Annotated in this window: 60 protein-coding genes and 1 riboswitch (1 of these 61 running past the window's edge); of the genes, 29 read left to right on the top strand and 31 right to left on the bottom strand. The window is 55.9% G+C overall.

Annotated features, from left to right (window positions below; genetic code table 11):
• Window positions 1-8 precede the first annotated feature (8 nt).
• The 3 genes from xerC (at window position 9) to Y017_RS14675 (ending at window position 2056) form a co-directional block, all read left to right on the top strand.
• A complete protein-coding gene (xerC, locus tag Y017_RS14685) occupies window positions 9-932 on the top strand; it encodes a tyrosine recombinase XerC (RefSeq protein WP_046962125.1) in 924 nt (307 codons plus the stop codon).
• Window positions 933-1019: 87 nt separating this feature from the next.
• Window positions 1020-1727: an HAD family hydrolase gene (locus Y017_RS14680; RefSeq protein WP_035461768.1), complete on the top strand. Its 708-nt coding sequence runs from the start codon at window positions 1020-1022 to the stop codon at window positions 1725-1727.
• 14 nt (window positions 1728-1741) lie between these two features.
• Window positions 1742-2056: a YqcC family protein gene (locus Y017_RS14675; protein ID WP_011589610.1), complete on the top strand. Its 315-nt coding sequence runs from the start codon at window positions 1742-1744 to the stop codon at window positions 2054-2056.
• Between the two features lie 311 nt (window positions 2057-2367).
• Here Y017_RS14675 and Y017_RS14670 read toward each other — a convergent pair whose 3' ends face one another.
• Both Y017_RS14670 and Y017_RS14665 read right to left on the bottom strand, forming a co-directional pair.
• Entirely contained in the window at window positions 2368-3351 is a 984-nt protein-coding gene (locus Y017_RS14670; RefSeq protein ID WP_011589611.1) for a hypothetical protein, read from the bottom strand.
• A 375-nt stretch (window positions 3352-3726) separates the two neighbouring features.
• Entirely contained in the window at window positions 3727-3903 is a 177-nt protein-coding gene (locus Y017_RS14665; protein WP_035461766.1) for a hemin uptake protein HemP, read from the bottom strand.
• Window positions 3904-4184: 281 nt separating this feature from the next.
• Between Y017_RS14665 and Y017_RS14660 the strand changes: the two genes are divergently transcribed.
• From Y017_RS14660 to Y017_RS14650, 3 genes are all read left to right on the top strand, one after another.
• Window positions 4185-4679, top strand: coding sequence for a DUF6231 family protein (locus tag Y017_RS14660; protein WP_231483549.1), 495 nt, complete (start codon window positions 4185-4187; stop codon window positions 4677-4679).
• A gap of 79 nt (window positions 4680-4758) precedes the next feature.
• Window positions 4759-5451 (top strand): hypothetical protein, encoded by a 693-nt coding sequence (locus tag Y017_RS14655; protein ID WP_035461763.1) that lies wholly within the window; start codon window positions 4759-4761, stop codon window positions 5449-5451.
• A gap of 138 nt (window positions 5452-5589) precedes the next feature.
• Entirely contained in the window at window positions 5590-6012 is a 423-nt protein-coding gene (locus tag Y017_RS14650) for an OsmC family protein (protein ID WP_231483547.1), read from the top strand.
• A 244-nt stretch (window positions 6013-6256) separates the two neighbouring features.
• Here Y017_RS14650 and Y017_RS14645 read toward each other — a convergent pair whose 3' ends face one another.
• From Y017_RS14645 to Y017_RS14630, 4 genes are all read right to left on the bottom strand, one after another.
• Window positions 6257-6766 (bottom strand): dihydrofolate reductase, encoded by a 510-nt coding sequence (locus tag Y017_RS14645; RefSeq protein ID WP_035461824.1) that lies wholly within the window; start codon window positions 6764-6766, stop codon window positions 6257-6259.
• A gap of 82 nt (window positions 6767-6848) precedes the next feature.
• Window positions 6849-7682: a thymidylate synthase gene (locus tag Y017_RS14640; RefSeq protein ID WP_035461761.1), complete on the bottom strand. Its 834-nt coding sequence runs from the start codon at window positions 7680-7682 to the stop codon at window positions 6849-6851.
• Window positions 7679-8476, bottom strand: coding sequence for a prolipoprotein diacylglyceryl transferase (gene lgt, locus Y017_RS14635; protein WP_011589619.1), 798 nt, complete (start codon window positions 8474-8476; stop codon window positions 7679-7681). Before lgt ends, Y017_RS14640 begins: the two co-directional genes overlap by 4 nt.
• A gap of 6 nt (window positions 8477-8482) precedes the next feature.
• Window positions 8483-9286, bottom strand: coding sequence for a sulfite exporter TauE/SafE family protein (locus tag Y017_RS14630; protein WP_081424072.1), 804 nt, complete (start codon window positions 9284-9286; stop codon window positions 8483-8485).
• Between the two features lie 165 nt (window positions 9287-9451).
• Between Y017_RS14630 and Y017_RS14625 the strand changes: the two genes are divergently transcribed.
• Window positions 9452-10225 carry an NRDE family protein gene (locus Y017_RS14625; protein WP_011589621.1) on the top strand — a complete coding sequence of 258 codons (774 nt, stop codon included), beginning with the start codon at window positions 9452-9454 and terminating at the stop codon, window positions 10223-10225.
• Window positions 10226-10407: 182 nt separating this feature from the next.
• Here the strand turns inward: Y017_RS14625 and ptsP are convergent, their stop codons facing one another.
• Complete coding sequence (gene ptsP / locus Y017_RS14620) at window positions 10408-12681, bottom strand: phosphoenolpyruvate--protein phosphotransferase (RefSeq protein ID WP_011589622.1); 2274 nt, start codon at window positions 12679-12681, stop codon at window positions 10408-10410.
• Window positions 12674-13207 carry an RNA pyrophosphohydrolase gene (locus Y017_RS14615; protein WP_046962371.1) on the bottom strand — a complete coding sequence of 178 codons (534 nt, stop codon included), beginning with the start codon at window positions 13205-13207 and terminating at the stop codon, window positions 12674-12676. Before Y017_RS14615 ends, ptsP begins: the two co-directional genes overlap by 8 nt.
• Before the next feature lie 200 nt (window positions 13208-13407).
• Between Y017_RS14615 and Y017_RS14610 the strand changes: the two genes are divergently transcribed.
• Together Y017_RS14610 and Y017_RS14605 are read left to right on the top strand one after the other, a co-directional pair.
• Window positions 13408-14061, top strand: a complete 654-nt coding sequence (locus tag Y017_RS14610) for an HAD family phosphatase (protein WP_035461759.1) — start codon at window positions 13408-13410, stop codon at window positions 14059-14061.
• Between the two features lie 12 nt (window positions 14062-14073).
• The gene (locus Y017_RS14605) at window positions 14074-15045 is read left to right on the top strand and encodes an imelysin family protein (protein WP_035461757.1); all 972 of its coding nucleotides are present in this window, start codon (window positions 14074-14076) and stop codon (window positions 15043-15045) included.
• 282 nt (window positions 15046-15327) lie between these two features.
• Here the strand turns inward: Y017_RS14605 and Y017_RS14600 are convergent, their stop codons facing one another.
• On the bottom strand, window positions 15328-15927 hold the full coding sequence (locus Y017_RS14600; protein ID WP_011589626.1) for an outer membrane beta-barrel protein: 600 nt from the start codon (window positions 15925-15927) through the stop codon (window positions 15328-15330).
• A gap of 228 nt (window positions 15928-16155) precedes the next feature.
• Here Y017_RS14600 and Y017_RS14595 point away from each other — a divergent pair, with 228 nt between their 5' ends.
• From Y017_RS14595 to Y017_RS14560, 8 genes are all read left to right on the top strand, one after another.
• A complete protein-coding gene (locus Y017_RS14595) occupies window positions 16156-18666 on the top strand; it encodes a heavy metal translocating P-type ATPase (protein WP_035461754.1) in 2511 nt (836 codons plus the stop codon).
• Entirely contained in the window at window positions 18663-19316 is a 654-nt protein-coding gene (locus Y017_RS14590; RefSeq protein ID WP_011589628.1) for a class I SAM-dependent methyltransferase, read from the top strand. Before Y017_RS14595 ends, Y017_RS14590 begins: the two co-directional genes overlap by 4 nt.
• The gene (locus Y017_RS14585; protein ID WP_035461752.1) at window positions 19313-19672 is read left to right on the top strand and encodes a cupredoxin domain-containing protein; all 360 of its coding nucleotides are present in this window, start codon (window positions 19313-19315) and stop codon (window positions 19670-19672) included. Before Y017_RS14590 ends, Y017_RS14585 begins: the two co-directional genes overlap by 4 nt.
• Before the next feature lie 49 nt (window positions 19673-19721).
• Window positions 19722-20216, top strand: coding sequence for a DUF411 domain-containing protein (locus Y017_RS14580; RefSeq protein ID WP_011589630.1), 495 nt, complete (start codon window positions 19722-19724; stop codon window positions 20214-20216).
• Window positions 20217-20365: 149 nt separating this feature from the next.
• Window positions 20366-21028: a LysE family translocator gene (locus Y017_RS14575; RefSeq protein ID WP_035461750.1), complete on the top strand. Its 663-nt coding sequence runs from the start codon at window positions 20366-20368 to the stop codon at window positions 21026-21028.
• On the top strand, window positions 21025-21420 hold the full coding sequence (locus Y017_RS14570; protein ID WP_035461748.1) for a hypothetical protein: 396 nt from the start codon (window positions 21025-21027) through the stop codon (window positions 21418-21420). The genes Y017_RS14575 and Y017_RS14570 overlap by 4 nt, the downstream gene beginning before the upstream one ends.
• Window positions 21421-21455: 35 nt before the next feature.
• On the top strand, window positions 21456-23393 hold the full coding sequence (locus Y017_RS14565; RefSeq protein WP_035461746.1) for a copper resistance system multicopper oxidase: 1938 nt from the start codon (window positions 21456-21458) through the stop codon (window positions 23391-23393).
• Window positions 23390-24124: a copper resistance protein B gene (locus Y017_RS14560; protein ID WP_011589634.1), complete on the top strand. Its 735-nt coding sequence runs from the start codon at window positions 23390-23392 to the stop codon at window positions 24122-24124. Before Y017_RS14565 ends, Y017_RS14560 begins: the two co-directional genes overlap by 4 nt.
• A gap of 191 nt (window positions 24125-24315) precedes the next feature.
• Here Y017_RS14560 and can read toward each other — a convergent pair whose 3' ends face one another.
• Together can and moaA are read right to left on the bottom strand one after the other, a co-directional pair.
• Window positions 24316-24960 (bottom strand): carbonate dehydratase, encoded by a 645-nt coding sequence (gene can, locus Y017_RS14555; protein WP_011589635.1) that lies wholly within the window; start codon window positions 24958-24960, stop codon window positions 24316-24318.
• Window positions 24961-25016: 56 nt separating this feature from the next.
• Window positions 25017-26030 carry a GTP 3',8-cyclase MoaA gene (moaA, locus tag Y017_RS14550; protein ID WP_035461744.1) on the bottom strand — a complete coding sequence of 338 codons (1014 nt, stop codon included), beginning with the start codon at window positions 26028-26030 and terminating at the stop codon, window positions 25017-25019.
• Between the two features lie 203 nt (window positions 26031-26233).
• Between moaA and Y017_RS14545 the strand changes: the two genes are divergently transcribed.
• Window positions 26234-26722 carry a peptidylprolyl isomerase gene (locus Y017_RS14545; RefSeq protein ID WP_011589637.1) on the top strand — a complete coding sequence of 163 codons (489 nt, stop codon included), beginning with the start codon at window positions 26234-26236 and terminating at the stop codon, window positions 26720-26722.
• Between the two features lie 111 nt (window positions 26723-26833).
• Window positions 26834-27655, top strand: a complete 822-nt coding sequence (gene murI / locus Y017_RS14540) for a glutamate racemase (RefSeq protein WP_231483545.1) — start codon at window positions 26834-26836, stop codon at window positions 27653-27655.
• A 97-nt stretch (window positions 27656-27752) separates the two neighbouring features.
• On the opposite strand, the gene Y017_RS14535 is transcribed toward murI, so the two are convergent.
• The 7 genes from Y017_RS14535 to Y017_RS14505 form a co-directional block, all read right to left on the bottom strand.
• A complete protein-coding gene (locus tag Y017_RS14535; protein WP_035461742.1) occupies window positions 27753-29198 on the bottom strand; it encodes a cobyric acid synthase in 1446 nt (481 codons plus the stop codon).
• Window positions 29199-29319: 121 nt separating this feature from the next.
• Window positions 29320-29931 carry a cob(I)yrinic acid a,c-diamide adenosyltransferase gene (gene cobO, locus Y017_RS14530; protein WP_011589640.1) on the bottom strand — a complete coding sequence of 204 codons (612 nt, stop codon included), beginning with the start codon at window positions 29929-29931 and terminating at the stop codon, window positions 29320-29322.
• Window positions 29924-31288, bottom strand: a complete 1365-nt coding sequence (locus Y017_RS14525) for a cobyrinate a,c-diamide synthase (RefSeq protein WP_035461740.1) — start codon at window positions 31286-31288, stop codon at window positions 29924-29926. The genes cobO and Y017_RS14525 overlap by 8 nt, the downstream gene beginning before the upstream one ends.
• A 56-nt stretch (window positions 31289-31344) precedes the next feature.
• Entirely contained in the window at window positions 31345-32109 is a 765-nt protein-coding gene (locus Y017_RS14520) for an ABC transporter ATP-binding protein (protein WP_011589642.1), read from the bottom strand.
• Between the two features lie 52 nt (window positions 32110-32161).
• Window positions 32162-33133, bottom strand: a complete 972-nt coding sequence (locus tag Y017_RS14515; RefSeq protein ID WP_050731540.1) for an iron ABC transporter permease — start codon at window positions 33131-33133, stop codon at window positions 32162-32164.
• Window positions 33129-34010: a cobalamin-binding protein gene (locus Y017_RS14510; RefSeq protein WP_011589644.1), complete on the bottom strand. Its 882-nt coding sequence runs from the start codon at window positions 34008-34010 to the stop codon at window positions 33129-33131. The genes Y017_RS14515 and Y017_RS14510 overlap by 5 nt, the downstream gene beginning before the upstream one ends.
• Before the next feature lie 38 nt (window positions 34011-34048).
• Entirely contained in the window at window positions 34049-35899 is a 1851-nt protein-coding gene (locus tag Y017_RS14505; protein ID WP_011589645.1) for a TonB-dependent receptor domain-containing protein, read from the bottom strand.
• Between the two features lie 134 nt (window positions 35900-36033).
• Window positions 36034-36247: riboswitch (cobalamin riboswitch) on the bottom strand.
• A gap of 209 nt (window positions 36248-36456) precedes the next feature.
• Here Y017_RS14505 and Y017_RS14500 point away from each other — a divergent pair.
• The 3 genes from Y017_RS14500 to Y017_RS14490 are packed head-to-tail and all read left to right on the top strand — an operon-like array spanning window position 36457 to window position 39826.
• Window positions 36457-37377 (top strand): MbnP family copper-binding protein, encoded by a 921-nt coding sequence (locus Y017_RS14500; protein ID WP_011589647.1) that lies wholly within the window; start codon window positions 36457-36459, stop codon window positions 37375-37377.
• A complete protein-coding gene (locus tag Y017_RS14495) occupies window positions 37374-38582 on the top strand; it encodes an MbnH family di-heme enzyme (RefSeq protein ID WP_035461737.1) in 1209 nt (402 codons plus the stop codon). Before Y017_RS14500 ends, Y017_RS14495 begins: the two co-directional genes overlap by 4 nt.
• On the top strand, window positions 38579-39826 hold the full coding sequence (locus Y017_RS14490) for a hypothetical protein (protein ID WP_035461734.1): 1248 nt from the start codon (window positions 38579-38581) through the stop codon (window positions 39824-39826). Before Y017_RS14495 ends, Y017_RS14490 begins: the two co-directional genes overlap by 4 nt.
• Here Y017_RS14490 and cobD read toward each other — a convergent pair.
• Together cobD and cbiB are read right to left on the bottom strand one after the other, a co-directional pair.
• Window positions 39823-40812 (bottom strand): threonine-phosphate decarboxylase CobD, encoded by a 990-nt coding sequence (gene cobD, locus Y017_RS14485; RefSeq protein WP_035461732.1) that lies wholly within the window; start codon window positions 40810-40812, stop codon window positions 39823-39825. The genes Y017_RS14490 and cobD overlap by 4 nt on opposite strands.
• Window positions 40809-41738: an adenosylcobinamide-phosphate synthase CbiB gene (gene cbiB / locus Y017_RS14480; protein WP_035461729.1), complete on the bottom strand. Its 930-nt coding sequence runs from the start codon at window positions 41736-41738 to the stop codon at window positions 40809-40811. Before cbiB ends, cobD begins: the two co-directional genes overlap by 4 nt.
• 113 nt (window positions 41739-41851) lie before the next feature.
• Here cbiB and cobT point away from each other — a divergent pair, with 113 nt between their 5' ends.
• Window positions 41852-42904: a nicotinate-nucleotide--dimethylbenzimidazole phosphoribosyltransferase gene (cobT, locus tag Y017_RS14475; RefSeq protein ID WP_035461727.1), complete on the top strand. Its 1053-nt coding sequence runs from the start codon at window positions 41852-41854 to the stop codon at window positions 42902-42904.
• A 56-nt stretch (window positions 42905-42960) separates the two neighbouring features.
• Window positions 42961-43557 carry a histidine phosphatase family protein gene (locus Y017_RS14470; protein WP_035461725.1) on the top strand — a complete coding sequence of 199 codons (597 nt, stop codon included), beginning with the start codon at window positions 42961-42963 and terminating at the stop codon, window positions 43555-43557.
• A 136-nt stretch (window positions 43558-43693) separates the two neighbouring features.
• On the opposite strand, the gene cobU is transcribed toward Y017_RS14470, so the two are convergent.
• The 4 genes from cobU to moaB form a co-directional block, all read right to left on the bottom strand.
• Window positions 43694-44215, bottom strand: a complete 522-nt coding sequence (cobU, locus tag Y017_RS14465; protein WP_035461723.1) for a bifunctional adenosylcobinamide kinase/adenosylcobinamide-phosphate guanylyltransferase — start codon at window positions 44213-44215, stop codon at window positions 43694-43696.
• Entirely contained in the window at window positions 44215-44793 is a 579-nt protein-coding gene (locus tag Y017_RS14460; RefSeq protein WP_035461720.1) for an alkylphosphonate utilization protein, read from the bottom strand. The genes cobU and Y017_RS14460 overlap by 1 nt, the downstream gene beginning before the upstream one ends.
• A gap of 132 nt (window positions 44794-44925) precedes the next feature.
• A complete protein-coding gene (gene glp, locus Y017_RS14455) occupies window positions 44926-46167 on the bottom strand; it encodes a gephyrin-like molybdotransferase Glp (protein WP_035461718.1) in 1242 nt (413 codons plus the stop codon).
• Window positions 46168-46205: 38 nt separating this feature from the next.
• Window positions 46206-46718: a molybdenum cofactor biosynthesis protein B gene (moaB, locus tag Y017_RS14450; RefSeq protein WP_011589657.1), complete on the bottom strand. Its 513-nt coding sequence runs from the start codon at window positions 46716-46718 to the stop codon at window positions 46206-46208.
• A gap of 155 nt (window positions 46719-46873) precedes the next feature.
• On the opposite strand from moaB, the gene Y017_RS14445 reads away from it, so the two are divergent.
• Window positions 46874-48241 (top strand): cytochrome P450, encoded by a 1368-nt coding sequence (locus tag Y017_RS14445; protein WP_035461715.1) that lies wholly within the window; start codon window positions 46874-46876, stop codon window positions 48239-48241.
• Window positions 48242-48347: 106 nt separating this feature from the next.
• On the opposite strand, the gene Y017_RS14440 is transcribed toward Y017_RS14445, so the two are convergent.
• Entirely contained in the window at window positions 48348-49190 is an 843-nt protein-coding gene (locus Y017_RS14440; protein WP_035461713.1) for a mechanosensitive ion channel family protein, read from the bottom strand.
• A gap of 176 nt (window positions 49191-49366) precedes the next feature.
• Between Y017_RS14440 and Y017_RS14435 the strand changes: the two genes are divergently transcribed.
• From Y017_RS14435 to Y017_RS14420, 4 genes are all read left to right on the top strand, one after another.
• The gene (locus Y017_RS14435) at window positions 49367-50008 is read left to right on the top strand and encodes an MBL fold metallo-hydrolase (protein ID WP_011589660.1); all 642 of its coding nucleotides are present in this window, start codon (window positions 49367-49369) and stop codon (window positions 50006-50008) included.
• Window positions 50009-50010: 2 nt separating this feature from the next.
• The gene (locus Y017_RS14430; protein WP_011589661.1) at window positions 50011-50544 is read left to right on the top strand and encodes a mechanosensitive ion channel domain-containing protein; all 534 of its coding nucleotides are present in this window, start codon (window positions 50011-50013) and stop codon (window positions 50542-50544) included.
• A 211-nt stretch (window positions 50545-50755) separates the two neighbouring features.
• On the top strand, window positions 50756-51094 hold the full coding sequence (locus Y017_RS14425) for a hypothetical protein (RefSeq protein WP_011589662.1): 339 nt from the start codon (window positions 50756-50758) through the stop codon (window positions 51092-51094).
• A gap of 83 nt (window positions 51095-51177) precedes the next feature.
• Window positions 51178-51864: a DUF2057 domain-containing protein gene (locus Y017_RS14420; RefSeq protein WP_035461707.1), complete on the top strand. Its 687-nt coding sequence runs from the start codon at window positions 51178-51180 to the stop codon at window positions 51862-51864.
• A 94-nt stretch (window positions 51865-51958) separates the two neighbouring features.
• Here the strand turns inward: Y017_RS14420 and Y017_RS15140 are convergent, their stop codons facing one another.
• The 6 genes in view from Y017_RS15140 to Y017_RS14395 are tightly spaced (at most 57 nt apart) and all read right to left on the bottom strand, a layout consistent with a single transcriptional unit that may run on beyond the window.
• Window positions 51959-52165: a YjbQ family protein gene (locus tag Y017_RS15140; protein ID WP_081737638.1), complete on the bottom strand. Its 207-nt coding sequence runs from the start codon at window positions 52163-52165 to the stop codon at window positions 51959-51961.
• Window positions 52166-52222: 57 nt separating this feature from the next.
• Window positions 52223-53230 carry a hypothetical protein gene (locus tag Y017_RS14415; protein ID WP_035461704.1) on the bottom strand — a complete coding sequence of 336 codons (1008 nt, stop codon included), beginning with the start codon at window positions 53228-53230 and terminating at the stop codon, window positions 52223-52225.
• The gene (locus Y017_RS14410; RefSeq protein ID WP_035461702.1) at window positions 53231-53653 is read right to left on the bottom strand and encodes a secondary thiamine-phosphate synthase enzyme YjbQ; all 423 of its coding nucleotides are present in this window, start codon (window positions 53651-53653) and stop codon (window positions 53231-53233) included.
• Between the two features lie 4 nt (window positions 53654-53657).
• Entirely contained in the window at window positions 53658-54017 is a 360-nt protein-coding gene (locus Y017_RS14405; protein ID WP_035461700.1) for a hypothetical protein, read from the bottom strand.
• A 1-nt stretch (window position 54018) separates the two neighbouring features.
• Window positions 54019-56010 (bottom strand): hypothetical protein, encoded by a 1992-nt coding sequence (locus Y017_RS14400; protein ID WP_035461698.1) that lies wholly within the window; start codon window positions 56008-56010, stop codon window positions 54019-54021.
• Window positions 56007-56233: the 3' portion of a hypothetical protein gene (locus Y017_RS14395; RefSeq protein WP_035461696.1), read on the bottom strand. The gene runs 1678 nt beyond the window's last position; the window shows 227 of its 1905 coding nt (coding positions 1679-1905); its start codon lies beyond the right edge, outside the window; it ends in the stop codon at window positions 56007-56009. Before Y017_RS14395 ends, Y017_RS14400 begins: the two co-directional genes overlap by 4 nt.

Below are 56233 nucleotides of genomic sequence, written 5' to 3'. Positions count from 1 at the left end.
CGTTAACCGTGGATAGCGATAGCCATAACACACTGCAAACGGTTAACGCCTTCCTAACCCACTTGGCCAGCGAGCGTCGCCTCTCACCGCACACCGTAAACGGCTATCAACGGGACCTGATCGAAGCCCGAACATTACTCGGCAGCCAACCCTGGGACACCCTCACCGTCCACGACATGCGCAGCCTCGCCGCCTCGCTACACCGCCAAGGGAAAAGCGGCAAAACTATTCAGCGCATGCTTTCCACCCTGCGTACGTTTTTCCGTTACCTGATGCGTGAAGGGCTTGCCCGCGACAACCCGGCCATAGACATTCGCGCCCCGAAAAGCGGTAAACGCCTGCCCAAAGCACTGGATGTAGATCAAGTCAGCCATTTGCTGGATGCCGGCACCAGCAACAGCGAACCCCTAGCCCTGCGCGATCAAGCCATAATGGAACTGCTCTATGCCTGCGGCCTGCGTTTGGCCGAACTGCTTAGCCTAAACCTAGACAGCATTGATCTGCATGAAAGCCAACTTTTGGTCACCGGTAAAGGCAACAAGACCCGGCAACTACCAGTGGGAAAACCCGCCCTCACCGCCGTGCGCCGCTGGTTGCAAGTGCGTCCCATGCTGATCAAAAGCAGCGACCAGAACGCTCTTTTTATCAGCAAAAACGGCCGGCGGCTGTCTCCTTCCAGCGTACAACAGCGGCTTAAACGCCATGCTCTGGAGCGGGGGCTCGATGCCCATCTACATCCGCACAAATTACGCCACTCCTTCGCCACACACCTGCTGGAATCCTCCGGCGACTTGCGGGCAGTGCAGGAACTGCTCGGCCACGCAGACTTGGCCACCACCCAGGTTTACACTCACCTGGATTTCCAACACTTAGCTCAGGTCTACGACGGAGCACACCCAAGAGCCCAGCGCCGCAAGGACGATGACGAATAAGCCTTGGCGCCTAACGCTGGGCACACAATGCTTGGCGCCAGTGAACCTGTATGCTGCCATTAAGCGTTTTACGGTAAACTACCCACCATGAGCATGCTCAAGCTGATCACTTTTGATCTAGATAATACTTTGTGGCCCGTGGATGAAGTGATTCGTCACGCTGAAAAAACCTGCAGTGACTGGATCGCCGCCAACCACCCGGATGCCGCCGCTGCGCTGAGTGCCGAACGGGTACGTGCGGTGCGCACGGCACTGCTTAAGGAAAAACCCGAGTATCTGGATAATCTAACCGCCCTGCGCCAAGACGCCATGAGTCGCGCCTTCACCGAGCACGGTTTCCAGCAAAAACAAGCCCGCCGCATCGCCATGGATGCCTTCAAGGTATTCCATGAAGCGCGCAACCAAGTGAGCTTCTTTCCCGGTGCCCGTGAGGTATTAGAGCAGCTCGCCGACAGCTACATCCTAGGTGCACTCACCAACGGCAATGCCGACCTGAAGATGATTGGTATTGCCGACCTGTTCGCTTTTCATCATTCAGCAGAGACCATAGGCAAGCGCAAGCCGGCGCCGGACATGTTCGCCGCCGCCCTGAGTTCCGCCGGGGTTCACGCACACCAAGCTGTACATGTTGGCGACCACCCCTTGGAAGATGTGCACGCGGCCCGTGAGCACGGCATGCATTCGGTCTGGGCCAACCTAATCAACCTGCCCTGGCCGGTTGAACTAGACCAGCCCCGTCACCATATTCATAACCTGCATGAGCTGCCAGATCTGGTGCCGCTCTTTGATGACTGACTGCGGAAACCCCAATGCCCCAACGCCAACAACTCGTTGCCCTGCTTGATGACCTGCAAGTAGAACTGGATCAGCAAGGCCTGTGGGCCGCACAGCCACCGGCACCGTCGGCCTTCAACAGCAGCACACCGTTTTTTGCCGACACCATGAATTTCAGCGAATGGCTGCAATGGGTTTTTGTGCCGCGCTTCCGAGCGATTCTAGAAGGAGACCACCCCTTGCCTGGGCAATGCGACATCGCCCCCATGGCAGAGGAAGCCCTGAAAGGCCTGGAGCAGGACGTAACGGAGGTCATCAGCCTGCTCAAACGTTTCGACGACCATTTCTGAAAATGTCACTGGCAGCCCGCATCATAAAATAGCCCGGACGGGCTCAGCCCCAGCAACGCTTCAACCGACACCGTCAATTATAGTCGTCGCTTTCAGAGTGCCAGTTGAGCATTTCGATGCGACCACACAGAGAAAATCATTCGTTCCGCTCGCCAATCAGCCGCACGGGACCGCGCCCGTTACCCCGCCTCGCTACGCGCCTATAGGGGCCCCGTAGAAAGCGCTGAAACCAAGGGACTATCGCGTCTTTCCAATCCCTCAATCCCTCAATCCCTCAATCCCTCAATCCCTCAATCCAGTTGAGCGTGGCATTAACGAATAACGCTGTCTTTCAATAAAGCGCGCCAGCCGCTTTCGTTACTATCGCCGGCGGACAAGGTCCACAACCATTCGCCGCGGGAATCCAGCGCTTCCAGCGCCGTCACTACCTGCCCATCCCCGGGTCTACGCAGCCGCCATAAGCTATCCATTTTCGCCATATCCAGCGACACCAGCGCGCCGTTATGGGCTAAATGACAATGACTACCTTGCCAACGCGGCGACGACCAAGGGGCGGTCATGCACAATCGCACGCCCTGATTACCCACACAAAGAGTGGTTGCCGCATCCCTGCTAGCCGCTTCTGCCAACACTGCCGGCAATGTTTCTGGTCGTACCTGGCAAGCAAAACTGTCGCGCACCGATCGGTACAACACTGCGCGCTGCTGCTGACACCGCTGCAGCAACCCGGCAAAATCATCGTCGTCAGCACTGCGTGCCCAATCACTTTCCAGCTGACTCAACGAGCCCAGATCACGGTTAGCCATGCGCGGTAGCAATGTCGGCAAACTCAGGGTCTGCTGATCGGGATGAAGCATGGCGCACACTAGCTCTTCGAAAGCCAACCCACCGCTGGCCGGCGCCACCGCTATCTGCTGTAACGGCTGACCGTTACGATCAAAGAACACCAAGCTGCGAGCTGGGAGTGCACCGGTAGGTTCCAACACCGCCAGCACCGAATGCCACTGGCCAACCTGCAAACTCTGCCGTAAACGACAGCGCTCACCCACGGATTCCAGCCACCATTCACCAGCAACGTCCGATTGCCCATCCTTGAGTGCGGGATAGTGCATGCTCTGGGAAATTCTCGAGCCACTGGAGAAGGTGGTCACCACCAATGAACCCAACCGATACAACGCCTTGAGAATGGCCAGGGGTTCATCTTGTAAGCGCAAAACTCGATCACCGAGGGCCGCACCGCACTGGCGTAGTAGTGGCGATGTCGCTGGAGCCGAGGGCCACGTCATAACAGACATATTGCCTCCAAAAAATATCGCAGCAAACAACACGCTTTACGCCATAACGCGCCAACAGGATTCAGGTGATTGATTGCCTTTTGGCCGCACCGAACGGTTTGGGTCGACTGCAGCCATGACACTCACACAGATCCTGTGCGCGTTGTAGTAGCGGCATGTTGCCGTGCGAAGAGCCTTAAATTAGGTGTGGAACGCTGGCTGCGGCTGGCTGATCCACGTCAGGGAGAACGATAAATAAACGCAACAACACAAAGAAAACGTTTCTCGTGTCTAGGCCCAGATCACGCGATGAAAGGGATTATCACGGGCGCAAGGCGTTAAACCCGACAACGCAACCGTCGCATTATTGACGCGTTAGTGATGTCACGAGCCACATCACTTTGTCAAAATCAGTTTATTGTTGGACGTACGACGCAACTGGTAACGCTCACCGGCATGTTCAATCCACAATTTGCCTTGATGGTTGAGCAACAGACTGCTTGCCACCGCACTTTCAGCATTAATGGCGACCTGTCGTGTAGTAGTGGTAACGTTCTTTTTTAGCTGAGACATACTGACCTCCATTTCATATATGAGAATCATTATCATTATTGATTGGATGTTCGTCAACGCCTTATTCTCATTTTCTAACCACGCGCTCATTCCAATGGCCAACCTTGGCACTGCGCCGCCCCCCACGCCCTATTTCCCCCTTTAAAACCACAATCCAAAAGACCGCCGGTGCATTCATTGCTGCATTACATCAAAAACCACAAATCGCTACTCAACCCTCTATCGAAAGCCACCGGCAATGGCGTTAAACTGAAGCCATGAATATTGCGACGACACACTCCATGACCGAATCTCCGCAGGAACGCTTGGCCGCTATTCTCGATAGCCACCAGCCCTCCTCCATTTTGACTGTCAGCCTCAATCCCATTCCTGTCGTTGCCCAGTGGTGCGCCGATCACAACTGCACTCTGGTGGAAATTCAGGAACAGAACCCCTTCCCCGCGTTGGGTGACATTGACCGGGTGGATATCGCCATTGTTGCAGACCAGCTGGAATACATGCCCCACCATGACGGCGAAGCACTAATGGGCTTGTTGCGTAACCTGCATACCGATTCCATGGTGGCGGTATACCAACCCACCTTGGCCCCACAAAAACTACGTTGGCCAACCAACGGATTTCTGGCACTAGGCTGCCGGGAGCAGGGGCACTTCGCCGAAGACGGTCGCGAACTGAATATCTACAGCTACGACCTGGACAACTACAATTTCGAGCGCAAGTGGAACAACCCCCGCTTCTGGGCCAATCCGGAAAATTGGGGAAAATACTGGTGGTAACCTTTAGGCCGCGCTGCAGTGTGGAAATGGGCGCGGCGCTGTCGTATGGTTGCGCCGTCGACTGAATTGATGGCTCACCATGATTGGACACCGTTTTCGCGAAATTCTTATTTTCTGGTGGCGGCACCTTGGCCCGCTGTTTCTGGTCACCGCGCCCTTCGCCCTGATTACTGAAGCCACACAGTGGATCTTCGGCCCCTCGTTCGTATTGCCGGACACCGAAGGAGCCGCCCTGCAATTCAGCGGCATCAGCTTGGCGATCATTTTGTTGGTGAGGCCTTTAGCGGAAGGGGCGCTTTATGTGCAGCTCTCTGCTACCAGCAACAGCAAACCCCGTGGGCTGCTAGCCTGTATCGCACCCGCACTGCTGGTTTACCCGCCCCTGCTGCTCACCTACGCACTTCTGGCCATTGGCGTATCGCTGGGCTGGATGGCACTATTTTTTCCAGCGGTGTGGGTATATACCCGCCTGTGCTATGCACCTCTACTCGTGATCTTGAAACAACAAAGCCCGATCGAAGCATTGCGCCAGTCATTCCAAATGACACAGCCCCAGCAATGGCCGTTGCTGTTAACTCTGGTTCTAGTGTTCTTGACCTATCTGGTAATGAGTAGCGTGGTCGCCAGCGCCATTCTGGGTGTCGTTAGCCATACCACCGCCGCGTCACTACTGGCTGCACTGCCCATTTCGCTGATGAGCGCACTGGTCAATATTGCCGTGTTCCGTTATTGGTCACTGAGCCAACAGAGCGGCCCAAGCCAAGCCGACTAACCGCTTTCGCGACGACCGGCTTTGCCAGAGGCAAAGACATCCGCCCCGAGTCATCATGGCAAGCGCCTATTTTGATGGCATACTCTTCTAGCAGGTGTGCAAAAATCCTGCTAACGAGGCACTAACCGGGGATATTCTGTGCAACAACACACCATGCACCTCAGCTGGACCGCCCACGGCAACCAAGAACATTACCTCTGGCACCTTGCAGACGGCAATGAGGTGCGCGTGGTCGATGGCCACCATGGCCATCAGGAATTCATGGAACCGGAAGAAGCTTTTCTCGCCGCATTGGCCAGCTGTCACCTGCTATCGTTTCTCACTGAAGCCGCCCGTGAAGGGCTGGCGGTGACAAGCTATGATGACGATCCACAGGGCATCCTGGGGCAGAACGATCAGGCAAAAATTTATATGCAAACCATGGTACTGCAACCGCTGGTCACGTTTAGTGGCGAACAACCTAGCATCGCTACGATCCAGGCTTTACACCAGCGCGCCCATGAAAAGTGTTTTATTGCCCAATCGGTGAGAAGCGAAGTACGAATAGAACCGCGAAAATAACGCTAAGCGGCAACGCGAGCTGGCCCAAACGCCACACGATCATCAATGTGTCCGCAGAGGCTTGCGCTGAAAATAGACAAGGCTGAAAGCAAAAGGGCGCCCTTTTGCTGAAACCAGTAGCGACAGGGCTTTCGAGTTTTGAATCATCTAAACAAAGAGGTCACGTCCAGGCTCAGTGCGTAGCCTCTATCGGTTAGGGTAAGGGTCCCCCCCCCCAACCTTTGGACGCGTGTAAACTTTCAACTCATTTGCGTTCGTATACCACAAAGGAATAATCGTAGGGGTTGGGCCCTTCAGCGGGGAAATCTTCACGAGCAATTTCTTCCCATTCGCCCTTGTCGTACTCCGGAAAAAAAGTATCCCCATCGACCTCAGCATGTACCTCAGTGAGGTAGAGCCGCTGGGTCTGCGCCAGCGCCAGCGCGTAGATTTCCGCACCGCCCATGATCACCGCTTCTTCCTGGCCTTCAATGAAGGCCACGTTCTCTGCCATGGTAATGGCGTCATCCACCGTGGCCACCACCTTGGCGCCCTCAGCTTGATACGCTGGCTGGCGGGTAATCACGATATTTGTACGCCCCGGCAGGGGGCCTTTCAGTGATTCCCAAGTCTTGCGGCCCATGATCACCGGCTTGCCGAAGGTTACCTGCTTGAAGTACTTCAAGTCGTTGGGCAAATACCAGGGCAACTTATTATTCCGCCCGATCACATTATTAGTGGCCTTGGCGACCATCATGGAAAGTCGAATGGACATGAACATACCTACGCTTGAACCCACCCCCTAACGCCGGACAAAAGCTCTGTTGCATCGAGCATCCGGCTTCAGGGAGGAGTCGTTAGATTGCCACCGGCGCTTTGATGTGCGCGTCGGGGTTGTAGTTGCTGACGGTGAAATCGTCAAAGGTGAAGGCAAACAGATCCTTCACCGCCGGGTTCAACGTCATTGTCGGCAACGGGCCAGGCGTACGCGCCAGTTGAGTATCCGCCTGCTCCAGATGGTTGGAGTAGAGATGCGCATCGCCCAAGGTATGCACAAAATCACCCGGCTGCAGATCACACACCTGCGCCATCATCAGCGTCAGCAAGGCATAGGACGCAATATTGAATGGCACGCCAAGAAAAATATCGCCACTGCGTTGATATAGCTGGCAACTAAGTTTGCCGTCTGCCACATAGAACTGGAACAAGCAGTGGCAGGGTGGCAACGCTTGCTTGCCTGCTGCTGCATTGGCATCCGGTGAAATGGACGGATCCGGCAGCACCGCGGGGTTCCAAGCGCTGACCACCAGGCGCCGGGAGTCCGGATTGCGCTTGATCTCTTCCAGCACCTCGGTGATCTGATCAATCACCCCGCCATCCGCCGTTTTCCAACTGCGCCACTGCTCACCATAGACAGGCCCCAGCTCACCCTCCGGTGTCGCCCAGCCATCCCAGATGGACACGCCGTTTTCCTTTAGATAACGGATATTGGTGTCACCAGACAGGAACCACAGTAACTCGTGAATAATCGAGCGCAGATGCAGCTTCTTGGTGGTGAGCATAGGGAAGCCCTGGCTCAGGTCATAGCGCATCTGGTAACCAAACACCGCATAGGTGCCGGTGCCAGTGCGGTCTTCCTTATACGTTCCGTGCTCGCGGACGTGGCGAAGCAGATCAAGGTATTGCTTCATGCCTTCACTCCTCGCTCATCGTTTCGATATGCCCACACCAACACAGCGATACCGAGCACAACCATCGGGATGCTCAACAGCATGCCCATGGTCAACCAGCCGCCGGTGAGATAACCAATATGGGCATCCGGCTCACGGAAGAACTCCACAAAGGTCCGCGCGCAGCCATAACCGATGCTAAACAAGGCCGTCACCGCGCCCGCCGGTCGCGGCTTGACCGAGTACACCCATAGCACCAGAAACAGCACCACACCTTCCAACACCATCTCATAAAGCTGGGAGGGATGACGCGCAATCTGCAATGGGTCGGTGGGAAACACCATGGCCCAAGACACGTCACTGGCACGGCCCCACAACTCCGCATTCATGAAATTACCAAAGCGCCCGGTCGCCAAGCCAATCGGCACCATAGGCACCATAAAATCTGCTACCCGTAAGTAGCGCTTGCCTGTTTTACGAGCAAACAGCCAGAAAGCCACTAACACGCCAATCGCGCCGCCGTGGAAACTCATGCCCCCGGTCCACACCTGGAACAGCCACAGCGGATCTTGCAGGAATTTATCAAAGTTGTAGAAGAACACGTAACCCAAACGGCCACCAATGATGACACCCAGGGCCCCATAAAACACCAAATCGCCCACCTGGTCTTTGGTCCAGCCAGAGCCAGGCTGTTTGGCCCGGTACACACCCAACAGCCAGGCAGCGGCAAAGCCAAACATATACATCAGGCCATACCAGTGCACTTTCAGGGGGCCAATGGCGAACGCCACCGGATCGATATGCGGGAATTCCATAGGTTGTTATCCAAAAGCCAGTTTGAGGCCAAGCACAAAAAGCACCAGAGCGAAAACCTTCTTCAAGGTAGCGGACGGCAGCCGATGGCTGAGCCGCGCACTCAGGCGCGCAAACGGGAAACTGGTGAGCACTATACCGACTGAGGCAGGCAAAAACACATAGCCTAAGGCCCCCTCTGGCAAATGCTGCTCATTCCAGCCGGCCACCGCAAACCCCAGCGTGCCGGCAACGGCAATGGGCAGGCCACAGGCGGAGGAAATCGCTACCGCTTCCTGCATTTTCAACCGACACCAACTCAAGAACGGCACCGTCAACGAACCACCGCCGATACCAAAAATCGACGACCCTGTGCCGATGAGCACTCCCGCCAGTGCCAACCCAGGGGTACCAGGCACCCGTTGCGGCAAGCTTTCATCTAGCGCCTTGCGGCCCACCAGCAACATCTGCACAGCAATCAACATGGCAAACAGACCAAACAAACGGGTCAACAGTTCCCCTTTCATCGCATCGGCGATGAACGCCCCAGCAAAAGCACCCAACACAATGCCCACCCCCAAGCGCACCGCCACAGGCCAGCGCACAAACCCGGCCTTGTGATGGGCGCGTACCGCACTGATGGAGGTAACGATGATGGTACTGAGGGATGTGGCCACCGCCATCTTGGCAACCAGATCATCAGGAAAGCCCAGGCCACGAAACAGAAAAATTAGCGCAGGCACGATAACCACACCACCCCCCAAGCCTAGCGCTCCAGCCAACAGGCCTGCGCCCACACCCACGCCCAAACAAATCAAAAACAGTTCCAGCACAGCCACTCCAACACAACTCGGGGTAAGGCAGGTATGCTAGCACGGCTCAACACCTTGCGCCGGGGCTCATTGACGGACACTGAAAGCCCCTGGGCCTCAGCGCTGGAGCGGTTTTATAGCGGCGAGGATAACGGCAGGTGAGCGAAACAAAGAAAGGAAAAATCAATGTGCATTGTACTGTTTGACTGGCAACCAGGCTCTGCCACGCCCCTTAGAGTGGCGGCGAATCGGGATGAGTTTCACGCGCGACCCGCAGAACCTGCCCGCTGGCGTGACGGTATTTTTTGTGGCCTAGACCTAACTGCCGGGGGCACGTGGCTGGGGATTCACCGTAACGGCCGCTTCGCGGGGGTTACCAACTATCGCGAACCCATCACCGACCGCCAACCCGGCGAACGGTCCCGCGGGCTATTACCCTTCGCGTTCCTAAAAGGGGAACAGACGCCAGAACAGTTCAGCCATCACCTCGCCAAGGAACAACATCACTACGGTGCCTTCAATCTTTTGGTGGGCACAGTTAACGCGGACCCTGAACAGGATAGCCTCTGGTATTTAGGCAACCGAGGCGCAACACCAAGGGCGGTCCGCCCCGGCATTCATGGCCTCAGCAACGGCCTGCTGGACGACCCCTGGCCCAAAGTAGAGCGAGCCAAACAGAATCTGGCCGCCGCCGTTACTGCCGGTGGGAACCTACAACAGCTCCTGCAGGTGGTTGACGACCGCTATCAACCCAACGACAGCGAGCTGCCAGACACCGGTGTCGGCATCGACCTTGAAAGGCTGATCGCCCCCATTTTTATCCAGTCAGAAACCTACGGCACCCGCGCCAGTAGCGCCGTGATTTTGGACCGAAAACAAGGGCCGCAAATGCTGGAACAGCGGTGGCAACCGGACGGTAACGCGGCCGGCAATCCAAGCCAGAGTTTCACCAAGCGATAGCACGCTCTCAAGACGCTCCTTGCACGATCAACCTTTGCGGATGGTTCGTAATCCACCCATTCGAGGCACAACGCGATGTTAAAGGAGCGTGCCCATCTATCGATAAAGCGCAACGAGAGGTGCCGGTCATGACGCTCTCTCGATTAGTTTTATTTAATTGGTCGATATGCATAGCGTTCGCATCAGGCCAGCACCTTTCGATTTCGCAACAGCTCGCCAAGACCAGCCTTGGTGAGCTGTAGATCCACGTAAGAACCGATTACTTCACCGTTATCCATGGCCAGCACTTCATTGAGAAGGCGGCGAACAAAGCTGATATCCACTTGCCGAATAGCGGCTTTTACCTTCAACAGGTTGGACGCATTCATGGACAGCACATCCACCCCCATGGCCATTAACAGCAGGGCGGCGCTAGGCTCCCCTGCCATCTCACCACAAACCGACACGGGAGTGTGTTCTTCTCGAGCCTGCTCTACCACATGCATCAATGCATGCAGGACCGCCGGGTGATAGGAATTATAGAGTGATGCCACCTGCCGGTTGTTGCGGTCCACCGCCAACAGGTATTGGGTCAGGTCATTGGTGCCAACGGACAAAAAATCCACCCGTTGGGCCAGCGCCCGAGCCTGGTACACCGAGGCCGGCACTTCGATCATCACACCCACCGGCGGCATGGATACATCCAACCCCTCGTCACGAACCTCAAGCCAAGCACGATGGATCAGGTGTTGCGCTTCTTCCGCTTCAATCACGCTGGTAATCATGGGCAGCATAATGCGCAGATTGTCCAGGCCTTCACTGGCTTTGATCATGGCACGCACCTGCACCATGAAAATTTCCGGGTGATCTAGGGTGACACGGATGCCGCGCCAGCCCAGAAAAGGGTTTTCATCCTCTATAGGGAAATAACTCAGCGACTTATCGCCCCCGATATCCAGGGTGCGCATGGTCACCGAGTGCGGAGCAAATGCCGCCAGCTGCTCACGATAAATCACTCGCTGCTCTTCTTCCGACGGAAACCGGTCACGAACCATAAATGGAATTTCCGTCCGGTACAGGCCCACCCCTTCCGCGCCCCGTTCCAGTGACCGGTTGATATCGGTCATCAACCCAGTATTCACTTGCAACGTGATGCGCGTACCGTCCAAGGTTTGCGCTGGCTCGTCACGCAGCTTTTCTAAACCCGCCTGGAGGCTCTCTTCCTCTGCGATAATTTCCTGGAACTGCTGTTTAAGCTCCGCCGAGGCATTGGCCACCACCCGCCCTCGAAAACCATCAACGATGATTTCCTTATCATCCATTTTTTTCAGCGGCAAATTCTGCGCACCCACCACCGTGGGAATGCCCATAGCTCTCGCAACAATGGCCATATGCGAATTGCGCGAGCCACGGGTAGTAACAATCCCGCGCACCCGCTCACGGGGCACTTCCATCAACATGGGAGCGGAAATGTCTTCACCGAGCAGAATGCATTCGTCTGGAAAAATAATATGGCGGCGAGTTTGGCTTTGCAGCTGAGCCAGCACTCGGCGGCCCAAATCACGCACGTCTGCAGCTCGTTCACGCAGGTACGGATCGTCCATCATTTCGAAATTATGCACGTGGACATCGATCACTGTACGTAACGCACCCTGGGCCCACTGCCCTTCACGAATGGCCGCAATAACTTCCGCGGGCAAAGCATGACGGTCCAGCATGCGCAGGTACACATCAAACAGCGCCTGCTCTTCAGCCCCCAGAGATCGGGAAGCCCGCTCGGCCAAATCACGAATTTCCTGACGCACCCGTACCAGGGCATCGTCCAAGCGGGAAATTTCTTCGCTCACATCCTCAACGTCTCGGTCCGGCACCGACGCCAAATCCGCCTCGGGAAACAACAGAACGCCGTAACCAATAGCCGCGCCAGGGCACCCCGGCAGCCCGTCGTAAAAACTAGGAAGATCCGCGCCGCCACCCAGCTGGTCAAATAGCACACCCGAGGCATGGGCATGAGCAATCACCGCTGATAATTGGGCAGAAATAGTCACCAGGAAGGCTTCTTCACTCTGGTCAAAGCGGCGCACATCGCGCTGCTGAACCACCATGATCCCCAGCACCTTGCCATGGTGCATCACCGGCACGCCCAGGAAAGCGTGGAACGCATCTTCCCCGGTTCCCGCCAGGTAATGAAATTTGGGGTGGGTAAAGGCATCTTCCAGGTTGATGGGCTCTTCACGCAAACCAACCTGCCCCACTAGGCCCTCCGACAAGCCCAAGCTCACCTTACCCACTGCCTCGCGCTTCAACCCTTCCGAGGCCATCAGCATATAGCGCTGCTCTTCCTCATCACGCAGGTAGATTGAACACACTTCTGTACCCATGGCATCGCGTACCCGCTTGGCCATCAAGTCCAGCGCGCTGGGGATATCCGCCGCGTTGTTCACTTCCTGAACAATACGTCGAAGAGTATCAAGCATCGGGTGAGTCTCCAGGCACAGTCTGATTAGTATGAGGAGTACGCTTTCCTTTCTTCAGAGCCGGCGCTAATTCCCGCAACGCTCGGGCATAGACCCCACGTTTGAAATGCACCACCTTCTGTATCGGGTACCAGTAGTTTACCCAGCGCCAGTCCTTAAACTCCGGACTATTACTGGTAAACAGGTCAATCGCTTCTTCTCCCGCTGTCAGCTGCAGTAAAAACCATTTCTGGCGTTGACCGATGCAATGGGGGCGGTTACGAGGCCGGCGCAAAAAGCGACGTGGCAACCGGTAGGTCAGCCAACCTTCGGTACTGGCGACGATATGCACATGCTCAGGAAGCAGACCCACCTCTTCTTCCAGTTCACGAAACAGTGTTTCTTCCGGGGTTTCCCCCGGCATCATGCCGCCTTGCGGAAATTGCCAGGCATCGCGGTTGCCAACCCGGCGACCCCAGAACACCCGACCATCTTGGCCAGCAATAATAATTCCGACATTCAGCCGAAATCCTTTGTCATCAATAATGCCTGTCATCTTGTCCCTTCGAGCCTCGCGCAATCGTGGACTCTGGCTCCTTATCAGCCCATTAAACCTTGCCGGGCAACCTGCGATCAATGCACAACCCTGCAACAAACACACCAAACCAAATGTAGAGCGTGATGAATCCACCGGTATGACTTGTCATCTGCTTCGCATAAAATGAGCTCTTCACGTAAGGAGAGGCCATGACACTCGCGATTTTCGACCTGGACAACACCCTGATTGGCTGCGATTCCGACCACCTGTGGGGAGACTGGCTGGTAGAGAAAGGCATTGTTGACGCCCAGCTTTATAAAGAAACCAACGACCAATTTTACGTGGACTACCAGCATGGCCGCTTGGACATCATGGCCTACCTGCGTTTTTCTCTGAAAGTGCTGGCCGATAACGATATGGCCCAACTGCATTTCTGGCGTGAACAGTTTTTGGCAGAAAAGCTGGACAGCATGTGGCTGCCCAAGGCCGAAACCCTGCTGCAGAAACACCGCGACCAAGGCCATACCCTAATGATCATCACCGCTACCAACGACTTCGTCACGGCCCCACTGGCAGAGCGCCTTGGCGTAGACCACTTGATTGCCACCGTGGCAGAGTGTCGCCGCGAGCGCTATACCGGAAGCGTAGCCGGCACTCCCAGCTACCGCGAAGGTAAAGTTGAGCGGCTCGCCGAGTGGCTAAAAGCCAACGATGAAACGCTGGAAGATAGCTGGTTCTACAGCGATTCCCACAACGACCTGCCACTGCTACGTAAAGTAGACAACCCGGTAGCCGTGGACCCAGACAGCACTCTTGAGCGTGAGGCTCGGGAACAGGGCTGGCCCATTATCAGCCTGCGTTAATCCGGATTGCTTATGCGTTTTCTATTGATGGCTTTGCTAACCAGCCTGCTATTGGCCTGTGACAGCAGTATCGATGAACACGCTGACACAACACCCGGGCCGACCAGCGCCACCGACCTAGTAGAGATTCCTGCCGCACAGTGGCAACAAAGGGCCGATGAACGCTTTACTACCGCCGCCACAGAATGGCAGCAGGCGTTGGCTCAGTTTGAGCGAATCCCTGATCAACAACACCTGGCCGCTCTGCGCCAAGCGCTGTCCCATTGGTATCAGCGCTTTACCAGCCAATACTTATTACTAGCCAGCCGCGCCTGCCAACAAGACGGACGTGCCCGTCACCAAGTCAACCTCACTCAGCTGGACAGCTGGCCACTGTACCCTGGCTACTTGGACGTCTTACCTCAATGGCCGGAGTCTGGCTTAATCAGCGACCCAAGCCTAGAGCTGACCCGCCAGAGCCTGCGGCGCCAGCACGGCGCCACCGATCCAGCGGAAGCCAGCCTCGGTTTTGCCGCCATGGCAGTGGTACTCAACGGCACTGCCGAGGCTCCCAAAGCGCTGGATTCCTTCATCGGCCAAAAGGGCGCGCCGGCTCGGCGCCGCCAATATCTGAAGCTCGCCGGTGAGCAATTGGTGGCCGACCACCAGCAGCTATCGTTGAATCGGCCGCTGAATCAGCTAGCGCTGCAATGCGGCCTGACAGGAGTCCTGGCTCACTGGCAGCCATTGAGCAACTCAACCGATGAACAAGAAAGCGGGCTACTAATTCCCGAACTTAGCGCTGCCCTCAATAACACCAACCTGCTTGCGGGCGTGCAGACCATGGACCCCGACGCATTGGCCCGCTGGGATCAGATCAACCCGGGCATTGCCGATGCTATCAAGCACAGCGAAGAAAAGGGCTGGGCTCCGATCCAAGCCTGGCTCAGCACAGTGAGTTTCACCCGCCCGCTACCTGACACAAGCAAAAGTAGGTCGAGTTAATCTCAAAGGAATAATGCGACGTCCAGCACCAAGATAGCCCCCGGCTTACGGCCTTAGACGCCAGTGCCTTCGGCTAAAATCGGTCCACGAAACTGAAAGCCCGCAAACCACAAACCACAAACCACAAACCACAAAAGAAGAGGGGCGCGCGGGCACAACGCCAAATCAAGCCAAGGCTTTTATCCATGCTGTAGCTTGCAACTTGTCGCTAATCCACCACAAAAAAGCCCCACCGACGTCTCACGCGGCGGGGCTTTTTGCATCCAAGCCAAACAATCGACCTTAAAAGTTATAGCGACCGAAGACGCCGTAGGTATCACGATCACCACCAACAATGACTCGTGCACCCAAATCCACCGCCTGGCTCACCTTGAACAGACCCTGGCCATAAACACCCAAGTCATCATCATAGAGGTCCTGGTAGGCCAAACCCGCGGACAACTCCAACTTCTCGGTAGTGGCATGACGCACACCACCACGCAGCTCGAAACCTATTTCGTCATCGGAGCGGCCCGGATCATAATCACGGTCATCGTAAATAATATCGGCGCTACCAACGAAATCCAGACCACGCTGCAGCGGTGTATGGAAACCGACACCACCGGACAAACGGGTACCGTCGAGATCGCCATTGTGGCCGTAATCACCATCGAAGAAGCCTAAAGCACCACGCAGAAACAGATGCTCATCCAACGCAAAAGAACCTTCAGCACTCAGTGCATCCACGTCCACATCGTTATCCAGGTCCCAACGGTCATAAGCCAATTGCCCGTAGCTGTAGGAGAAACCGTTATCGCGAACAGCGGTAGTTTGTTGCGCAGCCATGACGGGACCAGAAACGGCAAGAGCAAGACCTGACATAAGCAGTGTTTTCTTAAACATAAATCGTCCTCACTGATATCAAAAAGTTCAGCATCACAAGATGGGGCACACTATGTGCTCTTATTGAGCGATCTGCATGGTTATGGTTCCACTTTTATGACGTTTTTATAAAAATTTTCAATGCAACCAGCAATTTGTAGCATGCGGTTGACCTTGGGGTTACCCACAGGTGTCACAATAATAACCTGACACGACACCCAGGGATTCAACTGCTTCACAGGAGCCTCCATGTCGACGCAAGCGCGCACCCAAACTCTGCCCATTCGCGGCGCGACCTGCAAAGGATGCAGCCGCACCATCACCGCTGCACTGGAAGCACTCACCGGCGTGGAGCGTGTGACGGTGGATTTGGAGTCCCAGCAGGTGTCCGTCACCGGCACCGCCTCGCACAGTGCGCTTCAAGAGGCGCTGGTACAAGCCGGCTACGGCGTAAACCCGGATGATGCTCACCATGAACACAATAATCCTGCCGACCATGACAACACCGCCAGCAAGCCGATCGCCCAGGAGCCGCAATCAATACAGCTAAATATCAGCGGCGCCACTTGCGCGTCCTGCGTGCGCACCATCGAAAGCGCCCTGCGTGACACACCCGGGGTCGACAGTGCGGATATGAATTTTGCCGACCGCACCGCTCAGGTGAGCGGCTCCGCCAGCACCGCATCCCTCATTAAAGCGGTAGAAGACGCGGGTTATGGTGCCAGCGAAGCCCGCGAGGAGGATAACGGAGAGCAGGAAGCCAAAGAGCGGGCACATTACCACCAGTTGCTGCGGCACATGGGGCTAGGGCTTGGGCTGGGCGTGCCACTAATGGCCTGGGGCCTGCTCGGTGGTGACATGATGGTTCGCCCCGGTGAAACCAGCCAATGGGTATGGCTGGGTATCGGTGTTGCCACCCTCGCGGTGCTGGCCACCGCCGGCCGACACTTTTTCGTCGGCGCCTGGAAAGCCTTTCGCAACCATAACGCCAACATGGACACCCTGATCGCACTGGGCACCGGTGCCGCCTGGCTGTATTCCATGGTGGTGGTATTACTGCCCGGCGCCCTGCCGGAAGCCGCCCGCCATGTGTATTTTGAGGCCAGCGCCATGATTATCGGCCTCATCAATCTTGGCCAGGCACTGGAAGTTCGCGCCCGCGGCAAGACCAGCGCCGCGGTAAAACGGTTGCTGGATTTGGGCGCCAAAACTGCACGGGTCATCCGCGATGGCGAGGAACAGGATATCCCGGTGGAGCAAGTTCAGGCCGGCGATCAATTGCGGGTTCGCCCTGGCGAAAAAATTGCTGTGGACGGCACCGTGGAAGAAGGCGAAAGCCGCATTGATGAATCCATGCTCACCGGTGAACCCATGCCGGTGAATAAAGCCCCTGGTGATAAGGTCAGCGCCGGCACACTCAACGAAGCCGGCACGCTACTTTATACCGCCACGGCCGTCGGCAAAGACACCGCCCTTTCACACATCGTCGCACTGGTAAAAAAAGCCCAAGGCAGCAAGCCACCCATCGGGCGACTTGCCGATCAGGTGTCGGCCATTTTTGTCCCGACCATTATGCTGATCGCCATCGCGGCGGCACTGGTGTGGTTCAACGTGGGCCCGGAACCGCGGCTAACCCATATGCTGATCAGCGCCACCACTGTATTGATTATCGCCTGCCCCTGCGCACTGGGCCTGGCCACGCCCATGTCGGTGATGGTGGGCGTCGGCAAGGCCGCCGAATACGGCATTCTGATTCGCCAGGGCGAAGCGCTACAAACTAGCAGCCAGCTGGACACCATTGTCCTCGACAAAACCGGCACCATCACCGAAGGCAAACCTGCCGTCACTGATATCGCCTGCAATGAGGGCCAGCAAGAAGACACCGTGCTAACCCTTGCCGCCAGCGTGGAAAGCGGGTCGGAGCACCCGCTGGCCACGGCGATTCTCAACGAGAGCAAGCAGCGAGAGCTATCACTGGATAGCGCCAGTGAATTCCAGGCTTTAAACGGCAAGGGGGTTACCGCCACCATCCAGGGCAAAACCTATCGACTAGGAAACCGCCGCTGGCTAGAAAGCGAAGGGGTAAACATCAACCTCGATAGCACCTCTCTCACCGACAAGGGCGTCACGCCGCTGTTTTTGTCTGAAGCGAACACCCTGCTCGGCATCATCGGCGTCGCGGATCGTATCAAGGACGATTCCAAAGCCGCCATCGCCCGCCTGAAAGATCAGGGATTAAAGGTCATCATGATTACCGGCGACATTGCCGCCAGCGCCAACGCCATTGCCGAACAAGCCGGGGTGGATGAAGTGATGGCTGAAGTGCTACCGGAAGACAAGGCGAAAAAAATCCAGGCATTGCAGAGTGAAGGGCGCACCGTGGCCATGGTCGGTGATGGCATCAACGACGCCCCCGCTCTCGCCCAGGCCGATGTGGGCTTTGCTATTGGCACCGGCACCGACGTAGCCATCGAATCCGCGGCCATCACCTTGATGGGAGGCTCGCTACACGGCGTTCCCGATGCCATGGCGATTTCTTCTGCCACAGTCCGCAACATTAAACAAAATCTGTTTGGTGCCTTTGTGTATAACAGCCTGGGCGTACCAGTGGCCGCCGGCATCCTCTATCCACTCACGGGCAATCTGCTTAGCCCTGTGATCGCCGGGGCCGCGATGTCGCTCAGCTCGGTTACCGTCGTCACCAACGCCAACCGATTGCGGTTTTTCAAACCCAAACACCATCAGGGAACAAGCGCATGAGCCCGGAGCAACTTGCCGCACAACTGCGCCACCCTAACGGTGAAGATGGCAACAAAGTCGCAGACAATATGGATGTGCGAAACCGCCCTGTGATTCTCGCCGCCTACCAGGCGTTGGCCCCTGCTAACGGCGACCGGATTCTGGAAGTCGGGCCGGGAAGCGCAGGCCATCTCCCTCGCTTATTAGCGCAGGCTAACAACCTGCACTACACCGGATTAGATGCCTCTCGGGATATGGTCTTGCGTGCCCGCGAACGTTACCTAGGCGAAACTCGCGCTGCCTTCATCCACGGCGAACTGACGCAAGCACCACTTGCTCCTGCCAGTATGGACCGCATCGTTGCCATAAATGTGGTCTATTTCTGGCAGCCACTGCTCCCTGCTCTGCAAGTGCTGAATTTGTTATTACGCCCCGGCGGCACTCTGGTGCTGGGCTTTCGCGATCACAACAGCATGGCCAGCTTGGCGGTGTTCAAACACGGTTTTTCCACCTATCACGGCCCCGAGTTACAGCAGGCCCTAGAACAAGCCCACTTTACCAACACCCCGCTGCACACCTTCGCCGAAGACAGCGTCGATGTGCTCGGCGAGACCATGCACAAACAGTCGGTAATACTCACCGCTCGCAAACCCCAGGAGGCGACACCATGAGTCTTCTCGTCAATCTTGTCGGCCTGATTTTGATGGCCCTGGTGGTCTGGTGGTTCTGGCTATCGGACCGTAAAAACTCCGCGCAAGCCACCACGCAAGAAGCCACCATTATCGTCGAAGACGGAGTCTACACCCCAGCATCCATTCGCGCTAAAAGCGGGCAGTCTCTGACACTGCATTTCGATCGGCGCGACCCCTCTCCCTGTGCCGAACAGGTGATCTTTCAGGGGCTCGATACCAGTGCATTTCTGGAAACCGGAAAAACCACCACCCTAACGCTGGATAACGTGCCCGCCGGGGAGCACCGCTTCACCTGCCAAATGCAGATGTATCAGGGCACACTGATCGTCGAATAATCGCGGCCAATCCCCCCAACAGGGGGATGCATTAACAACGAAGGAAACGATGATGAAATACTTGCTCACACTCTTCACCGCTCTATTGCTGGCCGCCTGCGGCGATAACACCCCACCCAAGCCCGACGTGGCACAGGAACAAACGCCCGCCACCGCAGCCAATGCCACCAAAACATTGGAAGTGTATAAGTCCCCCACCTGCGGCTGCTGCGGTGCCTGGGTAGAACACATGGAAGCGAACGGTTACACGGTGAATGTCCACGAGCAGCAAAACCTGCAATCCATAAAAGAAAAAGCGGGCATCCTGCCCGGCACCGGCTCCTGCCATACGGCTTTTATCGACGGCTACGCCATTGAAGGGCATGTGCCCGCCAGCGACGTGGATCGCTTGCTGAAAGAGCGTCCCGAAGGCAAAGGCCTCACCGTGCCCGGCATGCCCGTAGGCTCACCCGGAATGGAAATGGGCGACCGCAAAGACGCCTATGATGTGCTGCTGTTCGATGAAAACGGCGCCCAAGTGTTTAGCCACCACCCGGGGAATTGAGCAAAACCGCCAAGCTGCAAGCGACAATATGGGCACGGCAACATCCTCACTAGCCAACGCCTCGCGTGCCTTTTCGCTTGCAGTCTGTAACCCTTCAACCTGTCATAGCAACACGTTACAGTGCCCGCTTTCCCCTAACGAGATTCTCCATGCTCTCTTTGCACGACTGGCTGTTGCTGGCTAGCGTTTGCGCCCTTGGCGCCATAACCCCGGGCATTAGCCTGGCCGTGATCACTCGCCACACCCTGTTGGGCGGCCATAAAGCAGGCGTCACTGCAGCCATTGCCCATGCCATTGGCGTGGGTTTCTGGGCCACCGCCACCGTCACCGGCTTAGCCGTGCTGTTTCACCGTTACCCCAAACTAGAACTGCTGTTCAGCCTCACCGGCGCGCTGTTTCTGCTGTGGATGGCATGGAAAAGCTGGCAAGCGGGCCGCACTCCCCTTAATACCACCTCCTTAGATACCAACGTGGAGGCCCACCATGGCGCCGCCCGCGATGGTTTTCTTGTGGCCTTCCTTAACCCCAAAGTCGCGTTGTTTTTTCTCGCGCTGTTCAGCCAGTTTCTGCAAGCCGACATGGGCCAACTGGCCCGCGCACAGATGGTGCTTACTGCCATCTTCATCGATGGTGGCTGGTATGTGCTGGTGGCTATCCTGCTGGGACGCAGCCGTCTTTTGCCCTGGTTACGAGCGCATCACCACTGGGTGGAACGCGCCACCGCAATACTGCTGGTGATCATTGCCGCCAGTGTGGTCGTCAACAGCCTGCTTGACCTTGGGGTGGCCCCAAGGTTAATAATGCCGGCATGACCAGTGTGCGCCAACAACAACGTCGGGCAGCCATTGCCTCCTTGCTCGCCATCATTCTGATGGCCGTGAGCACCTTGTTGTCCGCCAACTTGTCCGCCAACACCATGACCATGCCGCTGGGCACGGACAGCGCCATGACGTCTACCGCCACAACACCTTGCCACCAGGGGGCCGAACCCCAGGAAAGCGAACACCACATGGCGCCGATGCAAGACTGCGCAGGCGGCGATAGCTGCCAGTGCATTACCCTCTGCCAAATCACCGCCGCCAGCGATACGCTGTTTCATGGCGACACCTTTCTCTCTACACCCCCGGCCACAGCAACGCTGATCAGTGCGATTCACGCGGGCATCCACCGGTTGCCGTTACGCCCACCCTCCCTGTTCATTTGAGCTGACCTCTTTCTCAAACGAACAGGATTACGGAAATGAAAACACCATCGCAGATTTCTCTGCCACGGCGCCGTTTCGTGCAGGGCCTAGCACTGGGTGCCGCTGGCCTCGGCGTAGGTCTTAACGCCCGTCAGCTACTGGCCAGCCAGGGCCACACCGGTGCACCGGTTCTTACCGGCAACACCTTCCACCTCACGCTTGGCGGCGCCGATGTCAATATCACCGGCAAGGCTCGCCCGGCCACCACCATCAATGGCAGCATTCCCGGCCCTACCCTGCGCTGGAAAGAAGGCGACACCGTCACGATCAAAGTGACCAACCTGTTACCGGAAACCAGCTCCATTCACTGGCATGGCCTGCTACTTCCCTTCGAAATGGACGGCGTGCCGGGATTGTCTTTCGACGGTATCGCCCCCGGTGAAACCTTCACCTATTGCTTTCCGGTGAAGCAAAGTGGCACCTACTGGTATCACAGCCATTCCGGCTTTCAGGAGCAAACGGGAATTTATGGTTCCATCATTATTGATCCGCGCGAACCGGATCGGCACACGGTTGACCGAGACGAGGTGATTCTACTCTCCGATTGGAGCGATGAAGATCCTCACCATGTGTATGCCACGCTGAAAAAGCTCAGCCACTACTACAATTTCAATGAACGCACCGTGTTCGACACCCTGCGCGACTTTCGCAAAAAAGGTGTTATCGACACACTCAAAGACCGCCACATGTGGAACACCATGCGCATGAGCCAAAGCGACCTGGCGGATGTGACGGGTTATACCTACACCTACTTGATGAATGGCCAAAGCCCTGCCGACAACTGGACCTGCCAGTTCAAGCCCGGCGAACGTATCCGCCTGCGCTTTATCAACGCCAGTGCCATGACCTTCTTTGATATTCGCATCCCGGGCCTGGACATGACCGTGGTCGCCATGGACGGCCAACCGGTAAAACCGGTGGACTTCCATGAAGTCAGGCTAGGGGTAGCGGAAACCTTAGACGTAATCGTGGCGCCCCGAGCAGACCGGGCGTACACCCTATTCGCACAGAGCATCGACCGGAGTGGCTTCAGCCGCGGCACTTTGACCCCGGACCCCGCCATGACTGCCGCGGTCCCGAACATGGATGCACCGCCACCGTTAGGCCATACCGAAATGGGCATGGGCGCCATGGGTTCGCCGTCAATGAATGCAAAGGGAAGAGCCCACGGTGATATGCACCATGGCGATATGCACCATGGCGATATGACCCACGCCGACATGAAGATGGACAGCATGGATCACCACACCATGGGCCACAGCGACACCAAGCCCGTGCCCTTTGCCGTTAACGACAACAACCCGGATTTACCGCCGCGCAACAGCGCCATCGAACATGCAGCCAGCGAATTCGGCCCCGGTGTCGACATGCGCGTCATGGCGCCGGGGGCGATGCTTAACGACCCAGGCATTGGCTTGCGCAACCGGGACTGGAAAGTGCTCACCTATGCAGATCTAGAAACCCTGAGCGACACGCCCAACAACACCCCTATCGACAGTCTTCATCCGGACCGGGAAATTGTATTGCACCTGACCGGTAACATGGACCGTTACATGTGGAGCTTTAACGGCATTAAATTTGCCGACTCCGTGCCCTTGACGCTGTTCCACCACGAGCGGGTGCGCATCACCCTGGTGAACGACACCATGATGACCCACCCCATCCACCTACACGGACTATGGAGTGACCTGGAACTGGGGGAAGGCAAACTGCTGCGCAAGCACACCATTACCGTCAAACCGGGCGAAAAACTCAGCTACCTAGTACGCGCTGATGCGCTCGGGCGTTGGGCCTATCATTGCCACCTTCTCTACCACATGGAGGCCGGCATGTTCCGCGAGGTTCGTGTGGTTGAAAACGCCCACCCGCCAGCGCCCAACGGCGACCACGCAATGCATGGGGCCCACCGCATGAACGGAGTGAAGCAACCATGAAAAAATCGCTCACTTTTCTTGCCAGTATCGTCATCCTTGCCACCGCCTCACCGGCCACGGCTATGAATAAAAAGGAACCACGCTTCACCCGCATAATCGTCGACCAGCTGGAAGCCCGCGATAGCGACGACGGCACCGTGATGGCCTGGGAAGCCAGCGCCTGGCATGGCGGCGACATCAACAAGCTATTCTTCTCCACAGAAGGAGAGCGATTGATGGTGCCGGAGCACGATGACGAAGACCCCAGCACCGAAAGCGCAGAGACCCGCCTGGCCTGGAACCACGCCTTCGCCCCCTTCTGGGACGGGCAATTAGGGGTACGCCGGGACTGGCAGCCGAACGACCCCAGTCGCGACTGGGTCAGCGTAGGAGTACAAGGCATTGCGCCGTATTGGTTCGAGGTCGATGCCAACCTGTTTGTAGGCGAAGACGGCCTAACCAACCTGCGCATAGAAGCGGAATACGAGCTGATGCTTACCCAGAGGCTGGTCCTGGTTCCCAACCTAGAGACCAACCTCTACGGCAAGGACGACGACAAACGGGGTATCGGTAACGGCCTGACGGATATCGAAGCAGGCCTGCGATTACGCTACGAAATTCGCCGAGAAATCGCACCGTATATCGGTGTGCATTGGGAAAAGTTATACGGCGACACCGCCGACATAGCGCAGGCCAATGGCGAGAAAACCGAACAGGGCATCATCGTCGCCGGGCTGCGCATCTGGTTCTGATATCGACAAGCTTACCGGCAAGCGAGCCTCGCAGAGTAAGCGACCGAAGGGGCAAATTTCGATCCTGGAATTTGCCCCTCTAACGTTTCGGGCAACCGCGACATCCTCCCTCTGGAAGGGAGCGGCGACAGGTGCTCGGTAAAAAAACAGACGGGGAAACGTTCCAGTTTCCTATCGAGCTGTTTGTAGCTTTAGCCTGAACAGCTATCGTATTCTTCAGTTTCCAGAGTGCGCAGCTCGCTGTTGTCCTGAATCTGAATATCCAGATCCCGCAGATGGCCATCACCGATACCGTAAATCCAGCCGTGAATGGTCAACGCCTGATCACGGCGCCAAGCTTCCTGCACCACCGTGGTATTCGACACATTGATTACCTGCCGAGCAACGTTCAATTCGCACATCTTGTCCAAGCGTGCCTGGTCATCGAGCCCGGCCAGGTTCTTGCGATTACGCAAGTACAGTTCACGCACTTGGCGCAGCCAATTATCGATCAAGCCATGGGGCTCATCCTCCATGGAGGCCTTCACTCCACCACATCCATAATGGCCCACCACCATGATGTGTTTCACCTTTAAAACATCCACGGCGAACTGCAACACCGACAGCAGATTCAAATCCGTATGGTTAACCAGGTTAGCCACATTGCGATGAACGAATAGCTCACCGGGCATCATGCCCACCACTTCATTGGCAGGCACCCGGGAGTCCGCACAACCGATCCACAAATATTCAGGGTTCTGTTGCGCCCCCAGGGCTTTGAAAAACCCGGGGTGGCGCTCTTCGATTTCGTGGCGCCATTTTTCGTTGTTGGAAAACAAATCAGGTAGGGATTTCATCGTTTCTCGCTTTTTTGCGCATTCACTCTACAGGCAGCCCGCAACCTATCGGCGCGCTAGCCCCCTGTCATATTCATAAACCGTACCAGCTGCTCACCCGGCTCCAGGTTAAAGTCGTGGCGCTCGGGCTTGATCGCCATGGCACCCACAATGGCTTCGCGAAGAGGGGTATCGTCATTCGGATAGGCGCGCAGCACCGTGCGTAAATCCACACTGTGCTCATGGCCTAGGCACAAAAGCATACGCCCCTCGGCCGTAATCCGCACTCGATTACACAAATGGCAAAAGTTTTGTGAGTGGGGTGAAATAAAGCCGATGCGACTGTTACTCCCGGGCGCTTGCCAGTAGCGTGACGGCCCTCCTGTTTTTTCTGCCAGCGGCACCAATTCAAGCCGTGCAGACAGCTGTTCACGCAGCTCCGCCGAGGACACAAAGGCCAGTTCCCGGTCGTGTTCGGTGATCTGCCCGAGAGGCATCTCCTCAATAAAGGAAATATCCAAGCCCCGCGCTAGAGCGAAATCTACCAGCGCCGGCACCTCATCGTGATTACGGCCTCGCATGATCACGCTGTTGAGTTTGATGCGTTCAAAACCGGCGGCCCTGGCCGCATCGATTCCTGCCAGCACTTGAGCCAAATTCCCGGTACGGGTAAGCGCCTTGAATCGCTCCGGATCCAGCGAATCCAGGCTAATATTGAGCCGATTGAGCCCGGCAGCCTTCAGGGCCACCGCGTGCCGAGTCAGCCCAGCCCCATTGGTGGTCATATTCAGTTCACGCAGGCCCTCAATGGCACCAATATCGCGCACCAAATGCGCCACATCACGGCGCACTAACGGCTCGCCGCCAGTTAACCGAATACGCTTGACCCCCAACCGCACTAGCACCCGGGCCAACCGATTCATCTCCTCCAGAGTCAGCACCTGAGCGCGGGGCACAAAGGTCATATCCTCCGCCATACAGTACACACAGCGAAAATCACAGCGGTCCGTCACCGACAGCCGCACATAATCAATGGCGCGCCCGAAGCGGTCCTGCAGGACTGGATTGTCGGTGGAAACATCAGCATTCATGCCGCTACTGTAGCAAATGCGGGGCCAACCTGGGCAAGCGACTCCTCCTAACGCCCGTCGGGCCAGGCTAGCTCCAGTTGGTCAGGCCCTTGCCGGTCTTGTTAGAATGTCCGCCGACCTGAATACAGAACGCGGTCAGGCCACTCAAGCGTCATGACCGACACGTTCCTTATTCCGAATTCATCTACCCCTAAAGGGTTTCCATGCAAATTTCTGAAAATGCCGTAGTGTCCATCCACTACACCCTGACCAACAACGCCGGTGAAACCATCGATTCTTCCATTGAGCGTGGCGAGCCCTTGGCGTACCTGCACGGCGCCGGCAACATCATTCCGGGCCTGGAAAATGCCCTGCTAGGCAAAGTCTCTGGCGACAAGCTGGATGTCACGGTTACTCCGGAAGAAGGCTACGGCGAGCGTCACGAGCAGCTGATTCAGCAGGTGCCGAAGACTGCCTTTGAAGGCAACGAAGACAACCTGCAGCCAGGTATGCAGTTCCAGGCGCAAACCGAAGCGGGCGATCGCGTTTTCACCATCACCGCCATTGATGGCGATGAAGTGACCGTCGATGGTAACCACCCACTGGCAGGTGAAACGCTGAACTTCGCCGTGGAAGTGACTGACGTACGCGAAGCGTCCGACGAAGAAAAAGAGCACGGCCACGTACACGGCCCGGAAGGTCACGATCACTGATCGCTGACGGCTCGCAGAAAAGAGGCTCCTCCGGGAGCCTTTTTTTACCGCTCTACGGCGGCAACAGGTTGGCACTGCAGGCCTCCTACATCGTCCCGTCTTGGTATATCCTTGGCTCTTCGCTCCCACCCGAATATCCGTATGACCCACCCCGGCCCCATTGGCGTCTTCGACTCTGGCATCGGCGGCTTGTCCATCGCCCGCCGCATTCGCGAACTGCTGCCCCACGAAAACCTGCTCTATGTGGCGGACTCTGTTCATGCGCCCTACGGAGAAAAGGCCGAGCATTACATTCAGCAACGGGCAGATACGATTACCCGGTTTCTCATAGACAATAACGCGAAAGCCATCGTGGTGGCCTGCAATACCGCCACCGTCTCGGCTATTCGGCAGTTGCGTGCCGATTACACCCTGCCCATCATCGGCGTGGAACCAGGCATTAAACCCGCCGCCCTGAAAAGCAAAAGTGGCGTTATCGGGGTACTGGCCACCAGTCAGACCCTAAAAAGCGAGTCCTTCAACAATTTGAGCCGGCTATTCTCAGAAAGTGTATGTGTGGAAATCCAGCCCTGCCCCGGGCTGGTTGAACAAATTGAAGTGCTCGATTTGGACAGTGAAAAAACACAAGCACTGGTGGCCCGCTATGTGGCCCCACTGATTGAAAAAGGCGCAGATCATATTGTCCTGGGCTGTACGCATTATGCGTTTTTGGCACCGGTGATTCGTCGCATTGCTGGGGCGGGAATCCAGGTCGTTAACACCGACATAGCCGTGGCCCGAGAGACCCTTCGGCGCCTGCAAAACGCTAACCGCCTTTCTACCAGCGTGGCCCCCGGGCAAATGGCATTCTGGAGCAGTGCGGCCAACGAACTGGCGGATCAACAAATTAAACGCTTGTGGGACGGCAGCGTAACGATAAACACGATGCGCTAATCGGTGTATTGCTCGAATCTTTAGGCAACGAAACGTTACTGAAAAAATACAGGGCGCCCGGTTTGGCGCTGAGAAAAAGTCAGGCACGCTATTCGAGCTAGCTCCCCATGCATTGCTTTAACCGCGTCATATCCAAGTGTTCCTCCAGCATATCGGCCAGGCGATCCAGCTGTTGCTCTCGATGGACCGCATAATCCACACTGCGCTGGCTTTTCAGGCCCGCCCATTCGAGTATGGCATTGCAACTGTCGGGAACATCAAACAGGCCATGCAGGTAACACCCCATCACCCGCCCATCCTCGCTCATGGCGCCATCATCCCTACCCTCCAGAACCAGCATAGGATGCTTTAATGCTTCGCCCTGAGTAAGGCCATTGTGGATTTCATACCCGCGAATCAGGGTGTCAGCGGCAACAAAACGGCCTTCCACATTTCGTAGCTGTTTACCGGAAATCAATCGAGTGGTCATGGATAACCAGCCAAGCCCGGCACTACTTCCCGCATCACTTTCTAACCCCTCCGGGTCGTCGATGCGCTCTCCCAACATTTGAAAGCCACCACAAATGCCTAGCACTTTGCCGCCGTAACGCAGGTGCTTTTCGATCTGCTTGTCCCAGCCCTGCTGGCGCAGGAAAGCCAAATCCGCACGGGTAGCCTTGCTGCCCGGCAGAATGATCAGGTCTGCCGACGGCCAAGCCTCCCCCATCTTTACGAATTGCAAATTCACCTGCGGATGTAATCGCAGAGGGTCAAAGTCGTTGTGGTTACTCATACGCGGCAACAGAGGCACCACCACATTGAAAGCACCCACGTCATGCGCGCCCTGTTCATCCACCGCATCTTCCGCATCCAGAGTCAGGCCATGCAAATAAGGCAACACCCCAAACACTGGCTTGCCAGTGCGCTCCTCCAACCAATCCAGCCCACCCTGCAATAAAGACAGGTCGCCACGAAAACGATTAATCACAAACCCCAGGGTTCGTTTTTGTTCACTTTCAGACAGTAAATCCAGGGTACCGGTGAGATGCGCAAAGACACCGCCGCGATCAATATCCGCCACCACAATCACCGGGCAGTCCACCCTTTCGGCAAACCCCATGTTAGCGATGTCGTTATCTCGCAGATTAATCTCCGCCGGGCTGCCAGCGCCTTCAGCGATGATCACATCAAACCGGGAAGACAAGTCCTGCCAGGCCGCCAGCACCGCCTCACTGGCGGTGTTCTTGTAGGCGTGATAATCCAGTGCCTGCATATTGCCCAACACCTTGCCGCGAATAATAACCTGGGCGCCCATATCCGTTTGTGGCTTGAGCAATACAGGGTTCATGTCACTGTGCGGCGCGACCCCGCAAGCCAACGCCTGCAACGCGGTAGAACGACCAATCTCACCCCCATCCACGGTCACAGCACTGTTCAGTGCCATGTTCTGCGGTTTAAACGGCGCCACCGAATATCCACGCCGGGCAAACCAGCGGCACAACGCCGCGACCACCGTGCTCTTTCCCGCATCCGATGTGCAGCCTTGCACCATCAGAGTCGCCACGGAGAAAACCTTACCTTGAACGTTACAATCTCAAACTTGAAGCGCAACCCAGCACCTACAGTGACCTTGCCGGCCCACTCGCCCCGTATTTTTTCCGAACATTTGAACGTCAAAAGGCCCTTCACAGCTCGACGCCCTTCTGCGCTCGAACTCCTAAATCCTTAAACGCATGCTTCACCACTTTCATTTCCGTAACGGTATCGGCGAGTTCGATTAATTGTTTGGGAGCATAGCGACCGGTGACAATGGCGTGCTGCATGGCCGGGCGGTTTTGCAGGTCGTCCAGCACCCGGTCTAAATCCAGGTATTCGTAACGAAGAGCAATATTGAGCTCATCGAGCAACACCATGTGATAGCTGTCGTCGCGCAGCATGGCACGGGCAATCTCCCACGCAGCACCGGCTGCCGCCACGTCCCGCTCGCGGTCCTGGGTATCCCAGGTATAGCCTTCCCCCATCACGTGGTAATCCACGTTCGGCTGATCACGGAAAAAGGCGTCTTCTCCGGTACTGAACGCCCCTTTAATAAACTGCACCACGCCCACTTTCATGCCATGGCCCAATGCTCTGGCCAGCATGCCAAAACCGGAACTGCTTTTTCCTTTGCCCGGCCCGGTGAGCACCAGAAGAATGCCCTGATCCTTATCCGCGCGAGCAATCCGTTGCTGCATGATTTCCTGTTTCTTTGCCATGCGGTAAGCATGGCGCTCTGGGGTTTTCGCATCATCACGCATGGTCGTGTCCTGTTCGAGAAGGGGCATTGTGATCAGGGGAAAGTGTGTCGGTGCGGAATTGTCCGCTAAAAATATCCGCCACAATCTGCGGAGCCGAAGGGAAATAGCCATGAAAGAAACTCGCCACCAGGCCCTTGTCCTGATAAACCGCTTCGCCTTCTGTACCTGTTTGCTTGCGGCTAAAAATGGCCGGCGTCAGTGGCGTGGACAAACTGCCGTGGTGGAAAGTATGCCCGCGAAGTTCACCTCGCGGCGTTACCAGCGCCTGCATTCCCAGCCCGTGCCGTTTCTTGGTCAAAAACGCTTCACCCGGCAACAGCCCGAAACCGGCATGGCGCTTTTCATCACCGTCTACCAACGTTGCCATACAACTCATTAACCCACCGCACTCCGCCAGAATCGGTTTGCCCGCATGGTGATGATCTCGAATGGCCTCACCCATGGCCGTATTCATGGCCAGCGTTTCACCGTGCAGTTCCGGGTAACCGCCCGGTAGCCATAGCGCGTCCACCTCGGGCAATGTCGTGTCTTGCAACGGGGAAAAGAACGTCAGCGCGGCTCCCAGCTCACGAAGCAAATCAAGATTGGCAGGGTAAATAAACGCGAAAGCCGCATCCCGAGCGATACCAATGCGACACCCCTTCAGCAAAGCAGGCAATGGCGCAGGCGCGGCGGCGGAAAAACTCACCGCGTGTGGAAGTCGATCCAAGCCCGCGTCTTGCAACACCGCCGCCGCCTCATCCAAAAGCGTATCCAGATCCGCCAACTCATTCGCTTGCACCAGCCCAAGGTGCCGTTCGGGTAATGTCATGGCCGCGTGCCGTGGCACCGAGCCCAGCAAGGTCATGCCCGCAGGCATCCCTTCACGTACCAAGTCACCATGACGCTGGCTCGCCACCCGGTTGGCAATAACCTCATTCACCACCAGGTCATCGCGGTAACTGGCCAGCCCCAAAGCGATCGCACCGAAGGTTTGCGCCATGCCCCAGGAATCAATCACTGGCAACGCCGGGATACCTGCCAACACCGCCAGATCAGCACTGGAGGGAGTGCCATCAAATAGCCCCATGGCGCCTTCTACCAGAATCAAATCCGCCTCTTCTGCAGCCTGGGCCAGGCGCCAACGGCACTCCTCCTCACCGGTCATCCACGGTTGTAGCTGGTAAACCGGCGCACCGCTGGCCTGTTCCAGAATCATGGGATCCAGATAGTCCGGCCCGAACTTAAACACACGAACCCGACGCCCCGCATTGCGGTGCAACCTGGCCAGTGCGGCGGTAATCAGTGATTTTCCCTGACCGGACCCCGGCGCGCTAATCAGCGCTGCCGGCACCGAGGCATTAAATAAGGTTGTCATCGGGTGGCTCATTCTCGTTTATTTTCCTCGCTCGTAAAGCGTTATCCAGAGGCGGCCTAACCCGGCACAAAGACCGGCGCACCGTTCACGTGAGCCACCACCAGTTTCTGGTCGTAAAGACGCTCCAGAGCCTCCGGCACCAGCATCGCTTCCGCCGGGCCAGAACAGCACTCACCGTCCGGATAGAGCAGCAGTAAATGATCACACCAACGGGCCGCAAGGTTCAGATCGTGCAGGCACATAAACACCGCAGCACCGTTATCTGCCTGTTGATTGAGCAACGCCATGACGGCCACTTGATGATGCAAGTCCAGATGATTCGTTGGTTCATCCGCCAGCCAAATCGTCGGCTGTTGGGTGAGCGCCGTGGCAATGGAAACCCGCTGACGCTCGCCGCCGGATAAGGTGCTCACCAGCCGATCCTCGAGTAGCGTCAACGACACCGCCGACAAGGCCTCATGGGCCAGGTGGATATCCTCGGCGCTCTCCCGCTGCCAGGCAGACAGAAAAGGGTGGCGGCCAATCAATACCGTTTCCATCACCGTGGCGGGAAAGCTGTCTTGACGCTCTTGGAACACGACAGCCAGCTGCCGAGCTACCTCCCGGCGCGACAGATGAGTTAACGGTGTGCCATTGAGTACCACCCGGCCGCGTCGGGGGGCGCGCAACCCGGCCAGGGTATGCAGCAGTGTCGTTTTACCCGCTCCGTTCGGCCCCAGCACCCCCCAACGCTGGCCGGATTTCACCTGCAGACTAAGCGGATCACCATCCCCGCGACCGGGGATGTCGATAACCAGATGTTCAATGTCCAGCACCGCCATGGCGCTCTCCGTTTCGGTGACACAGGTTCCGGGCGATGCCGTCCCCAATCAATCAGCGATTGCGATGCAACAAGAACAGGAAAGTGGGCACCCCCAATAGGGCCGTAATTACCCCCACAGGCAGCTGCTCAGGAGCCATCACCGTACGCGCCAGAGTATCGGCCACGGTCAGCAAGGTACCCCCCGCCAAAACACTGGCGGGCAAGATAATGCGCTGATCATTACCCAACTGTAGCCGCAGCATATGCGGCACAATCAGGCCGACAAACCCCACACTCCCGGCCGTGGTCACCGCCACCGCCGTCAACAGACTGGCCAAGACATACACCAGCCACTCCAACGGCTTCACCGCAATACCCAAGGCCGCGGCCTGTAACGGCCCCCTCGCCAACACATTCAGGCTACGCCCCAGTGGCAGGGTCAGCAGCACCGCGATAATCATCACTAACCAGGCTGCGTAAGGAGCGCGGGCGTAGCTCAAGTCTCCCATTAACCAATACAGCATGCCCGGCAACCGATCCGCAGGGCTCATGGTCAACATAAAGGTAATTACCGCGCCCCAACCGGCGGCCACCACAACGCCCGTCAGCAACAGTCTGGTCGGGGTCCAGCCGCCCCCGCCTTGCGCCAAACCAAACACCAACAAGGTAGATAGCAAAGCACCGGCAAACGCCGAGCCGGACACTAACGCCAAGCCGCCACCAATCAACATGGCACCCAGCGCGCCCACCGCAGCCCCCCCGGAAATACCCAGCACATAGGGGTCCGCCAGCGGATTACGCAACAACACCTGCATCAGCGCCCCGGCCAGGGCTAGCAGCCCCCCCGTGGAGAACGCCGCCAGCGCACGGGGCGCGCGCAACGACATAATCAGTTCCCGATGCAGGTCACTACCGCCACCGCTCGCCACAGCCCACAGATCCTGCAGTGAAATCGATACACTGCCCACCGCCACCGACAGTAATAACGCCAACAGCCCCAGGGCCGTCAGCGCGAATAAGGTAGCAAGCGTCGGCGACTTAATGGCGAGCACGGGCACTTTCCAAATGCCGACACAGGGCGCGGGCACCGATCAGCATTTGCGGGGTAGGCCGCTGCAATGTGGACGGCGCAACAAAAAACAAATTATCGTTTTTTACCGCCCGTAAGCTGGCAAACTGCCGCCACGGCGCCAGCCAGCCCGGATCATCTTCACCCATCCCCCCCGCAACAATGGCCTGTGGATTTTTCTCCAACACGGACTCCTGACTGATTCGCGGAGTCAGGGTGGGAAGATCAGCGAAGACATTTTCCCCACCACACAGCTGAATCGCTTCACTGATCAGGTGCTTGCCATTTACCGTCATTAGCGGCTCTTTCCATACCTGATAAAACACACTGACTTTCGCTGCATCGGCATAACGTTCACGCAGGGCATCGATGCCCGATCGAAAAGCCTCCGCCGCACCCAGCCCTACCGACTGAGTGCCGGCCAGCCTGGCAAAACGCTCCAGCGAAGTGCTCACATCCTCAAACCGGCGCGGCTCGCTGTAATACACCGGCAGCCCCAAGGCTTGCAGGCGTTCCACCTGAGGTAACGGGTTGCCACTATGCCACGCGACAATCAGGTCCGGTTTTAGCGACAAAACGGCCTCTAAATCCAGACGTTTATAACTGCCCACCCGCGGTAATTTTTTCGCCGCAGGCGGGTAATCACTGAAGCTCACCGCGCCGACCATCTGCCCACCGGCCCCTGCCGCAAACAGCAATTCGGTGGCGCCGGGAGAGAGGGCAATAATGCGGCTGGCCGGTTTTTCCAAACACACCTCACGCTGGATATCGTCGGTGACACACACCGCCGCCATGGCCGTATCAAACATGGCCAACAACGTCAGCAACAACCCCCAGCGTAAAACGCGCATTCACTCACTCCATCTCATCTCGCAGCGCTATTCTTGCTCTACCTATCGTAGCGCAGGCTCAACATTACCGAACGCCCTGCGTTCATATAGTTCCAACCAGCAAAGTTCTGCGCCGTGGCGTACTCCTTGTCGAGCACGTTTTTCACCGCCAGGCGTGTGGACCAGTTCCGTGCGAAATTCCAGCCGACGCGCAAATCCAGCAAACCGAACCCAGACAGCCGCACGTCGTTTTGCGCATCGTTATAACGGTGCCCTTGCAAAACCACACTGCCTCCTAGGGAAACGTTCCCCATGGCTCGGTCCAGATCAAAACGGAAGCTACGCTTTGACTGACGCTGAAGCACCAACCCCGTATCCCGATCTTCTGGATCCTGAGCCGTAAAGGCCGCACCAGCGCGCCACTGGTTTATCTCAACACCGGTAGCCAGTTCGACACCCCGAATGCGCGCCCGGTTCACATTGAACGGCGCATAACGCCCACCCTGCAAGGCATAGGCAATCAGGTCATCCACATCGGTCTGGTAGGCGGCAATATCCCAGTACCAACGCTGATACTGGCCCCTCACCCCGAGCTCGGTGCTGGCGGAACTTTCCGGGTCCAGCTGGTCATTACCAAAGCCGGGGAAGTACAAATCATTAAAGGTCGGCGCACGGAAAGCGGTGCCATAGCTGGCCCGTAACCGGTGATGGTTATCGAGCTTGTAGCCCAACGCCAGTCCGCCAGTGGTTTCACTGCCATAGGCTTCGTTGTCGTCGTAACGGCCACTGGCCTGCACATCGAAGGCACCAAAGTTTAATAACAGCTGGGCAAAACCGGCGCTATTGTCACGCTCGTCTTCCAAATACAGCGTGGTGCTGTCCACTAGGTCTTGCAGGTAATCGGCACCCACCACTAGCTGGTGATCCCCCAAAGCAAACACATTCTGCCAGTTAGCCGCACGGCTACGGGTGTTAAAAATGCTGTCTCGGTTGCCGTCGGTGAAGTTCTCGTTCTCGTCGCGGGAATCGCTAAGAATAAGTTTGCTCAACCAACGTTCCGTCACCCACAACTGCCCTTTCACACCCGCAGTCTGCATGGCGTAGTCGGTCACTTTTTTCTGCGAAGGCGAGCTGCCTTCAAACTCGGTGCTGCCGGCTGCCCGAAAACCGAACACGCCGATTTCCGCATCGTTATCGAAGCGATGCGTTACCCGAGCCACCGCCGATGTGTTGTCGTAGCCACGATCATCACTGCCTTCACGAATTTCTGTGCCATCGGTATCAAAGCGGTCCACCGCCAAGTTATAGCGCGTACCGTCCTGCTCCCCCTGCGCGCCCGCTGCCACCCGGCGGCTATTAAACGAACCCGCTCCCAGCTCCACCCAGCCGGTTTGTTCATTGCTGAGATCCCGAGCCCCAGGTGTAAAAACCTGCACCACGCCACCCACAGCATCCGCGCCATACAAACTGCCACGGGGGCCACGCACAATTTCAATACGGTCAATCAAGGTGGGAGGCAGGAACTGCCAAGACGGGCTGCCGCCGGTTGCCGAACGCAGGCGCACACCATCAACCATTAACAACGTTGAGCTACTGCCCGTACCCCGCAAATAAACACTGGTGGCCTTACCGAAGGCACCATTACCGGTGATATCCACGCCGGGCTGGCCTCTTAGCATCTCGGTAATATCCTGGGGCTGACGCTCGCGTAATTGCTTCTCATCGAGCACCGTTACCGAGGCCAATGACGCCTCTGTAGTACGGCTGGCCAGCGTAGGCGTGACGACCACGGGATCGAGCATAGAAACGCGCAGAACAGCAGCATCAAGCGGTGAAGATTCCGCGTAGGCAAGCAAGGGCCACGCACACAAAGACATCGCAGCACACGCTGCAATGGGACGAAATACCATCGAGAGATCCCCCTCTGCCGTGCCCACCCGCACGGCCTGAATTTAGCCGCAGCAGAACAAGCACAGGGAGACAGGCGCAATCGCGCCAACACACCCCACCATCGCCCACCGCAACGCCTGGTTGAAAGCCCTAAGAAGCTTCCTTACCTTTTGGCCGGTCTCCGGGCTAATGAGCGAGGCTTAGCCTCTCGACAGTCGCCTTCCCATGCAAAAGCACAGTGGCATTTCGACTATCGTTTACTCAATCACCGTTGCGGGGGCAGCGCCGGATTAGAGCCAAGGCTCTCACCGGCTTCCCGTTTAACCCGCCCTGTGTTCAGGGTGGGCACCGAAAGGTGGCGCGAAATTACCAATGGCAGCAGGCTTTAGCAAATAAATTCACCTCCTTATGAATTTTACTCAAGGCAAGTTGAGCACAGCTCTCGCTGAGTCAACCAGCGCTAATACTCAAGTCTGTGGCGATATGCCACATTCCAGCCAGCCGGCGATCTAAAGATAATCCCCCACCTACAGCGCAGACCTTGTCGCGTGCTTTGTTCAAAAAATCGGGGATTATCATGCGAATTCTGACTCTGGCCACCGCATCCTTAGCCACCATTCTGACAGGTTGCGGAGGCTCAAGTTCATCGGGCGACCGTGCTTGGGAGAGCAGCAGATCCAGCACCGCTCGCACCATCGAAATTCCAGTAAAGGCCGTGGCAGGGACGACTGACATCAGCTGCGATGCAACCTTGCAGTCCCTCGGTACCGCAGGCACGGAAGTCAGCCTGGTGGATTTCCGCTTCTTCGTTCACGATCTGGCGGTGGTTACCGATGAAGGCCAGGTTATTCCCGTAGCACTGGACGCAGACGCCGAATCGCAAAACGCCGACGTAGCCCTGCTCGATTTCCGCGACAAAGATGAGAACTGTGCCGGCGAAGGAGCCAACACGAATTTCAACGACACCATTACCATCAAAGTGGATGTGGACAGTGAGCTCGTTATTAGCGACCTGCAGTTCACTCTGGGCGTGCCGTTCGAACTCAATCATTTGGATCAGTCACTGGCGGAAGAACCGCTGCGCAACCCAGGGAAAGCTAGCGGCATGGCCTGGAGCTGGCGGGGAGGTTACAAATTTACCGGCCTGGATGTGAAACCGGTAAGCGACGACATCTCTAAAAACTGGCATATCCATATCGGTAGCACCGGCTGTACCGCTGACCCCGCTGAAGGTGAAGAACCCGTACCCTGCCCCAATCCAAACCGCGCAACGATTAAGCTGCCCTTAGAAGGAGCAAATTTAGAAGACATCGCCATTCAACTGGACTACGCCAAACTGGTGGAAGGAAGCAATCTATCCCAAGATGAAGGCGGTGCCAGTGGTTGTATGTCAGGATTCAGCGACCCGGAATGTCCCGCAATTTTCAAGCGCCTGGGCCTGCCATGGGGTGACACCGAAGCAGTCGAGCAAAGTGTCTTTTCTATCGTACCGAAATGATGAAGAAGCCATTTCTCCTGTTGGCCGGGCAATCGCCCGGCCTTTTCCTTGTGCTCGGCACGCTGCTCCTAAGCGGCTGCCCAGAGCAGAGCGAAACCCGGGTAGATGATCAAGGCGCGTCCTACTCCGCCTATGACTGGCAACTCCCGGAAAACATTCCGCTGCCCCGCGAACCGGCGGACAACCCGATGACGGAAGAAAAGTTTCAACTCGGCCGGCATCTATTCTATGACAAGCGACTCTCCGTCAATGGCACCATCAGCTGCTCCAGCTGCCACCACCAGGACAAAGCCTTTAGTGATGGCGTTGCCCGCCCCGCTGGCGCCACCGGCACACTTCACCCGCGTAACAGCCAAGCGTTGGTGAATGTGGCCTGGTACAACACCCTCACCTGGGGCAACCCGGCGCTCAGCACCATTGAACAGCAAATCATGCTGCCCCTGTTTGGTGATGACCCTATCGAACATGGCATCAATGGCGCTAACTCGGAACAGATTCTCATGAATCTGCAATCCGACCCTGTCTATGCGCCGTTGTTTGCAGCGGCCTTTCCTGAGCAGGATGAGCCGTTATTTGGCGACACTGCCTATAGCAACATCGTCAAATCGTTGGCTTCCTTTGTACGCGGTTTGGCGTCGTTCAATAGCCCGTTTGATCGCAATGAGCTATCCGCCTCAGCCAAGCGTGGTTCCGCCCTGTTCAACGGTGAAAAGCTGGAATGTTTTCATTGTCATGGAACCTACAATTTCAGCGATGCCACAGTGGACCGTCGCACCAGTTATATCGAAGCACAATTCCACAACAATGGTCTGTACAACATTGATGGCCTTGGAGGCTACCCCGAACCCAATACCGGTCGCTACGAACTGACCGGCAAAGCCCATCACATGGGTCAGTTCAGGGCTCCCTCGTTAAGAAACGTAGCCCTCAGCGCCCCCTATAACCACGACGGTTCCGTGGAAACGCTGGAACAGGTGATACGCAACTACGCGGCAGGTGGGCGCAACATTACCAGCGGCCCTAATACAGGCGACGGGCGCATGAGCCCATACAAAGATAGCTTCATCGTTTCTTTCTCTATTTCCGATTCTGAAATAGCCGATGTGGTGGCTTTCCTGGAATCGCTCACCGACGAAGAATTCATTAATAACCCGCGTTTTTCCAACCCCTGGACCGAGAGCAGCCCGCAGGACTCCGCCCCATGAAATTCCGTTTTTTAGCTCCACTGATGGCTGCCAGCTCCCTGAGCCTGGCACACAGTGTGCCCAGCCAAAATAACCCCACCACCGTAGACGCCAGTCTCGCCGCCACATGGCGGTCCGCTAACGTGATTGGCGATTACGATTACTGGCAAATCCCTGGCACCATGATGGGAGGCGAAGCTTGGCCTGCGGAAAAAGGGGCGCAGATTGATGAACTGAACCTGGGCGTCGCTCACCGTATTGATGAGAATTTCTACGGGGTCATCAAATTCAACCACCACGCCGGCGGTGATGATGATCACGGCGGTGCCGAGCTAGAGCATGCTTATGTCGGCTGGGTCTGTTGTGACGATACCGGTCCCTGGCTGGTGGAGGCAGGCAGGATGTCTGCCCAATTCTCCCCTGGGCTGGCTCAGCATTCCGTAGACCGGCTCGCCAGCGAAAGTCCGCTAGCGCTGGATGTGCTGTTCGGGCGCGATTTCCATGATGATGGCTTACGCTTCTGGTGGCATCAAATGGCAGGCTTTTCCCTTGGCGCTGAGGTCTGGAAAGGCAAAGCCTTCCCCGCTACCGACACAGAGAATGGCGGCGCCTGGGATGTATTTGGCCAATACCAGTGGCAAGGCGAACGGTTGGCGCTAACGCTGGGCGGGTGGTTCTACAGCGCAGAAGCGGAGTCACGTAGCGACCATCGCTACGGAGGCGGCCATCAACATGTACCGGTAGCACCTCCAGGCGAAATCGCCACCCTCTTTCCGGACACACGCTACACCGGCGAAACCGAAATCGCCGGCGCTCACTTCAAGCTGGGATATAAACTCAATCCGGATTGGGCATTAGCCCTCGACGGTGAGTGGATGCAGGCAAAACCCGATGGCGTAGTGCATGACGGCATCGGCCGTGAAGCAAACTTCACCGCCACCCAGCAAGGCGGCTGGCTACAGCCCTCCATCACTTGGCGAGCGCATACCTTTGGGCTGCGTGCAGAACAACTGAACACCGACAACAAGCTCACCGGTGCCGCAGCGCCACAATTAGCGCAGGACAGCGGGTTAGCCAATCCTCTTGAGCATGATCCGCAGCGCCTCACCGCCATCTGGCGGTGGCAATGGCGGAAAAATATCGCCATCCGCGCGGAAGCTGTTCAGGACGAGTCCCTGCCCGAAAAAGAGCATCGCTGGAACCTGGGAATTGTCTGGAAAGAAACCTTATGGTCTAGCAAAACGGGGCTGCGCGGTCATCATTAAAGCGCCGCGGCCAATTGCGCCCATCCCCGATCGTGCCCAGGCAAACCAAAACGCAATGCGGGCACATCGGGGAAAAGCCGAACCAACACGCCCTGCCGGGCCAGTGCCTCGGCGAGGGCGTTGGCCTTATCGGTCTTGCACCAAGCAAATAATCCACAATCGCCTTCTGCTTGCAGGCCTGCGTCACTCAGCACCGTCAGCAGCCGTTGGTGTGCCGTTGTAATCCGCTGATATTGACGCTGTTTCCAATCAGCATCGGTTAGCGCCTTAGCCATCACAAAACGGGCCGGGTGATTCACCGCCCAGGGCCCTAACCGCTGAGCCATTTGAGAACACAAATCCGGCGTCGCCGTGACGAGCCCCGCACGCAAACCGGCCAAACCATAAAACTTGCCCAGCGAACGCAGCACAATCAATCCAGCTCGATCACTCAGCGGCGCCAAAGACTGCCCCTCAGTCGCGTCCAAAAACGCTTCATCCACCACCAGCCAGCCACCTCGCTTCAGCAACTGCTGATGCCAGCCCAACAGCGTTTCACTGTCCGTGAGCTTCCCTGTGGGGTTATTGGGATTAATACACACCAGCACATCGAGCGTCGCCAAGGTGGCCTCAATGCGGTCGTAGGCCAGCGGTATGACCTCATGGCCTGCTCGCGCCCAAGCCTGCGCATGTTCCGCATACCCCACCGCAGGCACACCCACACGGCAACGGGGCCGCAATAAAGGCAAGGTTTGCAATGCCGCCTGGCTCCCCGGCACCGGCAGGCAATCGGCATTGCTGGGTAGCGCCAGCACCTCACGACAAATATCCACCAGGCCATCGTCATCTTCCGGCAAGCGCCGCCAAACATGCTCCGGCACTGCCGGTACAGGCCAGGACCAAGGGCTAATCCCCGTGGACAAATCCAGCCAGTGATGCGGGGGAATCCCCCAACGTCTCGCCGCGTTATGCACCCCGCCACCATGGTCCAGCTTTGCCACGCTCACACCAACGCTCCCACTATAAAGACCAGTAACCACAACAATACGCTACGCCACACCAGTACAATGGCCGCGTCGATGCTGTCCGCATCCGCGGGCCGGCCCTCTCCTAACAACGGCTTATTTTTCCAGCCACCGTGGTACGGGGCGCCGCCGCCCACTTGCACCCCCAGCGCACCTGCGCCGGCGGCCATCACCGGCCCCGCATTGGGGCTATCGCAGCCCTTGGCTTGCTGCCGCCAGCAGCGCAACGCGGTCCAGAAGCGGCCGTGCAACCCGCCCACTAGCGCATAACTCAGCGCGGTCAGTCTCGAAGGCAACCAAGCAAGGCCGTCATCCAGCCGCGCGGCAGCCTTACCGAAGCGTTCGAAACGAGCGGTGCGATACCCCCACATGGCATCCAGCGTATTCACCAACCGATGTAATATCGCACCGGGCAGCCCCGCCACCACAAACCAAAACAGGCTGGCAAACACCGCATCGGCCCCATTTTCCAATACGGATTCGGTGGCGGCCCGTGCCACCCCGTTGGCATCCAGTGCCTGTGTGTCACGGCTAACAATTCTCGCTACCTGTTCTCTGGCCTCAGGCACATTCTGCGCCCGTAACGGTGCGGCCACCGCACGGCCATGGTCGGCCAAACTGCGCGCGCCCATCACCAGCCACAAGCCCACCACCTGCAACAGCCAGCAGGCCCACCCTGGCAGGGTCGACAACATCAGCACAGCCAACAGCACCACCGGTAGCACCAAGACCAGCACCGCTCCGGCCCCCTTGAACACACTACCCGGCGCAGCCGCATTCCAACGCTGCTCTAACCACCCGGCCAGCCGACCAAACCCCACCAGCGGATGCCAGCGACGCGGCTCGCCCAGCAGAAAATCCAGCACGATCGCTGCCACAGCAGCACTTATCAGGGAAACAGAAAGCATGATTTTGCCGTCATTGTCCGGTATCGATGGCGGGCAGTGTACTTGACACTCCCGGTTGCGGGGCAGAGGATTTGCCGCTTTCCGGCCCTGCGCCGCCCCAACCGGAGACACCCGTGAGTACGCCTTTGCCTTGGCAACAGCCGATTGCCGCCCCCAGCGAACCCCATCGGCAAGCCGCCCTGCACCGCCAAGCCCAGCTCACCAAACCCGCCGGCTCACTAGGCGAACTTGAATCTCTGGCGGTCACCCTGGCGGGCCTGCAGGCGACAAACCTGCCACGCATTGAGCAGGTTTGCATTGCCGTTTTCGCCGCCGACCATGGCGTCTGCGAGGAAGGCATCTCCGCCTTTCCCCAAGCCGTCACCGGGCAGATGATTGCCAATTTTGTTGCTGGCGGAGCTGCCATCAGTGTCATGGCAAAACAACTAGGCGCCGCTCTGGAAGTAATCAACCTGGGCACCGTCAGCCCGCTGCCCATTGACGACGGCGTGATTGATGAACACATCGCCCCGGGCACCGGAAACCTAGCCCGCCAACCCGCCATGACCGACGCCCAATTGCAGGCCGCACTCGCCGCCGGAGATCGCGCTGCGCAACGGGCCGCCGATCGCCAAGCCGACGTGTTTATTGGCGGGGAGATGGGCATTGGCAACACCACCAGCGCCACCGCCCTGGCCTGCGCACTATTAGGCGAAGACGCCACCGCACTCACCGGCCCTGGCACCGGGCTGACACCAGAAGGCGTTGCCCACAAAGCCCAAGTGATTGCCCAGGCCCTAGCCCGTCACGGCACCCGGCCCGAACCGTTGGCCGTGCTGGTCTCTTTGGGGGGCTTTGAAATCGTCGCTCTGGCTGGCGCCTTTATCGGCTGCGCGGTACGCGGCATCCCGGTATTAGTGGACGGTTTTATTGTCTCCACAGCAGCCCTTGCCGCCTGCCAACTTCGACCACAATTACGCCCCTGGTTACTGTTCGCCCACCAGTCACGCGAGCCCGGCCACCAACGGCTGCTGCACGCCCTGGACGCCACCCCGCTGCTGGATCTTTCCCTACGCTTGGGCGAAGGCAGTGGCGCGGCTGTAGCAGTACCGTTATTACGCAATGCCTGCGCGCTACACAATCATATGGCGACCTTTGCCGACGCCAATGTCAGCAACGAAAACTAATTTTGCCGGATTACAGTAACGCCGAAGCCAACCTACAAGAACGGGAATAGATACCGATGAGCACCACTATTTTTGACCTGATTCGTCATGGTGAACCCGCCGGCGGGCAAATGTACCGGGGCCACAAAGATGACCCGCTGAGCGAGCAGGGCTGGCAGCAAATGCGTAATGCCATTACCGGCGACGATAAGTGGGACCACATCCTCAGCTCGCCCCTATTACGTTGCCGGGAATTTGCCGCCGAGCTGGCCAAAGAAAAGAATTTGCCGATGACCGTAGCGCACGATTTTAAAGAAATCAGCTTCGGCGACTGGGAAGGAAAAACCCGCGAGCAGGTGGCCCAGGAATACGGCGATCACCAAGCCAACTTCTGGCGCGATGCAGAAAGCCACCCACCGAGCAATGCGGAAACTATTCAGGATTTTCATCAACGCATCGGTGAAGCCTGGGCGCTGTGGCAAAACACATTGAAGGGCCAGCGCGTGCTATTGGTGTGCCACGGCGGCGTCATTCGCATGGTGCTAAGCCACGTACTTAGCATAGCCCCCAGCAAAGCCATGGCCGGCTTTCAGGTGCCTTACGCCTGCCGCTCAAGGGTGCGGCTAGATGCCAGCGAATTCGGCACCTTGAGTTGCTTGATACAGCACGGGTAATTCTGGGTTGAACCTTCCACGTTGAAACGCGGGTAAGCCCCGGCTAACTGAGCGTTTTGGTCGCGACCTTTGAAGTGTATTTGATGAGGTGTATTTGTGATGCGGGCATCGCACACCCGCCCTTTAGAGCGTTGAATTACACCCCTTTTAGCGTCTGCGTGAGCCCGGCCACCGACAGCAGCACCGTATCGCATTTTTCCGCTAACGACTGATTCAACCAGCCCAGCTCATCGGCGAAGCGACGGGTTAGCGGATCCATGCCGATAATCCCTAGCCCCACTTCGTTGCTGACTACCACCGCATTGCCGGGGTACTGCCCCAGCGCCGCCAGGAAACTGTCTCGCTCGCGAACAAAAGTAGCGTCCCCTGCGTGCAGCAAATTACTCACCCATAGGCTCATGCAATCAATCAACACGCAGGGGAGCGGGGACAACCTGGCCTGGCGGTTCAGCAAAGCCCCCAGATGCAATGGTTCTTCCACTAGCCCCCACCCCGCCGGGCGGCGCAGGCGATGGCGACGAATGCGATCACTCATTTCACCATCGCCCGCCGTCGCCGTGGCCACATATACCACCGGTTCGCCTGACTCGGTAACGCGCTTTTCCGCCAACGCACTTTTGCCGGAACGAATGCCGCCGAGGATCAGGCTACAGGGCATCAGTTTTTCTTCACGAACTGAGTCAGAATAACAATCCGCTGGCCTTCAACCCGACCTTCAATGTGCTCAGGATTATCCTGCACCAAAGAGATATTGCGCACTGGGGTGCCGCGTTTGGCGGTGAAGTTGGCGCCTTTCACGTTCAGGTCTTTAATCAGCGTGACCGAATCGCCGGCTTCTAACACGGCGCCATTACTATCGCGGTGTAATTCCCCCGCTTCTTCATTCTGGCCTTCCCCTGTAGCCTGGGCCCAGGCGAGGGTGTCGTCCTCCAAGTAAAGCATATCAAGCAGATCCTGGGGCCAGCCTTCCCCCTGCAAACGCGTTAGCATTCGCCATGCCAGCACCTGCACAGCGGGCACCTGGCTCCACATGCTGTCGTTAAGGCAACGCCAGTGATTAACGTCTTCATTGCCGGGATTATCCAGCTGGGTTTGGCAGGTTTCACACAGCAGTACGCTTTGCTCGGCACTGCCATCGGATTCAGGGGGTACGGGATATACAGCAAGAGCATTGCTCGCCCCACAAAGCTCACAACAAGAATTGGCGCGGGCAAGCAACGAAGATTCCAGTGTCATGTAACGGCTCCTTTATCGGGGCCACATTATAACCGATTTGCGGCCCCCCAGCGGGCACCTTGAACGCCATTGCCGGAAAAAGTCGTCACTAACCATGGTCAAGCCCCCCCTACCTATGGCTCACCATGCAACCTACCCCGACAACAAATCAGAAAATGAAAAGAACGCCAAAGCATCTCCCGGAGCCACCGTACAGCCCACCGGAACCACGGCCAGGCCATCCGCCCACACGGCCGAGCTGAGCATGCCGGAACTCTGATTAGGGTGCTTTTTCAGCACCGCTTGAGCGGCGTCAACCACGCAGCGCACACGCAGGTATTCCTGTCGTTTGGCCGGCTTGTTGATAGTGAAGTCCGCCGGCAAAGACATGGCCGTTGGCAATACCGCATCCGCGCCACAACAGCGCCGCAACATTGGCAACACCAGCATCAGATAGCACACCAACACCGCAGAGGGGTTTCCCGGCAGCCCAAAGAAGGGGATACCGCCAAGGTTGCCGTAGGTAAACGGCTTACCTGGCTTAATCGCGAGGCGCCAAAAATCTAACTCCCCCTGCTCGGCAAGCACCGCTCGCAAATGATCTTCTTCGCCCACAGACACCCCGCCGGTAGAAATAATCACATCCGGGCGTTGCGCTGAATCGGTGAGTAAATCATTGAGAGTTTCGCGGATAATGGCCGGGTCATCGGGCAGATGTTCCCGATGCACATTCACAAAGCCGCTTTGCTGTAGCAACTGCGTTAGCAGGGGGCCATTGCTGTCGAAAATTTTTCCCGGTAACGGGGACTCTTCCGGCGACTGGATTTCATCGCCGCTGGTGAGAATCAACACCCTGGGGGAATACACTTTTACCGTCGCGATCCCAACGGAAGCAGTCAGCCCCACCGCCTGGGGGGTCAGCCTCTCACCCCGCGCCAGCACCACTTCGCCGTGCCGAGCATCCTGCCCCGCCGGGCGAATATTTTGCCCGGCCGTCACCGTGTCTCTACCCGGCAAACGCACCCGGTGTTCAGCAATTTCACAGTCTTCCTGCATCAATACCGTATCGGCCCCGGCAGGCACCGGTGCACCGGTAAAAATCCGCGCCACCTGACCTGAAACTATCGTGGCGGGCGCATCACCCGCCGCCACACGCAGCGGCATGGGCCGTGTTAGCCCCGGCTCGCCCAGGTCCGCATAGCGCAGCGCCACACCATCTACGGCCGCGTTATCAAACGCCGGCACATCTACCCGTGAGGTAACGGGCTCAGCCAAATACTGCCCCTGACAACCGGCCAACGGCACCTCGGTGATTGCCCGAAACGGGCGCGCCGAATCCAGTAACCGCTCCAGCGCTTGTGCCACTGGCATTAAGGGTTGCTTGCCTGCGTGCATTTTTCTCTTCCTTTCAAATCACCGCGACAACATTCGCTTTATCGGCGCACTTGGGCAACAAAGTTACAGGGCCGATGACGGGCATCCAGCTGCTCGACAATAATGCGATCCCACCCTGTGGCACACGCATTATTGGACCCTGGCAGGCAAAAAATCACCGTGCGGTTGGCCAGCCCGGCCAGGCAACGACTCTGAATAGTGGAAGAACCGATATCCTCCACGCTCACCTGCCGGAACAGTTCGCCAAACCCCTCAATGGTCTTGTCGAACAGAGGCGCCAGCGCCTCCGGGGTGGAGTCCCGCCCTGAAAACCCGGTGCCACCGGTAGTCACAATCCCTTGTATCCGATCGTCGGCAATCCAATCAGAAACCACCTTGCGCAGCTGATAGATATCGTCCTTCACTATCTGCCGCGCTTGCAGGGTATGCCCCGCCTCTTTTAACCGCGCTACCAGCAGGTCTCCAGAGGTATCGGTTTCCGGGGTTCGGGTATCACTCACGGTCAATACCGCCAGCGCCAAGGGCTCAAATCTAGCCGCAGGTTTGGACATACATTCTCTCCTTACGCAATCCGCCAATGCTAGCACGTGTCATACCTGGGCGGCTGGACAGCACAGCATGATTTGACCGTTGCCAACAGCCCCTGTTCTAGGCTACTCCCCAAAGGTAAATTCAATTTCTATCAAGAGTTTATCGGAGAACCGCCATGAACCGTATGGAAGTCGCCCAGCAAGAGGCTGCACAACTGCCCCGGATGCCACAACGCAAGCTCAAGGATATCCCAGGTGACTACGGCTGGCCGTTACTCGGGCATACCGTGCCGTTTCTGAAGGACTATCACAAAATGGTCACCCAGCAAGCAGCTAAGCATGGGCTGATTTTCAAAGGCTCGGTGTTATTCCAGCACGGGGTGACGCTGCTCGGCCCCGATGCCAACGAGTTTGTTCTCAAGGACCCGGAACATGCTTTTTCCAGCCGGGCGGCCTGGAATCCGATCTTGGAAAAGCTGTTCACCGACGGCTTAATGTTGCGTGATTTTGCCGACCATAAATTTCACCGCCGCATCATGCAGCAGGCATTTAAAAAACCCGCCTTGGCCAGTTATCTAGGCCGCATGAACGGTCACATTGGCAGTGAGATCAGCCACTGGCCCACAGGCAAAGAATTGAGGTTCCAAGACCATATCAAGTCTTTGTTACTGGACGTGGGCGCACAAATCTTTTTCGGCTTGGAAATGGGGCCGGAGTCCAACAAGGTGAACCAGTCTTTTATCGACGCCACCGACGCCTCTTTGGCCGTCGTTCGTCTGCCCATCCCGGGCCTGCTCTGGCACCGTGGCATGAAAGGGCGCCGCTATTTGGAAAAGTTTGTCATCGGGCTGATTCCACAAAAACGGGCCAGTAACACACCCGATTTCTTCAGCGAGCTTTGCAAGGCCGCAGACGAAGAAGGGGGCCTCTCAGATAAAGACGTGATGAACCACATGATCTTCCTGTTGTTCGCCGCCCACGACACCACCACCAGCACCCTGTGCTCCATTGTCTACATGCTAGCCAAACACCCGAACTGGCAAGATATACTGGTGAAAGAAATAGAAGGGCTGAATAAAGAAACGCTAGACTATGACGACTTGGCGAAAATGGAAAAAACCGACTGGGTCTTTCGCGAAACCCTGCGCATGCGACCCGCGCTCACCACCTTCCCCCGGCGCACAGTCAAAGAGATTGAGTATCAGGGCTATACCCTACCAAAGAACACCTTGGTAAGTATATCCACGCTCTACACACACTACATGGAAGACTACTGGAGCAACCCGACCACCTTCGACCCGGAACGCTTCAGCGACGAACGCGCCGAGCACAAGAAGCACTTTTACCAGTGGGTCCCTTTCGGCGGCGGCCATCACAAATGCTTAGGTCTGAATTTCGCTGAATTACAAACCAAGACTTTTCTGTTCCAGTTTCTGAAACGTTACCGCGTTAGCGTCAAACCCGGCTACGAACTGCCCACCCAGCAAGTACCGCTGATCATGCCAAAAGATGGATTACCCGTGGTGCTAGAAAAAAGAGCCTAACGTTGAAACGCAACCACACCCTTTCCACGCCAAAAAAAGGGGCCGCGATCATCACTGATCACGGCCCCTCTTTTTGGTATCACCAATTCACCTCGCGTTTTAGCGTCTAACTTTCGCCTCCGCTCTGCTGAAATAAATGCACATCCCGCTGGGGGAAAGGAATGGTGATACCGGCTTTATCAAAGGCGTATTTCACCTGCTCGAACAAACCAAAATACACCGGCCAATAATCTTCCGAATTCACCCACGCCCGAGTCAACATTGTAATGCTGCTATCCGCATGGGCCGAAACAAAAATATCGGCGTCGAAACTACCACCATCCAGAATGCGATCATCGTTATCAATCACCGATTGAATCGCGGCCCGAGCCTGCTCAATGCTATCTCCATAGCCAATACCAAATTCGATATCTATGCGCCGTTGCGGCTCCACAAAAATATTTTTGATACAGCCATTGGACATGAGTCCGTTGGGGATCACGATGCGCTGGTTGTCGTAGGTCGTGAGGATGGTATTGAAAATCTGAATATCCCATACTTTTCCGGTATGCCCCTGGGCTTCAATAATGTCCCCCACCCGGTACGGTTTGAAGAGCAGGATAAGTACACCACCGGCAAAGTTACCCAGGCTTCCTTGCAACGCCAGCCCCACCGCCAACCCCATGGCACCCAGCATGGCAATAAAGGACGTCGTTTGTACGCCAACCATTCCTGCCACGGCCACCAGCAACAAAATTTTAAGCAGCACATCCACAAGACTGGTCATAAACTTCTGTAAGGTATCGTCCACGGCCTTCAAGCCCAGCAGCCGGTTCATGCCCTTGATCACCCTCTTGATGATCCAGAAGCCCACAATCAATGTAATCACCGCTAGCAGCACCTTAGGAAAATAGGCCATGCTTAGCTCAATTCCCTTGTCCAGATACGGCTGTATTTGCTCCATATCCATGATTCCCTTCCTTTATGAGTTATGTAGACACTTAAAGTACCACTAAGAGGCCAACCGCAAACCTTAACTGCGTCTGAATCTGCCGCTATTTATCCTTTCGGCCCAACGGTGGAGGTGTGAATCCTTACCCAAATTAGCGCTATACTGCGGGCACATTCTCCACCGAATAGATAGCCATGAAGTACGCCATCGTGCCGGTCACCCCGTTCCAACAAAACTGTTCTATTCTGAAATGCGAAGCGACCAACAAGGTGGCTATCGTGGACCCAGGCGGCGACCTGGAAAACATCCTCACCGCCCTTGAGCAAATAGGCGGCACACCGGAAAAAATCCTCGTCACCCACGCGCACCTGGACCATATTGGTGCCGTGGCAGACCTGGCTGAGCGGCTATCTCTGCCCATTGAAGGCCCGCACCGGGACGATCAATTCTGGATTGATATGCTGCCCCAGCAAGCACAAATGATGGGCTTTGCTCCATCACGCCCATTCACGCCAGACCGCTGGCTGGAAGGCGGCGATAGCGTCACCGTGGGGGAAACCCGTTTCGAAGTGCGCCACTGCCCCGGGCACACTCCCGGCCACGTAGTGTTCTACCAGCCCGAAGCAAAACTGGTGGTGGTGGGTGATGTCCTATTTAACGGTTCCATAGGCCGCACGGATTTCCCCAAAGGCGACCACGACACACTGATCCAAGCGATTAAGGATCAGCTGCTAACCTTGGACGACGACGTGTCCTTTATTCCCGGCCACGGCCCCATGTCCACCATTGGCCATGAACGCAGCCACAACCCTTTCGTATCTGGCAAACACGGATAGACATGGATTCAGTGGTAATGAAGTGGCTGCTCACCGTGATGGTGCTGCTGGTCGGCTGGGTATTGTCCATCGCCCTGCGTGGGGCAACCAAACGGCTGGGCCGCCGCCGGGGCTATAGTCGCGCGCGTATTTTTCAAACCGCCGTGGTGATCAACAGCAGCAGCTTGCTCCTTTGCCTGTTGGCGCTAAGCATTTTGTGGGGCTTAAAAGGCGACGGCATCATGGTTTTCGCCACCTCACTGATGGCACTGCTCGGCGTGGCGCTGTTTGCTAGCTGGTCCATGCTGAGCAACACCACCGCCGCCATCATTCTGTTCTTCAGTGCGCCTTACCGGGTCGGCGACCGAATCCGCTTACTGGACGGCGACAACACTGTCACCGGCCAGGTCCGCCACATGGGGCTGATCTTCATTACCATTCAAGATGAACTGGGCCATCGCTACACCCTGCCCAACAACCTGCTGCTGCAGAAAACCGTCATCCAGCTACGCGGCGACACTCTGCCCCGGGATCAAAAACATATCAAAGCAGACTAACCCCCCGTTCTCGCCACATTCAGAGTCCGGTAAAGTAATAACAGCGAAGAAGCATCGGCCCAACGAATAGAGCACGCGGTCAAAAAAAATGGCCATGCTCGCCCTGCTTCTTCCCCTTATTGCCGTAGCGACCCTACTGAGCGGCGGCCAACGTAATCGGGGGCTAGGCGCAGCATCCGCCGAAGGCTCCCGCCAGCAAAGAGGCCCAACAATGAGTAACACCAGCACCGCCAACCTGGCTCGCATCATCTATGTGCTACATTTGCTGGGTCTGATCACCGGCGGGCTTACCGCCATTGTCGGCGTGATTCTTGCTCACATTAATGTCAGCGATGCTCCACCACCGCTACGCGAGCATTTTCGGTTTCAGTACCGCACCTTCTGGATTGGCCTGCTGTACTGGTTTATTGCCGGCATCACCACCCTGGCCCTGATTGGCTGGCTGTTGATGGTGCTAATCTCCGTCTGGTGGATTGTACGGTGCGCCCGGGGCATGTCTGCCCTGAATCGCAACCAGCCACCTAGCAAGGTGGAGAGCTGGGGGTTCTAATACCCCTATCGATTTGTCACATAACTGACACAGGCGCAGGCCAGACTGGCCGGCCGCGTCATCAACCGCCCTAAGGAGAAGTCATGTTGCCCCTGCGCCTGCTTACCGTAACCCTTTGCGCCCTGTTTCTGGCCGCCTGCGCCCGCAGCCCCGTGGTACAGCTATACGATGGCCCAGCCAAAGCCGACAGCCAAGTGCTCACCGTTAAGGTGCCCAGCGAAATCGAAGTGTTCACCATTAACGGCAAAGAACTGGAAGGCGTAAACACCTTTTTCGCCACCGACTTTAAGGAACTGAAGTTAGCGCCCGGCCGCTATGAAATCCTCGCCTATTACAAAGAGTTATGGCAACTGGATGTGGACAATCATGAGATTGTGAAAACCAACCCAGCCAACTTCATCATCGATGGCAAGGCAGGCGACCAATGGCAGCTGGGCTTCGACAAACCCCAGAATGTGGAAGAGGCCCGCGCCATGGAAGACAGCTTTAGCGGCTGGGCCAGCAATACCGAAACCGGGGAAAAAGTGGCGGCCAAAGAATCTGATCTGATCCTTAACCGCGGTTTCCTGGCGCCAATCACCGGCGAAGAAGTCACCACCGCTACCAGCAACAGCATTGCCCCCCAAAATGCAGCAGGGGCCAATGCCGCCCATGCACAAAAGAGCACCAGCGTCGCGCCCGGGGCCAGCTACTTGGACACGCTTAAAGCGCAATGGAAACAGGCCACCCAGCAAGAGCGTCGCGAATTCCTGCAGTGGATCTCAGAATAACCCAACACCGCATGCGTTCACGCGGGCAGGCAAGCGGCACCGCCCGCGCCTTGCCCGCGCCTTACCCACACAAGGCTCCTTCAGGCTCGGCGAGTCACTCCCCCTGAATCGTCGCCACTAGCCGCCTTGTGCCAGCGTTATCGCGATGTTCGCACAGGTAAATACCCTGCCATGTGCCTAACGCCAGCCGCCCGTTACTAATAGGCAAGCTCAATGAAGGGCCTATCAATACGCTCTTAATGTGCGCCGGCATGTCCACCATACGGATGATGTGTCCATATGGCCTCGCCCTTAACCCCACTCAGCTCATGGCCATTGTCGATACCACCTGTCCACATCTTTAAACGCCTGTATGGACTCAACAGTCCATACCTTCAGAAGTATACATCTTGTGTTGGAACTCCCGGACCCCTGACTCTTTCAAAATGTCATCAACCTTAGCTAAATCTAAGGCCGTACGCATAACATCGAAAGGATCATGAGATTTAAGTATTCCCATCTTCTTACCTGCTTCCAGCGCCCATATTGGAATCTTTGTTTCGAGGACATTGCTCAAATCCGGTTGTCTCTTCTTCAGATAGGCAATTACTGACGAGTAAAATATGTACTGTCTGACATTGGCATCAGGATGAACAATGTTCTTTGTTCCTACAGACATCTGCTGCAAAAGTGCCGTCAGTGAAGTTAATGCATAAACCAAAAACTCATACACAGCCAAACGACTCGGAAACCGAATATGGATTCCCATTCCATCTTTTCCCAAAGCACCTTCTAGAAACGCCATTAGAAACTCGATTGATTGACGATCAGCTTCAGCTTCAAACGCATACCTAACCATCAAATCATTTCTAGCGATTTCACTCTCATCAGGAAATTCATTCAAAACCTCTGAACTGCTCTTTGACTTAAGAAAGTCAGTATGTCCAAGGTAAATATGAGATAGCTCATGAAGAATGATTGCATAGCTACAAAGGTAATATGCAAAGTCAGCTATTAATTTCTTTCGCCCACTCTTCTTTAAATTTTTTTCTCTGATTTTGATACTCTTTAACCATGGCAAAAAGTCATAATCCGTTTCAAAAACACGAGAGGCTAGCCACACGTGATATGACAAACCTGCCGTCATTTCAACGTAATATGTTCCATTGCAGATATCGACCGTTTTTGCAAAAGCACCTACTTTCTCTGGGTTAAATACATCGACGACCATTTTAATATTCGAAGTGGCACCCTTAACATTTTCAGCTTTTAATACTGATAGCACTTCTTTTATGTGCTCATCAATACTGCCAATTAACGGCTCAAAATCTTCATATCTATATCCCGGCCCACCGATATAAATTATTGGATTCCCTTTCTTGCTCACTTAACCCTCTCCATGAATCGTGACAACCAGCGAACGGGAGCCACCATGATTACGATGCTCACATAGATAAATACCTTGCCAGATTCCCATGTTAAAGCTCCCATCGGACACGGGAACAGAAACACTATTCCCAAGCAGACTGGCCTTAATGTGGCTGGGCAAGTCGTCACTCCCCTCATAAATATGCTTGTAATAGGGCTCATCTTCGGGAACCGCACGACTAAAGAAGCTTTCAAAATCATCACGTACTGTAGGATCTGCATTTTCATTGATCGTCAAAGACGCAGAGGTGTGTTTGATGAAAATATGAGCAAGCCCAACTGATACCTGTGACAACTCAGATACCTGTCTTACAATTTCATCTGTAATCAGATGAAACCCTCGTTTCTTGGGTGAGATTTTTACTTCTTTTTGAATCCACATAATTCTATTCTCTAATTGGCAGCACATTTGAAAAGCGGGCCAACTCTTTCTCCAATCGGGCCAGCCTATCAAGCAACATCAACTCTCGATTCAGAGCCTGATGATAGAGTTCTTTGTAATTTTGCTTCTCTGCTCTGACTTTTCGAAGTAAATCCCTAGGTTTGTTAGCTGGTACATCAACCTCTCCGTTCGCAGTGTCAATTGCCGCAATCAATTCCCCGAAGCTGCTCCTGGATTTCTTAATTGACCCACGCTTTCTGCCAGCCTCCAATGCAACGGTGTCCTTGTTAATCGAAGAGCCTGGCGGAACTCGGCCTGGGCATCCTGCCTTCAAGCGTTCTAGTGCTTCCCAGTATTCTTGCATGCTAGACCCCCTTATTTCTCAAAAGAGCGATCCGACGCTGGTAACTTTCGAGATCTTCTAGTTCTGACAACTCGGTTCTAAGCGCGATGCTCGAATCATCCTTGCTTTTTAGCTCATCAACAAAGATTCTTTGACGCGCAATGACTCGTTCCAGCTTACTTGGTTTTATGATTGCCTTATCACAGCTAATACAGGCAGAAACCAAGCGAAGTAGCTTTTTGTCACATGAGGATGTTGTCATACATGCCCCCAGAGGTGTCTCTTTATAGGCAAGCTCACCCCTTCTGAAACGGCTTACCCACTCCTTGCGATCGTTAAGCAGCAGGCCCTCGCTTTCCCGTTCGGTAACATTGCGATCGACAAACCGCCCATAAGCACCGAAGAAAGGTTCTGTTCGATCTGCAACAGCTGCCAAATATGCATGAGCATCACTCTCAGGTTTAATTTCCCTCATCAGGTGAGATATATGCTCATCATGATCGAATTCGGAAATGCAAGCAGAGGCATTGCAATAATAGAGTGTCATCTCTCTGGATATATGCTTTAACTGACTCTTAAGTGCAGGAATGGATACATTACCTGACTGAGACACATAAAAAGCTAACGTTCTCCTAAACTGATGAGTAGTGAATCGCCAAACAGAACCTGGCTGAAATGCCTTCTCCTTGTGCCATGTGCGAAACGGATCAACAGCAACCAAATGATCAAAATCAGAATCCTCTATTACATATAACTCTGAGGGAAAATAATTAAATACTTCCTGATCCTTATTCGCATGCTTTTGAATGACCAAGGGAGAATTCAAATCAATCTTCACGCCAGTGAAGCCCAAGTAGACCGCGCTTATAAATAATGGCGCATCATCCTGCAAGATATCGCACTGAAAGCAGATTAAAATAGATATCTTCCGTGCAATTTCAAACGCCTTGACAACATCTTTGCTTGTCACCCAGGCGACTCTTTTCTTTTGTCCAACAAATTTACTTGTATCGCCAAAAAGTTTATAGACATCCCTGCCCATAATCTTTTCTATTACTAAGGAGTTGTTTTTAAGGCTAAGGCATTCAGAATGCCTCATCCCCGTATATATATGAATGTACATGCGACAGGCATGTTGTATTCTGGTTAGAAACTTACTGAATCCCGGTATATTTGAAACGTCATACTTCAACAACAGTCCTTCAAGCCCATATACAGATGACGCCTCATAAAAAAATGGAGCCATCTCTCGCCTATGAACACCTAACTGGCGTTGCTTTGACTCGCAACGAGCAAACAAAGGGTCATGCATTATGTTTTCAGTAAACCCTGCCAGGTTATCTATACTCGCCAGAATTTCATTAAGGAAAATTTCCAGATCAGAAATCAATGAAGAAAATAGCCGAGGGGGTATCACAGGATGCTGCAAATCTTCTGGCAGTGCTTTCGACTTTTCTCTGGCCAAAAAACTAGAATAAAGACTGGATATCTTGTATCCAGAAACATCACTCGGAATATGTGCTAAATGACCAACTAAAGAAGAAAAACCCGTCAGTAGCGTTTTCGTTTCCAGTGTTCTGATAAATTCATCAAGGTGTTTTTTCTCGGACAGTACGGTTGCAATTGATATTGACTGACTTGAAGCATAACCAATAAGCCGACGTACAGATTTCATATAGTTCATTATTGTGGCTACGCTAACGCCGTAATTTACTGATGATTCAGCAAAATAGATCAGAAGAAACGCAAGCCATTTAGCTTCATTACGATAGTCCTTTTGAGAAAATTCGAAGTTGATCCGAGCTGAGCCTGAATCTCCAGCTAAACGATATATCCTGAAATCCCAAACATCATCACCATATCGGGATATGGGATCTCCTTGCTTATTTCGAGAAACGACAAACTCATCAGAAGGTACCTGAATTCCCCCCTCGATCTCAAAGGCGTCAGGAAATGAAGCCTGATCATCTTGTACAAAATATTCGAAGTTGGCACGATATATCTTCGTACTCATGACAACACTCCAATTTCAATCAAGGTGTCCAGTTTCATTTGCCAATAATCAGATAGGATCTCCCTATCAAAAACATCACGCTCAATGTCATCCAACTGACCAACATCACCACTGAAATTCGACTTAATGACATCAAGCACTTGCTCTATGCGATCCAAAACAGGTAGAACCTTTTCATTAAAGTGTTTCTCTGTATGCGCGAGTATCAAAGATTCCTTAAGCA

It is taken from the genome of Alcanivorax sp. 97CO-5 (assembly GCF_000524665.1).
Taxonomy (GTDB): domain Bacteria; phylum Pseudomonadota; class Gammaproteobacteria; order Pseudomonadales; family Alcanivoracaceae; genus Alcanivorax; species Alcanivorax borkumensis.
This window is presented reverse-complemented; position numbering and strand designations above follow the sequence as displayed.

Bases quoted from the DNA above. Each gene is read 5' to 3' on its own strand.
- Y017_RS14680 (WP_035461768.1), top strand. From the start codon at position 1,020: ATGAGCATGCTCAAGCTGATCACTTTTGATCTAGATAATACTTTGTGG.
- Y017_RS14675 (WP_011589610.1), top strand. From the start codon at position 1,742: ATGCCCCAACGCCAACAACTCGTTGCCCTGCTTGATGACCTGCAAGTA.
- Y017_RS14670 (WP_011589611.1), bottom strand. From the start codon at position 3,351: ATGTCTGTTATGACGTGGCCCTCGGCTCCAGCGACATCGCCACTACTA.
- Y017_RS14665 (WP_035461766.1), bottom strand. From the start codon at position 3,903: ATGTCTCAGCTAAAAAAGAACGTTACCACTACTACACGACAGGTCGCC.
- Y017_RS14660 (WP_231483549.1), top strand. From the start codon at position 4,185: ATGACCGAATCTCCGCAGGAACGCTTGGCCGCTATTCTCGATAGCCAC.
- Y017_RS14655 (WP_035461763.1), top strand. From the start codon at position 4,759: ATGATTGGACACCGTTTTCGCGAAATTCTTATTTTCTGGTGGCGGCAC.
- Y017_RS14645 (WP_035461824.1), bottom strand. From the start codon at position 6,766: ATGTCCATTCGACTTTCCATGATGGTCGCCAAGGCCACTAATAATGTG.
- Y017_RS14640 (WP_035461761.1), bottom strand. From the start codon at position 7,682: ATGAAGCAATACCTTGATCTGCTTCGCCACGTCCGCGAGCACGGAACG.
- lgt (WP_011589619.1), bottom strand. From the start codon at position 8,476: ATGGAATTCCCGCATATCGATCCGGTGGCGTTCGCCATTGGCCCCCTG.
- Y017_RS14625 (WP_011589621.1), top strand. From the start codon at position 9,452: ATGTGCATTGTACTGTTTGACTGGCAACCAGGCTCTGCCACGCCCCTT.
- ptsP (WP_011589622.1), bottom strand. From the start codon at position 12,681: ATGCTTGATACTCTTCGACGTATTGTTCAGGAAGTGAACAACGCGGCG.
- Y017_RS14610 (WP_035461759.1), top strand. From the start codon at position 13,408: ATGACACTCGCGATTTTCGACCTGGACAACACCCTGATTGGCTGCGAT.
- Y017_RS14605 (WP_035461757.1), top strand. From the start codon at position 14,074: ATGCGTTTTCTATTGATGGCTTTGCTAACCAGCCTGCTATTGGCCTGT.
- Y017_RS14600 (WP_011589626.1), bottom strand. From the start codon at position 15,927: ATGTTTAAGAAAACACTGCTTATGTCAGGTCTTGCTCTTGCCGTTTCT.
- Y017_RS14595 (WP_035461754.1), top strand. From the start codon at position 16,156: ATGTCGACGCAAGCGCGCACCCAAACTCTGCCCATTCGCGGCGCGACC.
- Y017_RS14590 (WP_011589628.1), top strand. From the start codon at position 18,663: ATGAGCCCGGAGCAACTTGCCGCACAACTGCGCCACCCTAACGGTGAA.
- Y017_RS14585 (WP_035461752.1), top strand. From the start codon at position 19,313: ATGAGTCTTCTCGTCAATCTTGTCGGCCTGATTTTGATGGCCCTGGTG.
- Y017_RS14580 (WP_011589630.1), top strand. From the start codon at position 19,722: ATGATGAAATACTTGCTCACACTCTTCACCGCTCTATTGCTGGCCGCC.
- Y017_RS14575 (WP_035461750.1), top strand. From the start codon at position 20,366: ATGCTCTCTTTGCACGACTGGCTGTTGCTGGCTAGCGTTTGCGCCCTT.
- Y017_RS14570 (WP_035461748.1), top strand. From the start codon at position 21,025: ATGACCAGTGTGCGCCAACAACAACGTCGGGCAGCCATTGCCTCCTTG.
- Y017_RS14565 (WP_035461746.1), top strand. From the start codon at position 21,456: ATGAAAACACCATCGCAGATTTCTCTGCCACGGCGCCGTTTCGTGCAG.
- Y017_RS14560 (WP_011589634.1), top strand. From the start codon at position 23,390: ATGAAAAAATCGCTCACTTTTCTTGCCAGTATCGTCATCCTTGCCACC.
- can (WP_011589635.1), bottom strand. From the start codon at position 24,960: ATGAAATCCCTACCTGATTTGTTTTCCAACAACGAAAAATGGCGCCAC.
- moaA (WP_035461744.1), bottom strand. From the start codon at position 26,030: ATGAATGCTGATGTTTCCACCGACAATCCAGTCCTGCAGGACCGCTTC.
- Y017_RS14545 (WP_011589637.1), top strand. From the start codon at position 26,234: ATGCAAATTTCTGAAAATGCCGTAGTGTCCATCCACTACACCCTGACC.
- cobO (WP_011589640.1), bottom strand. From the start codon at position 29,931: ATGCGTGATGATGCGAAAACCCCAGAGCGCCATGCTTACCGCATGGCA.
- Y017_RS14525 (WP_035461740.1), bottom strand. From the start codon at position 31,288: ATGACAACCTTATTTAATGCCTCGGTGCCGGCAGCGCTGATTAGCGCG.
- Y017_RS14520 (WP_011589642.1), bottom strand. From the start codon at position 32,109: ATGGCGGTGCTGGACATTGAACATCTGGTTATCGACATCCCCGGTCGC.
- Y017_RS14510 (WP_011589644.1), bottom strand. From the start codon at position 34,010: ATGCGCGTTTTACGCTGGGGGTTGTTGCTGACGTTGTTGGCCATGTTT.
- Y017_RS14505 (WP_011589645.1), bottom strand. From the start codon at position 35,899: ATGGTATTTCGTCCCATTGCAGCGTGTGCTGCGATGTCTTTGTGTGCG.
- Y017_RS14500 (WP_011589647.1), top strand. From the start codon at position 36,457: ATGCGAATTCTGACTCTGGCCACCGCATCCTTAGCCACCATTCTGACA.
- Y017_RS14495 (WP_035461737.1), top strand. From the start codon at position 37,374: ATGATGAAGAAGCCATTTCTCCTGTTGGCCGGGCAATCGCCCGGCCTT.
- Y017_RS14490 (WP_035461734.1), top strand. From the start codon at position 38,579: ATGAAATTCCGTTTTTTAGCTCCACTGATGGCTGCCAGCTCCCTGAGC.
- cbiB (WP_035461729.1), bottom strand. From the start codon at position 41,738: ATGCTTTCTGTTTCCCTGATAAGTGCTGCTGTGGCAGCGATCGTGCTG.
- Y017_RS14470 (WP_035461725.1), top strand. From the start codon at position 42,961: ATGAGCACCACTATTTTTGACCTGATTCGTCATGGTGAACCCGCCGGC.
- cobU (WP_035461723.1), bottom strand. From the start codon at position 44,215: ATGCCCTGTAGCCTGATCCTCGGCGGCATTCGTTCCGGCAAAAGTGCG.
- Y017_RS14460 (WP_035461720.1), bottom strand. From the start codon at position 44,793: ATGACACTGGAATCTTCGTTGCTTGCCCGCGCCAATTCTTGTTGTGAG.
- glp (WP_035461718.1), bottom strand. From the start codon at position 46,167: ATGCACGCAGGCAAGCAACCCTTAATGCCAGTGGCACAAGCGCTGGAG.
- moaB (WP_011589657.1), bottom strand. From the start codon at position 46,718: ATGTCCAAACCTGCGGCTAGATTTGAGCCCTTGGCGCTGGCGGTATTG.
- Y017_RS14445 (WP_035461715.1), top strand. From the start codon at position 46,874: ATGAACCGTATGGAAGTCGCCCAGCAAGAGGCTGCACAACTGCCCCGG.
- Y017_RS14440 (WP_035461713.1), bottom strand. From the start codon at position 49,190: ATGGATATGGAGCAAATACAGCCGTATCTGGACAAGGGAATTGAGCTA.
- Y017_RS14435 (WP_011589660.1), top strand. From the start codon at position 49,367: ATGAAGTACGCCATCGTGCCGGTCACCCCGTTCCAACAAAACTGTTCT.
- Y017_RS14430 (WP_011589661.1), top strand. From the start codon at position 50,011: ATGGATTCAGTGGTAATGAAGTGGCTGCTCACCGTGATGGTGCTGCTG.
- Y017_RS14425 (WP_011589662.1), top strand. From the start codon at position 50,756: ATGAGTAACACCAGCACCGCCAACCTGGCTCGCATCATCTATGTGCTA.
- Y017_RS14420 (WP_035461707.1), top strand. From the start codon at position 51,178: ATGTTGCCCCTGCGCCTGCTTACCGTAACCCTTTGCGCCCTGTTTCTG.
- Y017_RS14410 (WP_035461702.1), bottom strand. From the start codon at position 53,653: ATGTGGATTCAAAAAGAAGTAAAAATCTCACCCAAGAAACGAGGGTTT.
- Y017_RS14405 (WP_035461700.1), bottom strand. From the start codon at position 54,017: ATGCAAGAATACTGGGAAGCACTAGAACGCTTGAAGGCAGGATGCCCA.
- Y017_RS14400 (WP_035461698.1), bottom strand. From the start codon at position 56,010: ATGAGTACGAAGATATATCGTGCCAACTTCGAATATTTTGTACAAGAT.